Origin of the sequence: Nocardia sp. NPDC051052 (assembly GCF_044456045.1) — a bacterium.
Taxonomy (GTDB): domain Bacteria; phylum Actinomycetota; class Actinomycetes; order Mycobacteriales; family Mycobacteriaceae; genus Nocardia.
In genome coordinates, this window is the sequence record NZ_JBITFL010000006.1 from 506,683 (window position 1) to 563,053 (window position 56,371).

The window sequence follows — 56,371 nt, forward strand, 5'->3', positions numbered from 1 at the left end:
CACAGGCGGTCGGTACGCAGACGCACTGCGGTTCGGAATGGCGTTGGCCGTTTGCGCACGGACCGCTCGGAGTGCACCTGCCGCCTGGCCGGCACGGGCGCGGTGGAGGTGCCGCACGGCCGCACGCTCCAGCCGTCCGGCACCGGCGACCAGAAGTACTCGTCGTCGGTGCGGCCAGGCCAAGCGAGTATCGAAGCCCTCCTGACTCCGGCCAAGCGAGTGCGGTCGAGTCAGAATCTCCCTGCCGAAACCAGTGCAGCGCGGGACTCCGCCGACGCGAATGCAGTGGATGCGAGTTAGCACCGAGTGCTACTGCGCGACAAGCGCATCTACTTCCATCAACGGTAGTTCGCGGCCGGGGACCGACCCGGACGCGACGTTGCCGACTCTGACCGCGCCCATCGCGCGGTAGAACGATTCGGCGTTCGGATCGGCATGGATCGCCAGACGCTGAAAGCCTGCCTCGCGGGCGGTTTCGACGGCGTGCCGGAACAGCTCGCTGCCGACCCCTTTCCCGATCGCCTCAGGAGCGACGTAGAGCATTCCGAGCTCACCGACGGGCGCTGCCCCTTCGACGGTCACGAATCCGACCACGACTCCACCCGACTCGGCGACGGCGGTCCGTTTCGCGACAACCTCCGACGGGGCGAGTGTGAGCTCGTCTCGGCACAGGGCAACGAACTGTTCGTCATAGCCCCAGAAGGCCTTGGATCGCAATGCGAGATCGCTGAGCAGCGCCGCCTCATCCGAACGCCCCGGCCGTACCATCACACGCATCTCACGATTCTGCCAGCAGTCCGCGACACAGTAATTCCGCCGAACCTGAGCCAATCCCGCTGGGCGACTGGACAACCGGCTGAGTCCGGACGTCGGGTCTCGTCGTTCCAATCCGACGACCGGGACGGCATCGAGTGCTTTCTCGCATCGCGTGCCAGTTGTGGCCCGCCCACGGGAGAACTGCGGCCACTCAGTTAGCGGGTCTGCGGCAGTTCGTGTTCGCCGTCGGGGGTTTCTCGCGCTGCGTCCAATTGAGCCCGCTCAGCCGATGCGGTCTCGATCAGCGGGCTCATGGTCAAACGCATTCTCGCGTCATGTGCCAGGCCCCGTTCAACGGCGCCCACCGGTCACTCGATAGCGAGTGACCGGCGCCTGTCATGATCCCGCGAGCCAAGCACGGCCAGTTCAGCGCCCATCGGTCACTCGGTAGCGGGCCGAGGCTCGTGGTCGATGCCCTCATGTTCGGCGCCCCGTCCGAAGCGCAACAGCCGCAGGGCGTTCGCGACGACGAGCAGGGTGGAACCTTCGTGAATGAAGACCGCAGGGCCGATGGGTAGGCCGATCAAGGTGGCGGGAACCAGCGCGGCGACGACCAAGAGCGAGAAGGCGAGATTCTGCCGGATGATGCGGGCGGTGCGACGACTCAGCGCTACCGCGAAGGGCAGACGGCCGATGTCGTCGACCATCAAGGCGATGTCGGCGGTTTCCAGGGCGACGGCGGAACCGCTTGCGCCCATGGCGATGCCGACCGAGGCGTTCACCATGGCGGGCGCGTCGTTGACGCCGTCGCCGACCATGGCGGTGCCGTTGCGGCCGCCGAGCTTGCCGATCATGGTGACCTTGTCCTCGGGGAGCAGCCCACCGTGTGCGGCGTTCAGGCCCATGTCGGCGGCGACGGCGTCGGCGACGCGCTGGTTGTCGCCGGAGATGAGGACGATGTCGTCGATGCCGAGTTCGCGCAGTCGTGCGACGACGGGTGCCGCCTCGGCGCGCGGTATGTCCATCACGCCGACGACGCCCAGGTACACGCCCGCGTGCCGGACGATCATCGTGGTGCGGCCACGCTCGTGCAGCTCATCGACGATTCGGATGATGTCGCCGGGCACGCCCTCGGGATCGAGTTCGACGAACATGGTGCGGTTGCCGACCTCGGTGGCGCGGCCGTCGACCAGGGCGGTGACGCCGCGACCGGTCACCGAATTCACCGAGGTCGCCGCCCGTTCGGCACCGGCGGGCACCAAGAGCGCGAGGTCGCGGGTGATCGCGCCGGCAAGGGGATGGTCGCTGTAGGACTCGACCGCGAACAGGGTGGTGATCAGTTCGTCGCGTAGCTCCGGCCGGGCCTCGACGATGTCGGTGACCTTGGGCTGTCCCCAGGTGAGGGTGCCGGTCTTGTCGAACGCCATCGACCGCACGCGGCCCAGCGTCTCCAGTGGTCCGCCGCCCTTGGCGAGGACGCCGGCCTGCGCGGCCCGGGCGATTCCGGCCAGCACCGCGCTCGGGGTCGCGATCGCCAGCGCGCACGGGCTCGCGGCCACCAGCACGACCATGGCTCGATAGAAGCTGTCGGCGAACGGTTCCGACGCGACGAACACACCGAAGGCCAGCACACCGAGCACTCCGGCGAGCACAACAGGCACATAGCACAGCTGGAAGCGGTCGATGAATCGCTGGGTGGGCGACTTCTGGGTATCGGCCTCGCGCACCATCGTGATGACCCGCGCCAGCATGCTGTCCGCGGCCCGACTGGTCACCAGCACATCCATCGCGCCGGAGCCGTTCATCGTGCCCGCGAACACCCGATGCGATTCCGGTACGGATGTACTACTCGCCAGCGCGGCGGCCGCGTCGGCAATCGGCGCCTTCTCCACCGGAATGCTCTCACCGGTCACCGACGACTCGTCGACGCTACTCACCCCGTCGACCACCACACCATCCGCGGCGAGCCGCGAATTCGGCAGCACGACAACTACGTCCCCGATCGCCAGCGCATTCACCTCGACCTCGCGCACGACACCGTCGGGCCCGCGCACCAGCGCGGTGTCCGGAGCGAGTTCGGCAAGCGCCTCGATCGAGCGCTGGGCGCGACCCATCGCGTACTCCTCGAGCGCGTGCCCGAGGCTGAACAGGAACAGCAGCACCGAACCCTCGGCCCACTTGCCGACCATGGCCGCGCCCACCGCCGCGACCAGCATCAGGAAGTCGACCTCGAATCGGCCGCGGCGCAGGGTGGCGATCGCGGTACGAATGGTGAAGTAGCCGCCGAAGAAGTAGGTCGCGGCGAACAATGCGAGCGCCACCCACTCCGGTGCCGACACCAGGTACTTCGCCGTCATACCCGCGGCGTAGGTGACGCCGGAGGCGATCGCGAAGATCAGCTCCGACCGCTCGCCCAGCAATGACGACCCATGCCCGTGCTCGCCTCGTGCCTCTGTACTCATGCCGCAGATTATATGCATAAATCGCAATGTTTGCATATATCCTGTTTCATCGACTCCACGCCGGGTACAGCCACCACCCTCCACCGTTGTGGCGCGGCGACAGCAGAAGGACCAGCTCGGTGAACGATTCGACAGAGAAATCCGTGGACGACGGCGTGGCCGAAGAGGCCCACGGCCACTGGGTGGGCCAACCACATGCCAGCGACGAACCGGCGGAGATCACGGCAGCCGAGGCCGATGCCGCCGCGATCAGCACCGAGAAACATCCGCTGGGTAAGCCGGGCAAGCGATTCGATCGCTGGTCCCCGTTCATGATCGGGATGACCGGTACCGCGGGCGTCATCGTCACCGTCGGCTTCGGCCGGCTACTCCTCGACGCGCGTGACGCGCTGGTGCTGGTGGTCGCGGCGCTCTTCCTCGCGATCGGCATCGAACCGGTGGTCTCCTGGATGACCAGACACCGGGTCCGGCGCGGTGTGGCCGTCACGATCGTCTTCGTCTGCGTACTCGCCGGGCTCGCCGGATTCCTCGCCGCCGCGATCACGCCGATGATCGATCAGGGCAGAGCGCTCATCGACCACGCACCGGACAAGCTGCGGCACCTCGAACAGACCTACCCGATCGTGCGCACCACCTCGGCCCGCTTACATCTGGAGGACAAACTGCGCGAAGGCATCGCCGCCGACACGTCATGGACCGGCGGCCTGCTCGGCGCAGGGAAAATGGTGTTCGGCGCCATCACCAGCACGGTAATCGTCGCGGTACTCACCGCCTACTTCTCCGCGAACTTCCCGAAACTACGCGCCTACGTCTACCGCTTCTTTCCGCACGCGCGGCGACCCCGCGCCATCTTGATCGGCGACGCCATCTTCGTCAAGGTCGGCGGCTACGTCCTCGGCAATGTGCTGATCTCGCTGATCACCGCCGTGCTCACCTTCATCTGGTTGCTCACCTTCGATGTCCCGTTCGCGCTGGTGCTTTCGGTACTCGTCGCGGTGCTGGACCTGATCCCGCTGGTCGGCTCGACGCTGGCCGGCGTGATCATCGCGGTGGTCGCGCTGACGGTGTCGCTCCCGGTCAGTCTCGCCACCGTCGGGTTCTTCATCTTCCTGCGGCTGGTGGAGGACTATCTGCTGGCACCCAAGATCATGGGGCGCACGGTTCAGGTCCCCGCCGTGGTGACGGTCGTTGCCGTGTTGCTCGGCGGTGCGCTCCTCGGCATCATCGGCGCCTTGCTCGCCATCCCCGTCGCCGCGGCCGTGCTGCTGCTGATCAGCGAGATCCTGTTCCCGCGCCTCGACCGGGTCACCGACGAAAGCGGCAACGCCGCAACGACTTCGACGGGATGAGCGGCGAGATCTCCTGATGCGCGCCCGACATCATTCGCGCAGACCGCGCTCCGGCGGCAACCGCCGGCACCCGGTCCCCTAGCATCGCGACCTGTGATCACCGTTGCCACGTGGAACGTCCTGCACCGCATCCACGCCGAGAATTGGTACGAGGACGTCTCCAGCCGGTGGCCGGACGAGGCCGCGCGCATCGACGCGGTCACGGCGCGGGTGGCGGCGCGGACCGAGTGGGTCATCGCACTGCAGGAGGTCAGTGGTGATCAATTGATCAGTCTGCGCGCCGCTTTGCCCGGCCGCACGATCCACTCCATGGAGTATGTGCGCGTGCCGACCGCACGCAGGCACGCCAGCGCGCTGCGTGATCCGAGCGAGCACCTGGTGCTCATCGTCGAGGGGCCGAGCCGCGACATCACCGCCGAGTCGTTCGCCGACGACCCAGGCAAGGGCGCGCTCGCGGTCAGCGCGGGCGGTGTTGTGGTGATCGCCACGCACGTGACCGGGGATCGGCGGCGCACCAAGCAGTTCGCCCGGCTGGCCGAAATGGCTTCCGTCACACCGGAGTATCCGGCGGTGCTGCTCGGCGACTTCAATATCGATCGAAAGACGGTCGCGTCGAGCCTCGGGGAGGGATTCACCGTCGCCGACCTGGCGCCGAACTCGCTGGCGACCCGACCGCGCACCTCGGGCGCGAAATCGCAGTTCATCGATCACGTGGTCGTGCGCGACGCGACCGTGCGTGACGTGGTCGTCGAGGACGCGGGCGGGCTGTCCGATCACAACCTGGTCCGCGCGACGATCGCCTTGTGACGCCCGCGCTTTCGTAGTCGCAGGTCAGCACATCGAGCGCGGCGCGCCAACCCCGTGATTCTGGTGTCTGCTCGTGCGCGGCACCGGCGATTAGGGTTCTCATCGGGGTGCCGAACCGGCATGCGGAGCGGGAGGGGGCCATGATGAATCAACGCTGGGCACCTGCCCGCAGGCACTCCCCCGAATCCGGCACCGCACGGTCCATCAGCCCATACACGGCATCGATGGCCGGAATCACGTTCTCGGACGGGCAGATCGAGCCACACGGTATCGCGGCGCGGCGCCGGGCCAAGTCCCCTGTCTTGTTCGCGCACCACTGCGCGGCACCCTCAACGAAACCCATTCAGTTCGGGCACCCCAGCGCTACGTCCTCGACGCGAGCGCCCCGGCCCGCGCTGTACGGCACGCCCGTGGCACAACCGAATCTGTTCGTGCCTGACTGCGCGACTCTGTCTACGCGAGCTCCACTGCCCGATCGCTCCGGCGCGAGCACCTGCACGCGGTCGGCTATGTTCGCGCACGATGACGCGTCCTACTCGGCGCAACCGGCACTGTTCGCGCACCATGGGGCGACGCCCTCGACACAGGCCGCGTTGTTCGCACATCACTGTGCGACCCCCTCGACGTGTCCACCCTTGCTCACACACTTTTGCACGACCCTCTCGGCGCAACCCGCTCCGTTCGTTCATTACGGAGCGACCCATTCGAGACGACCGGCGCGCGATGCTGTCATCGCTCGAGACCGGGGCGGCTTCGGCGGCCGATAGCGCATCAACACTTCGTGCGAGCCGAACCGTAATGGCCGCACAGTAATTCGCGCCCTTCGGATCGACCGGGGCGAGGTACCAGGAGGAGCTATGTCCCACTTATCCGCGCAGAAGAGCGTTGCGACAGCTTTATTCATGCTGGCCGCAGTGGTTCTCACTGGATGTTCGTCCAGCAGCAACGACCAACCAGCCGCTTCCAGAACTCCCGTCGCGAGCGCCACCGCGACGCCCTCGCGGGCCAGCGCGCAACCGACACCCGGGCAGGCGGCACCGGACCAACCGGCACCCCGGGGCGCAGTCCCGCAGGTGCCGCAGGCAGCCGGCGCACCTCAGACACCGGTCGAGGAATACGTCAAGTGCACCGACCGCATCAACTACGCAGGCGACCCCCGCGCGAACGCCGAAATCAACATCCTCGGCGAACAAACCGGCGTCTGCCCGGAACCGCAGCAACCGCCCGCCGACAACTACGTCAAATGCACCGACCGCATCAACTACGCAGGCGACCCCCGCGCCAATGCCGAAATCAACATCCTCGGCGAACAAACCGGCGTCTGCCCGGAACCGATCCTGCCGACCGCCGCCCCGGTGACGACCTCGACCGCACCAACGGTCACCTCGAACGCCCCGGCTCCCACCACGTCGACGGCACCGGCAACCTCAACGGTGAAAGCGCCGACGTCATAGTCGACAGCACGGGCGAACTCGACTGTGATCGCGGCCGCTATCGGCTATCCGGTGCGGATCGCGATTCTGCTGTACCGGCGTCGGCTGGTACCCCTGCGCGCCGACCATGATCGACTCCGGCCGACGCGCCGGAGTCTCTCCGCCACCCCAACATTCGCAGCCAGCGCAGGCTGTTGACGCGATTTCGCCGCCGCCGACCTCCGGCCCGGCCGAGAATGTCTCTATGGTCGAGATCAGCCGCGGGGTTGCCACCGTGAACGGCATTCATATGCATTTCCGCCGCGCCGGATCGGGCCCGGCGCTGGTGTTGTTGCACGGCTGGCCGCAGACCGGCTACTGCTGGCGGAAGGTGCTGCCCGCATTGGCCGAGCGCCATACCGTGATCGCCCCGGACTTGCGCGGTTATGGCTACACCGACAAACCGACCACCGGCTACGACAAACGCAGCATGGCCTCCGACGTGGCCACGCTGATCGAATCGCTCGGCTTCGCCTCCGCGGCCGTCGTCGGGCACGACCGCGGCGCGCGGGTGGCCCACCGCTGGGCGCTGGATCGCCCGGATCAGATCACCAAGATCGCCGTGCTCGACATCATTCCCACCAGGGAGACCTGGCGCCGGATGGACGCCGCGCTCGGCCGCCGCTACTTCCACTGGCTGTTCCACCTGCAGCCGGATCTGCCCGAACGTCTTGTCGGCCATGACATTCCCGGCTACCTGCGCTACTTCTTCGAGACCTGGACGGTCAACCGGCACGGTCTGCCCGGCGAGGCCATCGACGAATACATCCGCGCTTTCAGCACTCCCGGCGCACTGCGGGCCGGCTTCGACGACTACCGCGCCGCCGAGCTGGACGCCGAACACGACGGCACCTCCGCGGGCCACCGGCTCACCATGCCGATGCTCGCCGTCTGGGGCTCGGCCAGCTTCCTGGAACAGATTCCGGTACTGGAGGTTTGGCGTGACTATGCCGAAGACGTGCGCGGCGCCGCCATTCCCGACTGCGGCCACTTCATCGCCGAGGAACGCCCCGAGGCACTGCTGACACACCTGAACGAATTCCTCTGAGCTGTACCCCTATTCACCACACAGCGCGTGAGCGACCAACGCGGTGGCCGCGCGCTGCTGCTCGAATCCTTTACTCCGCGTGATGTCTTCGCCTGCGGCGAGGGCCGTGGACATCGATACGACGGCACTGCGCCGCCCGTCCCCGGTCACGCCGGTCTCGGTGATGTAGCCCTCCTGGCCGCCGTTGTGCGTCCAGTAGACACCCCCACAGGTCGAGGGCACCGCGAACAGCCCGAGCCCGTCCCGGATACCGGGCCAGACCTGCCCGATCACGCCATCGACCGGGACGGTGGTGCGCATCCGATCCAGCAGCTCGGGCCGTAGCAGTTTCCCGCCCAACAGACTTCGATAGAAGGTGCCGATATCGGCAGTGGTGGAGAGGAAGCCGCCGGAGGCATCGGCGTCCACCACTTCGGTGACATCCGTCAGCGGCCCGTCGCGTTCGTACTGCTGGTAGGCCTTGGCGTGTGGCACGGGCAGCGTGGGCGAGGTTCCGGGCCAGCGGGTGTCACGCAGCCCGAGCGGCTCGATGATCCGCGACCGGACCTCCTCGTACCAGGGACGTTTGGTCACCTGCTCGATGATCAGGCCGAGCAGCACGTAGCCGGCATTCGCATAGGCCCAGCCGGTGCCGGGGGCGAAATCAGGCGGGTCCTCGATAGCCGCCGCCACCGTCTGTTCCGGAGTTCGCACCTGGTAACGGAATCGGTAATAGTTTTCCGGGGTGTCGAAATCGGGCAGGCTGTCGTGAATACCGCTGGCGTGCTGGAGAAGTTGTTCGACCGTGATCAGGTTGCCGTCGTTCCCGTTGGCGCGCACCATGTCCGGCAGCCACCGCTGCACGGTGTCGTCCAGCGTGAGGCGGCCCTCGCCGACCAACATCAGGACAACGGTCGCCACCAGTGACTTGGTCACACTGCCGATCCGGAAGAAGCCGTACGGCGAAACCGGTTCCGCCGCTGCGATATCCGACTTACCCGCCACAGCTACCCGTTCGCCCACACCGTCCACCACCCGCGCCTGCACCCCGGAAACGCCAAGTGCCACGATGGCGTCGACATCTCGCTGCAAGACATCCTCGGCGGGCGCCGAATGGCAGCCAGCCACCGCGACGACCAGCGCTACCGCAACCACCGTGTACCGCATGATCTCTCCCCTCGACTTCAGGGAAAGTTAGCGGCGCGTCCCGCTCGACGGCATCCCTCCACGGAGCTAACCCCGCATCCCCCCGCAGGACTATCCGCCGATACTCGATCACGCATCAGCCCCAACCCCTGGCTGCCGCACGTGCCGGGCCAACTCGGATATCGAGTGGCACACCATGGCGGCATCGCCCGAGAAGGCCCCGCCGATGTGTGCCATTGAATCAGTGCTCACCTACGGGAGTCCGAACCTCCCTTCGTCGTCGACGAACTCTCGTGGTTGCACTTGACCCAAGATCTGGTCACGGAACGGTTATCGACCCGACTAGAGACCGACCAGTCTGAAACAATCAGGCCGATCGTCTGAACGAATGATCGTGACCTGATACATCCCCGGGATGAAGGGTGCGACATGGTCGCTCTGAGCCGGTTAGGGATTCGACTCACCCTCTGTGCGGTAGCGCTGACGTTCGCCGCCGTCGGCGCGCCGGGAGTAGCGGCGGCCGTACCGACCGCCTCGCTCGGCGGCGGTTCCGGGATTCTGCTCGGGCGCGGCGTCTGCACGCTGACCACCATCGGGTACGACCGCGCGGACCGGCTGGTGGGACTCACCGCGGGACATTGCACGGAAGTAGGGATGTCGGTGCGGGCGGAGCAGGCACCGGACGCCGGCGTCGTCGGCACCGTCGCCGCGGTCGATCACTACGACGACTACGCGGTGCTCGAGTTCGATCGAACCAAGGTCGCGCCGGTGCGCCAGGTGGCCGCGACCATGATCGGCGGTATCGGCACGCCACCACAGCAGGGTGACGTGGTATGCAAGAACGGGCGGACCACCGGATACAACTGCGGCGTCGTATGGGACACGCATCGGTGGTGGTTCCAGAACCAGTCCTGTTCGCAGCCCGGCGATTCCGGTGGACCGGTCACCATCGGCGATCGGCTGGTCGGCATGAATGTCGGGCACATCGGCGTGCGACTGGTCGGGGTCACCGTGTTCGACATGGTGTGTCATCCCCCGATCGCGCCGCTGCACGATCCGGCGGTGGCCACCCAAATCAGGATGGTGCTCGACGACATCGATCAAGGTGGCGGCGTCGGGTCGGGATTCCGGCCGCTCTGAGCGCGTGCGACGATGGGCCGAAAAGCGGGGCGCCGGTAGGGCATTCCGCCCGACGCACACCACAGGAGCTCGACGTGGCGCCGACCCGAGGACCCTCGTTCGCCCGTTACGTCGCCCTCGGCGACAGCCAGACCGAAGGCATCGGCGATCCCGACGGCAACGGCGGCTACCACGGCTGGGCCGACCGATTCGCCGGCCTGCTCGCCGCCGCGGACCCGGGCCTGCGCTACGCCAACCTCGCCGTCCGCGGCCGTCGCGCCGCCGAGATCCGCGCCGAACAGCTCGCCCCCGCCCTCGCACTGAAACCCGACCTAGCCACCGTGGTCGCGGGAATGAACGACGTCATCCGACCGCGCTTCGACCGGGACGCGCTGCTCGCCGACATCGAGGCCATGTTCACCGCGCTCACCGCGATCGACACCACGGTGGTCACGTTCACCTTCCCCGACATCGGCGCCGTCGCCCCGTTCGCCCGCCCGCTGTCCGCGCGAGTACGCACCCTCAACGCCGACCTGCGCGCGCTGGCCGCACGAAACGGCGTCACCCTCGTCGACTTCGAACCGGTCGTCGCGGCCACCCACCCTGCCGCATGGGACGAGGACCGACTGCACCTCAGCCCGATCGGCCACGACATCGTCGCCCGCGCCCTCGCCACCACACTCGCCGTCCCCGGAGCCGACAACACCTGGCGCGAACCACTACCGCCGGTCAGCCGATCCCGCACCGAGACAGTCACGACAGAGTTCCGCTGGACCGTCCGCTACCTCGCACCATGGATCGGCCGCAGGCTGCGCGGAGCATCCTCCGGCGACTCCCAGGAAGCCAAGCGGCCAGAGTTGCTGCCGGTTCTGGCGTGATCGATGTGTGCTGAACGAGGGCCACACGCTAAACCTCTGCAATGGCTGGTGCGCGCACCCTGCTTTCCTTGGCACGGAGCAAGTATTGAACACTCAGGTGGGGCGCCGCGCAGATATGCATGGCCAGCCGGCGGGCATCTGCTGTCATCTCGCGGAGCCGCGGGCCGCCAGTGCCACCGGCTCGGCGGCCTGGGCGACTGCGGAAACCGGTGCGATCGGGGGCTACGACCGGAAGTAGTATGGCTCGGTGCGGACATCGGCGGAGGCAACGGCGCGGGTGCGCGGCGCGTTTGTCGGATCGGTGTCCGGTGCGGTGAGCATTGCCGCGCATGCGCTTGGTGGCGGCGATGTCTCCCCCGGTCAGTCATCGATCACCGTGTTGATCGCCGCCTGCACGGTGGTCGGGGTGGTTGTCGGCGCGCGGCGGGCTCGCTTCGGAGTCGGCGAAGTGATGGTGCTGCTGGCGATCGGGCAGGCGGTCGGCCATGTCGCGCTGACTATGTCTTCCGGCCATCACCACAACACCGGCATGACCTCGGTCATGGTCGCCGCACACCTCGCGGCTATCCCGGTGGGCGCATTACTCATCCGTGGCGCTGAAATCGCTTTCGGGCGAGCGGTATCCGCTGCGACCCGCGTAGTGCGAGCGCTCGGCACTCGCCTCGCGGCACCCTTTGCACTCCACTACGCCGTCCCCGTCGGCCCGCTCACCGCGCCCCGGCGATTGCTGTTCAGCTCTGGATACGGGCTACGCGGGCCACCACCGCGTCGCTGAGCGCACGTTCCCACCGCCCGCGTGGTGCGACCCAGTTGTTCTGTCGCACAGCACATTCCCGTGCTGCTACGAGACACCCCTACATCGGATGCTCGATACAGTTCACCAAGGTCTCGATGGACAGTCGTTGATCGAGCCCACCAAGAGTCCACGGTGGGCATCGATCTCGTTGCTGGGCACATCTATTGCGCCGAGTAAACGCGGCTTCATCAATATGCCAGAGCTTTCCGCGAGGCCGAATCATGTGACTTGAAGACGACTCGGGTCACGGTCGACCTATCGGCGGGCCGACAACGCATTGATCGGGTCCAACGTCGTGGCAACCAGCAATTGCCACGCGCTCGGACCGGCTCCGGGTTGCCAGGCTTGAACCGGCCCGCGTTAGCTTGCCGAACCGGTGTGCGCGCCCCAACTCCCCACGCAAGCACCAGAATCCGCACCCTAACTCGGGATCCGCACCATTCTAGGGCCCTATTCCGAGTGCAGATCCAAGTGCGGATTTGTGGTGATACCGGTCTGGCAGCGTCTCGCAGGGCGTCACAGCCAGATGGCCACGCCACGATCAGCGGAGGTTGCGGATCAGCACGGTCGGGTTCGGACATGGGTCGATTCGACTCGCCGTTGGCGGCTCGACTGCTTGACAGCTCGGCTCGGCTCGGCTCGGCTCGACGGCGGCTCGGTTCGGCAGCTCGGCAGCTCAGCAGCTCGACAGCTCGGTTCGGCGGCTCGGCGGCTCAGCGGCTCAGCGGCTCAGCGGCTCAGCGGCTCAGCGGCTCAGCGGCTCAGCGGCTCAGCGGCTCAGACCATAGTCGGCGCCGATGGCGACCAGTGAACCGCAACGGCCGGGTTTCGGGACGGACCGGTTCGGCCAAATCGATCAGCTCAGCAAGCCGTTTGATGCGACCAACGGGGACTGGATCCACATCCAGCGCCGACCAGAGCCCTCTCAACATCGCCCGGGTCGATAACTCGCGGCGCGACAACACATTTCCCACGATCGGAGATTCCATGCTCACCTTCACCAGCAATCCGACATCCGGCCGTCGCCGGTCTACGCGCGTACTGCGCACCGCCGCAGTCGCTTTGGCCGTCCCGCTACTCCTCGTCGCCTGTTCGTCTAACGACAAGGCCGAGACGCGCGCCGCGGACTCGGTCACGATCAAGGATCAGTGGGTGAAGGCGGCGGATGGTGACATGTCGGCGGCGTTCGGCGAGCTGAGCAATGCGGGCGACAAGGCGCGGACAGTGGTGTCGGCGGCGAGCCCCGCGTCGAGCCGAGTCGAGCTGCACGAGGTGGCCGCGGATGCGAGTGGGACCAAGACGATGCGTCCCAAGGCGGGCGGTTTCGTGATTCCGGCGCACGGGAAGGTCGAGTTGCGCCCGGGTGGTGACCACATCATGTTCATGGGGCTCACCGGTCCGCTGCGTACGGGCACCGAAACGCCGGTCACGCTCACCTTCGACGACGGCTCGACGACCACATTCACCGCGCAGGTGCGTGACTTCTCCGGCAACCAGGAGAACTACGCGCCCGATCACGCGGGCGGTGCGCAGGCACCGGCGCACGGTGGCTGAGACCAACCCGGGGCGTCTCAACCGGCGGCGCCTGCTCGGTGGCGGTGCCGCCGCAGCGGGTGCCGCGGGCATCGGCTGGGGCGCGGTCACACTCTCCGCCCGTGACGCACCGGGGACGTCGGCGATCGAACCGTTTTACGGTACACACCAATCCGGGATCGCGACCACCCCGCAGTCGCAGGCGGCGTTCGTCGCCTTCGATCTGAAACCGGGCGTCGCCAGAGACGACCTCATCGGCATCTTGAAGATCTGGACCGGCGATGCCGCGCGCCTCACCCAGGGCTACCCCGCCTTGGCCGACACCGAACCGGAACTGGCGCAACGCCCGGCGCGGCTCACCGTCACCGTCGGCCTCGGCCCCGGGGTGTTCACCGCGGCGGGCCTAGAGCACCGCCGCCCGGCCTGGCTTCGCCCGCTGCCGCCGTTCGAGATCGACCGGCTGGAGTCAGCGTGGAGCGACGGCGATCTGCTGGTGCAGGTCTGCGCGGACGAGGCGACGACGGTGTCCCACGCGGTGCGCGTGCTGTGCCGGAGTGTGTCGTCACTGGTCACGGTGCGCTGGGTGCAGCGCGGGTTCCGCAACGCCGAACCCGGCCGGACCCCACGCAATCTCATGGGCCAGGTGGACGGCACGGTGAACATCGCACCGGGCCCCGACGCCGATCGGCTGGTGTGGGACAACGGCACGGCCCAACCCTGGCTCGCCGGCGGCTCCTCCTTCGTGCTGCGCCGCATCGCGATGACGTTGGACACCTGGGACGAAATCGACCAGGAGGGAAGGGAACTCACCGTCGGCCGCACCATCGCCACCGGTGCGCCACTGACCGGCACCGCCGAGTTCGACGAACCGGATTTCGCGGCCGTCGACGCCAACGGCATCACGGTCATCCCGCCGTCCTCGCACATCGCCCGCGCGCACCACACGCACGACGGCGAGCGGTTCCTGCGCCGCGGCTACAACTACGACGACGCCCCGGCACCGGGGCGGATCTCGAATTCGGGCCTGCTGTTCGCCGCCTACCAGCGCGACGTGGACGCCCAATTCTTGCCGGTCCAACAGCGACTCGCGGAGTTCGACGCACTCAACGTGTGGACGACGCCAATCGGCTCAGCGGTGTTCGTCATACCGCCGGGCGTGCCGTCGCCGGGCGGGTATCTCGGACAGTCACTGTTCGAATCATGATGATGCCGACCCGCAGGAGTGCCGGCAGTCGGTTAGTCGCACTTACTCCGGTGGGGCGAACACGCGGCGGCCGCCGCGCCGAGTCGACGCGGCGGCCGCAGGCCGAATGAATCCGATCAGATACCGGTAGCGCCGTGCATCGCCTTGGCATCCTTGCGGACTCCGAACGCCAAGATGACCTCCATGATGCCGAGCACGATCAACCACACGCCGACCACGATCGCCAGCGTGGCCACCGACGTCAACGGCCACGCGATCAGCACGATGCCCGCGATCACGGTGATCACCCCGAAGAACACGGCCAGCCAGCGTCCGGGCACGGCAGGCTCGGACACCGCGATCACCACCGCGGACACCCCACGGAACAGCCAGCCGATTCCGATCCAGATCGCAAGCAGCAGAATCGAAGTCAGCTCGTCACGAAAACAGAAGACGCCGATCGCGATGGAGAGCACGCCGCTGATGAAGGCGAGCACCCGCATCCCGGTGCTCGCCGGTGCGCCGAACGCGGCCATCAGTTGCAGAAACCCGCTGACCACCAGGTAGATGCCGAACAGGACGCCCGCCGCCAGCAGGGTGACGCCGGGCCAGGCGAGAATGATCACACCGAGGATCACCGAAAGTAAGCCGGTGACCAGAACGGTTTGCCACGCACTGCGGGCAAGAGACTGCAAAGGACCCTCTAGCACGCTGTTTGTCGTCATAACCCGATGCTATGCCCAGAAAGACGAGTTTCCTGGACATTTGCCGGTGTAAAACGGCAAGTCCAGTGGGCTTACCCACCGAATCCTGCGCCTGTCCGGCAAGGGGGTCCGGCTAAGCGACCGATCCGTCGACGCTCGACACGCCCGAGTTCGCCGCCGCGGGAGCGGCGATATTCACCATCCAGGTGGTGCCGTACCGGTCCTGGCAGAGGCCGAACTCGTCGCCCCACATCTGCTTCTCCAGCGGCACCGACACCGTGCCCGCCTCCGACAACCGGTCCCAGTAACCATGCAGCTCGGCAACATCCTCGCCGCTGAGGCTGATCGAAATGCTGCTTCCCGGTTTGTATTCCATGCCGGGCGGGGTGTCCGCGGCCATCAACGTGAAGCCGCTCGGGGTCTCCAGGATGCCGTGCATGACCAGGTCCGCGCCGGGCGCCTCCTGATCACTGAATTCGCTGAAGGTGTTGATGGTCAGGGTGCCGCCGAACACGTCGCGGTAGAACTCCAGAGCTGCGCGGGCCGTGTCGCCGAAACTGAGGTACGGGTTGAGCCGGGAGGTCATGACACGAGGTTAGTGCGCCATCGCACACGAGGCGATCGCTAGCGGGGTTTATCGCCGGATCGGCTCGGGTAGTCATCCCTAAGTGACTCTCGTCGTGCATGCCCATGGGGGTGTAGCGGGTGGGTCGGAAATCGTGAGTCTCGGGTGGCTAGGAGAAGAGGGTGGCGGTTGTACTCGTGCTGCAGGCGCGGGGCCTTGGTGATCTACTTACCGGGGTCCCGGCGCTTCGTGCGCTGCGCCGCGCCAAGCCACACGACCGCATCGTGCTCGCCGCGCCGCACCGGCTGAAGCCGATCGTCGATCTGATCGCCTCGGTGGACGCGATGGTGCCGACCGCCGAACTCGGCGGACTGCGCTGGGACGCGCCCGGCCCGCAGCTCGCGGTCAACCTGCACGGGCCGAGCACCGAAAGCATTGTGCAACTGGAGAAGACGAATCCAGGACGGATCCTCAGCTACCGCAATCCGGCGTTCCCCGAGCTGGACGGTCCGGAGTGGCAGACCGATATGCACGATGTGGACCGCTGGTGCCATCTGCTCGAGTCCGACGGCATCGTCGCGGATCGGCGCAATCTCGGTCTGGTGCCGCCGGTATCGACCACGAGTCACCGGGATTGCGTCGTGGTGCACGTCGGCGCGAGTGCGCCGGCCCGGCGCTGGCCGCCGGATCGGTTCGCCGCCGTTGTCCGGCATCTGCTGGTGCTCGGTCGCGAGGTGGTGCTCACCGGGGATGAGTATGAGCGGGAGATCGCGCTGAACATTGCCGCGCGGGCCGGCCTGCCGATCGGGCGGGTGCTGGCCGGGGACCAGAACCTCATCGAACTGGCCGCCACCGTGGCCGAGGCGGGACTCGTGATCAGCGGCGACACCGGAGTTGCCCACCTGGCCACCGCGTTCGGCACCCGCACCGTCCAGATCTTCGGCCCCACCCCGCCGCGCTGGGGCGGACCGCCCCCGCACCTGTTGAACCGGCATGTCGCGCTGTGGGCCGGTCAGCTCGGCGACCCCTCCGCCGACACTCCCGACCCCGGCCTGCTGCGGATCGGCGTCACCGAGGTCATCAACGCAGTGGACAAGCAACTCAACAAGCGCAACTGGCCCGGCACCGGCACGCAACCCCGCCGCGCTCCCTATCGCCGCGTCGGCTGACGGTTCCACCCGCCGTCAGCAGACACGCACAACTACATCACCGACGCGCCTGGCCCTCCCGGACCTGGCCGCCCCTTCGCACATCCAGCGGACATCCGCCGCCACATCACCTGGTCCACCCGGACCTGGCCCGCCCTTCGCGCATCCAACGGACAACTGCCGCCACCCGACACCCCGCCGGGCCTTCCCCGACCTGGCGGTCCTTCGCGCATCCAACGGACAGCCGCCGCCATCTCGCCTGGCCTGGCCGGATCCGGCCGCTTCTTCGCACATCCAGCGGCCAGCCGCCACACCTCGTCTGGCCCTTCGGCGCATACGTGCCGCCATCACGACACCTCGCCTGCCTCTCCCGGACCTGGCCGATTCGTCGCGCATCCAGCGGCCAGCTGCCGCCACATCACCGACACCCCGCCTGCCCTCCCGAGCCTGACGGTCCTTCGCGCATCCGACGGACAGCCGCCGCCACCTCGCCTGGCTTGGCCGGGTCCGGCCACTCTTCCTAAATCCAGCGGACAGCTGCCGCGCGCGAGGACCCATCAACCCGAATCGCGAGTTCCCTTGCTGCCGTACAGAACTGGCGCTCAACCCGCCCGGTCGATTACAGGTCGCCGTCCACGCGTGCAGTTTGGAGCGCGGCGGAATAGGCGGCTAGGGCGCTCGGCCAGAACTGGTCCAGGTAGTCGCGGGCGTCGCTGAGGCCGCGCGGGTCCAGGGAGTAGAGGTGGCGGTTGCCGTCCGGGCGCATCATTACCAGGCGGGCTTCGCGCAGGACGCGCAGGTGCTGGGAGACCGCGGAACTGGTGACGCCGGTGAGTTCCGCGAGTTCGCCGACCGCGCGCGGGGCCTGCGGGAGGGCCTCGAAGATGGCGCGGCGGGTCGGGTCGGACAGCGCCATGAGCGCGAGAACTCCGTTAGTCACCACTGAAATAGTGTGACCACCGAGCGACCATTTGGTCAACTTGGCGTAATACGGAATTCCCCCAGGTGAACACGCGAGGCGCGCGCTTGCGTTACACAGTTGTAATACGCGAACTGGGCTTTCGTACCGATGTGACGGTAACCACACGATTGCGGAACCTGCATGAGCCTCCCGTACGTTCGTCCCATGCCCGTGACCGTTCCGTTATCTTCCCGTCGGGGCGCGACCCGGACTCGACGCCACCGTGCCGCCACCCGCGCGGTGGCCGTGTCCGCGGTTGTCAGCGCCTCGCTCGGCGTGCTCGCCGCCGCCGATCAGCAATCGACCTCCGGCCACCTGACGACAGGCAAGCTCGCCGCCGCCGACGCCGACGTGGCAACGCAGGCCATGTTCACCGCCTTCACCCCGCGCGAGGCGCAGCAGCCGCAGACCGTGCCGGACAACGTCGTGTGGGAGCAGCACCGCCTCGCCGTCGAAGCCGCCCGGCCCAAGACCGTTCGCCCCATCGCCGGCGTCCTGACCTCCACCTTCGGCGTGCGCTGGGGCGCACTGCACGCCGGCCTCGACCTGGCCGACCCGATCGGCACGCCGATCGGCGCGGTCACCGACGGCGTCGTGATCGAGGCCGGACCGGCCAGCGGCTTCGGCATGTGGGTGCGGGTGCAGCAGGACGACGGCACCATCGGCATCTACGGCCACGTCAACGACATCCTGGCCACCGTCGGCCAGCAGGTCCGCGCGGGCGACATCATCGCCACCGTCGGCAACCGCGGCTTCTCCACCGGCCCGCACCTGCACTACGAAATCCACCTGCCCAGCGGCGAACCCATCGACCCCATGCCCTGGCTCGCCGCCCGCGGTATCGACGTTCAGGGCAACACGCCCTAGCCCGGACGCCTTCGCGAGTCGATGAGGGGCTCGCGAACGGTTGCCCCGCCGGAACGCCCCGGACGTGAACGTGTCAACGGAGACACGTTCACGTCCGGGGCGTTCGCGCGTTGTCACGCTGAGAGCGACAGCTACTGCGCATCTTCCACCCTGCCGCGCACCGTGCGTCCTGGCGTCCCTGCCACCCGCCGCGTGTCCTGCTTCCGGCGTGCACCAAAGACCGCACGCCCATTGCGCAAGGGCCGCACACCGGCTGCGTAAGCCGTACACCCTTGTTCGCGGCACGATAAGCATTGCGCGGCAGGCTATCTCGGGTTGCGCCAGCTCGCTGGCAGTCCTCAGCGTGAAACGTCAGGGTCGGTCATTTGCCGATCTGGTCGACGCGGGTGCCGTCGAGCCACGGTTTGAGGTCGGCGAGGAAGGGGGTGTCGCCGAGGCGGTCGAGGTCGTCGAGGAAGGCTGTGGTGGTGCGGGCGGCCGCGGCGGTGGTGCCCGCGGAGATGAATCCGGCTTGCTCGCGGTCGAGGCCGCGGGACAGGGACTTGTCGGTGCCGAAGTAGATGGCGCGCTTGGCTTCCGCGACGGCCACCGGGTTGCGGGTGGCCAATCGTGCTGCGGTCGACTGAGTTTCGGCCAGGAGCTGATCCTCTGGGACCAATCGATGCACCAGGCCGAGCCGGTAGCCTTCCTGTACCGACAGCGGTGCGCCTTCGAGGGTTACCTCAATTGCTTTGGCAGCGCCCAAGAGCCGGGAGAGCCGCTGGGTGCCGCCGCCGCCCGGGATCAGGTTGGCGAGCGTCTCGATCTGGCCGAGTTTGACGTGATCGGCGTCGGCGGCGTACCGCAGGTCGCAGGACAACGCGATCTCGTGGCCGCCGCCGAGCGCGGGGCCGTTGATCGCGGCCAGGTACACCACGCCGGAACGGTTCATCCGCAAGGTGGTCTTCTTCCAGCGGTGCCCCCACACCAGCCCGGCGCCGAGCCCACCACCGAAACGTTCGGCAAGGCGCGTCGCGCCGGGCAACCGCATCGCCACGTCGCCGAACCGCAGGAACGGCGCCGCGACCCGAGCGGGGACGAACGGATGCGGCAACTCGATCATGCCGATGAGTGCACGCGGGTCCGCGTGGGTGAGGAACCGGCCGGGCAGCCCGCCGGTGAGGACGACCGCGCCTACGGTGTCGTCGGCGTCGACCGCGGCCGTCAGCGTATCCAGATCACGGACGAATTCGGGAGTGGCGAAGTTGAGCGGTGGTGCGACGACCCGAGCCGTCAGCACCCGCCCGTCCTGGACCAGTTCGATGGTCTCCAGTGGGAGATCGGCGGCGGACATCGGCGGCTCCTTCGATGCGCATGGCGACGGCGGGTTCATGAGAATGCTTCGGCGCAAACCTGATTCGCCCGAAACCGTTTCCCGTTATGGTGTCTACCATAATAGGTGTGTCAAGAGGTACCACCCACTCCGCGCCAGTCAGATGCGCAGCGGTCCGTATCCGCGACCTTCTAGGGATCCGTCCTCTTCCAACTGCCCGCACTGAGTGCAGATCCGCAGGCTCCGAGGGAGCGAGACCGGGGCGACGCGCAGCGGCCCCTTAGCTGCGGCCGAGGCGCGGCGATCCCCTCCGGCCTATTCGGTGCGACTGACGGCGGGGATCAGGTCGCGAAGTTCGCCGACGACATTGTCGAGCGGTGTGATATCGCGCCGAGCTCGACACAGGGCAATCGCGCCCTCGAAGGCGGCGACCGTGAGGGTCGCCAGACTGCGAGCGCGAACCTCGGAAATGCCGTCTCGGACAAGCATTTCGGAAAGGGCGCGTTCCCAGCGGGCGAAGGCGTCGGCGGCGGCGCGAGCGAATTCCGGTGCGTCATCGTTGGTTTCGACCGCGACGGCGAAAACCGGACAGCCCGCACGGAATTCACTGTCGAGCAGCGTGCGCCGCCACATCGTGGCGAACTGATCGAGTGCGGTCACCGGGTCGCTGTCGGCGGTCAGCCGCTCGATGAACTCGGACATCAAGGTCCCCGCCGTGACGACCGCGTCGTTGATCAGCTCCGTGCGCCCACCGGGAAAATGGTGATACACCGAGCCACGCGGCGCTCCGGTGGTACTGAGTACCCGATCCACACTCGTCGCGCTGGCGCCGTGCACCCGCAACGACTCGACCGCCCCCTCGACCATCCGCCGCCGCGCGTCGCCTGGACGCGGCCGTACAGAACCCTCGCTACGCGCTCGGCGTGTCCCTGCCATACCACCATGTTATGGGATATGCCATAAGCATGACGCGGCACGGGTAACTGAGCTGTTCAGCGCGTCATGTTTGCCTGACCACGGGTGGTTGAGGCAGTTTCGCGGGTGCCGACCGAAATGGTGAGTTCCGCGGTACCGGAGAGGGCGCGGGGCGGGCTCCCAACGCTCATTCCCGGGCTCGACCGGGCTCATCGACCCACCCTGCCAGCGTGTTGCCAGGGCGGGTCAGCGTGACCACGGTTCGAATGGTCAGGTGGTCCGGTGCGGCACCCGAGTGGCGTGAAAGTCGAGGAAAGCCGCCAGGGTGTCATCGGGGGCTTCCACTTGGGGGTAATGACCGACCGTCGGAAGCTCCACCACATCGGGATTCGGGACCAACTCCCGGTAGCGGTGGACCATGTGCGCCCCCGACACGGGGTCGAGCAGCCCATCGATGAGCCGCAACGGCACCGCGGCATCACGCAGCGCCCCAACCCAGCGTTCGCGATACCTGCGACGTTCACTCATGTAACGAATCAACTTGTGCCCGTTACGTTTACCGCGCTTGCCGCACCACAGCGTCCAGAACTGATCGAGTTCTTCCTTGCTCGGTTTCGTGTCGGGCCCGAAGACCGACGACAAGCTCGCCGTATACGCGCGCTCGGACGCCAGGAAGCTGGCCAGCGGGCCGAGCGGACTGGCCAGCACCCGCTGCACCAGCCGCGCACGATGCGTCTCCGGGAACAATCCACCGTTGAGCAGGCAGACCGACTCGATCACCAGCGACTCATCGCCCGCCGCCCTGCGCTCCGCGTCGCGCGCCAGCAACTCCTGCGCGACGGTATCGCCGTAATCGTGGGCGAGGATGTGGCACCGGTCGATCCCCTGCTCTCGAACCAGGTCTTCGTGAATATCGGCCTGATCGGCGATCGAGTACCGGTAATTGCTTGGCTTGGCCGACCAGCCGAAGCCGATCATGTCCGGCGCGAGCACCCGGGCGAACCGCGTGCACAGCCCGGGCCAGACGCGATGCCAGTCCCAGGACGCGGTCGGGAACCCGTGGATGCAGACCAGCGTGCCGTCGGCACCACCGCCGTCGTCGCGATAGAAGATCTGGTGGCCGCGGTGGGTGAACCGCCTGCCGTTCGCCCGCCAGGACGCAAACTCCTCCATGCCTACCTCCTTGTCGCCGACAAGCATGGCCCCTGAACCCCTCCGGCACAGGAAATCCGTCGACTCCGGACGTGTCATGTACCGCGGGCGAAGTTGCCGTCGGTGCGCTCTGCGAGAATGCGACGGTGCATGTCGCGATCGGCCTAGTGGTTCTTGTAGCTTCGGCGGCAGCGCTGGCGGCGCTGGCCCGCCGGTTCGGAGTGTCCGAGCCACTCGTCCTGACCGTGGCCGGGGTGGCGGCGTCCTATCTGCCGTTCGTGCCGGAGATCCATCCCGACCCGGAGATCATCCTGCTCGGGTTGCTGCCGCCGCTGCTGTACACGGCCGCGATCCGGACGTCGCTGGTCGATTTCCGCGCCAACCTCCGCACTATCGCGTCACTCTCGGTGGGGTTGGTGCTGTTCAGCACCTTCGCCGTCGCGACGGTGGTGTGGTGGCTGCTGCCGGTGCCGTTCGCGGTCGCGGTCGCGCTCGGCGCGGTGGTCGCGCCGCCGGACGCGGTGGCGGCGACCGCGGTAGCCAGGCGGATCGGGATGCCGCGTCAGATCGTCACGATTCTCGAGGACGAGTCGCTGTTCAACGACGCCACCGCGCTGGTCGCGTTGCGGACCGCGATCGCCGCGTCGGCAGGCACGGTGTCGGTGTGGCAGGCGGGCGGCGACTTCCTGCTCGCCGCGGGCGGCGGCGCCGCGGTGGGCGTTGTGGTGGCGTATCTGCTTGCGCTGCTTCGTCGTCGGATCACCGACCCGGTGCTGGATACGACGCTGTCGTTCCTGGCCCCGTTCGCCGCGTACCTTCCCGCGGAAGGAATCCACGCGTCCGGTGTGATCGCGGTGGTCACCTGCGGCATGATCCTCGGGCACGGCGCGCCGGTGTGGCAGAGCGCGGCCTCACGGATCGCCGAGCGCACCAATTGGCGCACCATCCAGTTCATTCTGGAGAGTTCGGTGTTCGTCATCATCGGGTTGCAGGTGCGCGCGATCCTCGAAGGCGCGTGGAGCAGCGGGCTCGACCATCGCACCGTGGTGGTGGCCGCGATCGGCGTGCTGCTCGCGACGATGCTGGCGCGATCGTTGTGGATTTTCCCGTGGTCGTTGCTGATTCGCCGGCTCGGCCGCCATTCCGGTGGCGTGCCGCTCCGGCATTCGACGGTGGTGTCCTGGGCGGGCATGCGCGGCGTGGTCACCCTGGCCGCGGTGCTGCTGCTGCCCGAGGACACCCCGCAGCTGCCGGTGCTGAAGCTGCTCGCGCTGGTCGTTGTCGCGGGAACGCTACTGTTGCAAGGCACTTCGCTGCCGTGGCTGGTGCGGCTGCTGCACCTGCGCGGGCCGAGTCGCGCCGAGAACGCGCTGCAGAAGGCGAACCTGCTCCAGCAGGCGACGACCGCGGGCCTGGCCGAACTCGACAAGTGGGTCACCCCGGAAACGCCCGCGTCCGTGGTCGATTCGTTGCGCGACCGGGTCACCTGGAAGACCAACGCCGCCTGGGAGCGCCTCGGCCGCGCCGAATCCGAGCTGGCCACCCCGACCGCGGAGTACCGGCGGCTGCGGCTGCAAATGCTGCGCGCGGAACGGGAAACGGTACTGCGCGTACGGGATTCCGGCGGCGCCGACTACGAGATCCTGCAATACGTGCTCGCCCGGCTCGACCTCGAGGAGTCGATGATCGACCGGTACGACGAGACCGAGGAGGAACGGCTCGAGCCGCTGTCCGCGCCCACCGTGGGCGACACGTGCGCGCATCTGGAGCAAGCACCGCTCGTCATGGAGCCGACCGGCCCTGACGTCTGCGAGGAATGCCTGGCCGAGGGCATGAGCTGGGTTCATCTGCGAATGTGCCTGTCCTGCAAACACATTGCGTGTTGCGAATCCTCGGTCGGCAACCATGCGACCAAGCACTACCGCGGCACCGGACATCCTGTGATGCGCAGCGTCGAACCCGGCGAAGCCTGGCGCTGGTGTTATGTGGACGAGCTGCTCGGCTGATTCAGCGGCGCGCGTGTGAGTAGATCAGGCGTGCGTATTCGTTGAGCAGTTTGTCCAGGGAGAGGTTTTCGCCGCCCGCGGCGATCTGCTGGTAGCCGATCAGCATCGCCATCCCGAGCGAGGTCACCACGGCGGCGGTGTCGTCGTTGCCGACGACGCCCTTGATCGCCTTGTGCACTGTGCGCCTGCGGGATTCGTCGACCCGCTTGAGCGCCAGGTTCACCGATTCGTCGTTGCCCGCCCAGGCGCGGATCGCGGCTTCGGCGGCGTGGTGCAGGCCCGCGGCGAGGTCGGACATGGCGCGGATGTCGTCATCGGGGTTGCCCTGGTTGAACTTCAGCGTGCGCAGGATCAGCACCTGCCGGTTCTCCCAGTGCTCTAACAGCGCGTCGACGAAGCCCTGCCAGCTGCCGAAGTGATGATAGAACGAGCCGCTGGTGACCCCGAGCCGACGGCACAGCACACCGATATTGAGCCCCTTGAAACCGAGTTCGGCGAGCACCTCCAGAGCCGTGTCGAAGTACTGCTCCTTGGTGACCACACGTGACATGCCGGGCGCCGTTCTGTTCGTTCGGGCAGGGGTGGGAGGACCGAACAGTACCCCATTGTCTCGTCGGCTCGTACGAGGATAGTCAAGCCACCGGAACCCTGTTCCAGCGACCCCAAGTACCTGTTACCAGGCGAAATATGTAGTGCGCGTGCGCAATCGAGGGGTGTGTTCGACGTGTCGAAGTCGGCCGCACGCGTAGAGCTACCTGATAGCGCACGAGCATCAGAGACTGACCGAGCACCCGCGCACTTGACGTGTCGAGGCAGGCTGCGCGCGCGGGGACTGTGCGCACCCCGCCCCCAACTACCAAGGCAGACAAGGAACGCTAGCGACCCGCGAGCATACGCCGACCAATCGCGCGAATCGGGCGTCGACACCGATGCCGCCGAATAGCAGAGCGGTCGCTCTGTTATTGTGGTCGCATGCCTCGTCCCCGCACCCACGATCCCGACATCGTTCTCGATGCCGCGGAGTCGCTGGCCGTGCGATCGGGCCCGGCCGCGGTCACCACGCGTGCGGTCGCCGCGGCGACCGGGGTGTCCAATGGCGCGATTTATCACACGTTCGGTTCTCGATCGGAGTTGCTCGGGCGCACCTGGCTGCGGGCGGCGCGTCGGTTTCTGGCGTTGCAGTCCGCGTTGGTCGACGGCGTGCTGGACGGACCCGATCGACAGGACGGCGTCGAGGCGGTGGTCGCCGCGGCCGAGGCGCCGGTGGTATTCGCCGAGAAGTTCCCGGTGTCGTCGCGGCTACTGCTCACCATCGAACGCGATGAACTGCTCGGCGAGGTACCCGATGCCGTCGCGACCGAGCTCGCGGAGACCGACAAGGTGCTGGTGGAGTTGATGATTCGGCTTTCGCGGCACCTGTGGGGCCGCGGCGACGGTCGCGCGGTCGATGTGCTCAATCTCTGTCTGGTCGACCTGCCCACCGCTATTCTGTTGCGCCGCAACCGCTTCACCAATCCCCTGGCCGCCGAGCAACTCCGGGCCGCGGTGCGGGCCGTGCTCGCGCTCGGCCCGCCACCATGACACACGCATACTCTCCCACCTCTCGACAAAAGGAATGCCATGCCGACCCTGAGCTACCACGACAAGATCGCCGTCCTCGACCTGGGCAACGACGAAAATCGTTTCTCACCAGCCTTTCTCGACGCGGTGAACGCCCACCTCGACACCGTGCTCGCCGACGGAGCGCAGGGCCTGGTCACCACGGCCGGCGGAAAGTTCTTCTCCAACGGTCTCGACCTGGACTGGCTCGGCGCCAATGGCGACCGCACCCAGTGGTATGTCGGCGAGGTCCAGGCACTGTTCGCGCGGGTGCTCGCCCTGCCCGTGCCCACCGTCGCCGCCCTGCCCGGTCACGCCTTCGGCGCGGGCGCCATGCTGGCCATCGCCCACGACTACCGGGTGATGCGCGCCGATCGCGGCTATTTCTGTTTTCCCGAGGTCGACATCCGCATCCCGTTCACCGAGGGGATGGCCGCGCTCATCCAGGCCAAGCTCGCCCCGAAGACCGCGGTCGCCTCGATGACCACCGGCCGTCGCTTCGGCGGAACCGACGCGCTGGCAGTCGATATCGTCGACGCCACCGCCGCCGACGGCGCGATCACCGACACCGCCCTCGCCATGCTCGCCCCGCTCGGCGGCAAGGATCCCGGCACGCTCGGCGCCATCAAGAAGACCATGTTCGCCGGTGCCCTCGCCGCGCTCGAGGCGGCCCGCCGGACCGACTGATCTACTCCGGCGCTGGTTCGGCCTCGTCGTCCGGCGACACGGGCGCGGCGGTGACCACATCGATCTGCTCGCCGAGGTAGCGGACCACCACCGCGACCACCGCCACGACCGGGACGGCGAGGAACGCACCGACGATGCCGTACAGCGAGCCGCCCGCGGTGACGGCGAGCAACACCAGCACCGCGTGCAGGTTCATGCTGCGGCTCTGCAAAACCGGTTGCAGCACATTGCCTTCCAGCTGCTGCACCGCGACGATGATGCCGAGCACGATCAACGCGGTCGTGAACCCATTACCGACCAGCGCGACCAGCACCGCGAGCGCACCGGCCACGAACGCGCCGACCATCGGAACGAAACCACCGATGAACGTGATCACCGCGAGCACCAGCGCCAACGGCACCCCGAGGATCACCAGCCCCGCCCCGATGAACACCGCATCGATCAAACTGACCAGCGCCTGGGTCCGGATGAAACCGCCGAGGGTGCCCCAGACCCGATTCAGCACCTCCTCGACGTGACGGCCGCTGCGGCTGCCGAGCACCCCGTGCAACCACGGCAGCAACCGCGGCCCGTCCTTGACGAAGAAGAAGCTCAGCACGAGCACCAGAAACAGTGTGATGAGCACCGATGTCGCCGTGGACACCCCGCTGAACACGCCACCCGCGATCTGCGCGGCACTCGACTGCAGCCGGGACACGATCGCGTCGACCGCGGAGTTGAGCTGCTCGTCGCGGATCCGCAGCGGCGGCCCCTGCATCCAGTCCCGCACCTGATTGACACCCGCGGTGGACTTGTCGGCGAGGTCGGGCGCCTGGTCCACCACCGACGGCACGATCAGCGCGATGACGCCGGCCAGCACGCCGACGAACACCACCATCGTGATGGTCGCCGCCAGCGCCGGGCGCAGGCCCCGTCGGGTGAGCCAGCGAGTGGGCGGCCACAACACGGTCGCGATGACAATCGCCAGCGCGACCGGCAAGATCACCACCCACAGCTTCGCGAGCAGATACATCAGCACCCACGCGCCCGCCGCGATCGCGACAACGCACAGCGACCATTTGGCGAGCCAGATGATTCCGGACCCGATCACGTCGCCGCGATCCGGTACCGCGTGACTGCCCTTGCCCGTCTTCGCGTCCGGTTTGCTGGTGTTGTGCTGGATGTCTTCGCTCGGCCCACTCACGCGCCAAGTCTTGCACGGGGCCGGTGCCCGGCCGGGTCATTGCCCGCCGCGCGGCGCGGGTCGAAGAGCGGTGCGCGGGCCCGCTGACCGGGATCTGGCACGATGGCCCCGCACTGTCCCGGTAGGTTCGAAGGACCGTCTGAAGGAGGGCCCACCTTGACCGCCGCAGCCACGCTGGAACGCAAGGGGCACATCGCCGTCATCACCTTGAATCGCCCCGAGGCGATGAACGCGGTGAATGCCGAACTGTCGAGCGCGGTGGGTGCCGCACTGGACGAACTCGCCACCGATCCGGAGCTGCGGGTCGGGGTGATCACCGGGGCCGGGCGCGCGTTCTGCGCCGGCGCCGACCTCAAAGAGTTGGCCCGCGGCAACGTGATTCACGATACGGCGCATCCGGAGTACGGATTCGCCGGTCTGGTACAGCATTTCGTGGACAAGCCGCTCATCGCGGCCGTCAACGGGTTCGCCCTCGGTGGCGGCACCGAGATCGTGCTGGCCAGTGACCTCGCGGTGATGAGCGAGGACGCCGCACTCGGCCTGCCCGAGGTAACGCGCGGATTGGTCGCCGCGGCAGGCGGTTTGCTGCGGTTGCCGCGCGCGGTACCGCCGAAGATCGCGCTCGAGATGGCGTTGACCGGTACACCGATCGATGCCGCCAGCGCGGCGCACTGGGGGCTGGTCAACCGGGTGGTGCCCGCCGATCAGGTGCTGACCGTCGCACTCGAACTTGCCGCTACGATCGCCGCGAACGCACCCATGTCGGTGCGCGCGTCCAAGCGAATCATGCACCGCGTCAACGACTTCGGCTCCGACTGGGATACCCCGATCTGGCAGATGAGTCTGGAAGAAGCCGGGCCGGTGTTCATCAGCAAGGACGCTTTGGAGGGGCCTCGCGCGTTCGCCGAGAAGCGCGCCCCACAATGGCGCGGCGAGTAGCACCACCTGCCCTTCCTGGTTCGTGATCTTGAACGCTAGTGCTGCTAGCGGCGTCTGCACCCGCGGCGGTTGATTTCGTCGGCGGGCGGCGATCCGTGAGTTCGATAGCTCCGTTGAGGTTCCAGAAAGCTGCTGGGTCAGGGGTTTTCGGTGCCGGTGAGGTGGGTGTCGAAGAAGCTGAAGATGCGCTGCCAGGCGTCGCGGGAGGCGTCCTCGTTGTATCCGAGGCCGGTGACGCGCAGTAGCGGGTCGACGGGGGTGACGTTGGCGAAGGCGTGGGTGACCTTCGGATAGACCTTGATGTCGTGGTCCACGCCGAGGTCGGTCAACGCGTCGTCCAGTTTGCGTGGCGCGCCGATGAGGATCGGGTCGCGTTGGGCATAGCTGGCGACCACCGGGCAGGCGCCGTCGAGCATCGCGCGGTAGTCGCCGTACAGCGACGGATAGAACGGCGCGGACGCGTCGAAACCCTTCGGCGCGACCAGCAGCGCGAACCCACCGCCCATGCAGAAACCGATCACAGCGGTGCGGCCGGTGCAATCGGGTTCGGCGACGAGCCGGTCGCGCGCCGCCATGACGTCACGCACGGGTGGCCCGTCGCCGGTGAACACCAGCGCGCGGTAGATCGTCCGAATGCAGCGCACCCGGCCGCGCGAGAACAGATTCGGCGCGATCGTCAGATACCCGTAATCGGCCAGCATCCGCACGGTCCGCCGCAGATCCGCGCTGAACCCCACCCCATCGTGGATCACCACCACGCCCGGCCACGGCCCTTCCCCGGACGGCCGCGCCAGGATCGCCTCGAGCCGTCCATCCGGTGCGGTGAGCTCAATCGTGTTCATGCTCACCGAATCTAGGTCAGTGTCTCAGACATGTACAGCACGAGCCTGTTACCGGGGCGATGATGGCGAGCATGCTGCGGGCGAACCGTCTGTAGCGGTCAACAATGAAGTGCTCGGCGTCGGTGGGCACCTGGCGCTGACCCGCAGCAGGGACACGGCCAGCAATACCAGATCAATGTCGGCCAGACCGAGATGGCGATCGCAACGCTCGAATGGGTCGCGATCGCCATTCGAGCAAGGCTCTCATCTGCACGACTGACCGACGACGATCACGGCTGGCGGCGCGTTCACGGCCGGCTCGCTGTCCTTACATCAGACACCGGTCTTGCTCTGGCCCGGAAGGCGCAGGCGTTTGAGGGAGACCGCGTTCAAGGCGACGATGATGCTGGAACCCGACATCGACATGGCGGCGATCTCCGGGCGCAGGGTGAACCCGAAGGCCGGGACGAAGACGCCTGCGGCTATCGGCAGGGCGATGGTGTTGTAGCCGACGGCCCAGGCCAGGTTCTGGTGCATCTTGCGCAGGGTGCCGCGGCCGATGCGCAGGGCGGTGGGGACGTCGAGTGGGTCCGAGCGCATCAGCACGAGGTCGGCGGCTTCGATGGCGACGTCGGTGCCCGCGCCGATGGCGATACCAAGATCCGCGCCCGCCAATGCGGGGGCATCGTTGACGCCGTCGCCCACCATGGCGACCTTGCGGCCAGCACGTTGCAGCTCAGCGATTTTCGCGGCCTTGTCGCCGGGCAGGACCTCGGCGATGACGGTATCGATGCCGAGATCGGCGGCGATGCGTTCGGCGGTGGCGCCGTTGTCGCCGGTCAACATCACCACTTCGATACCGAGGTCGTGCAATTCGGCGACCGCCGCGGCGGAGGTGTCGCGCGGTGCGTCGGCGAGGGCGATCACCGCGACGGCGGTGCCATCGATCGCGGCGAGGACGGCGGTGTGACCGGAGTCGGCCAGTCGATCACGGTGCGCGGCAAGCGATCCGAGGTCGATGCGCTCACGTTCGAACAACCGCCGGTTGCCGACAACGACACGGTGGCCGTCTACCTCGGCGATAGCGCCATGACCGGGGACGTTCTCGAACTTGCCGGCAGACGAATTCGCGATACCGACGGAGCCGTGACGCAGCACGTTCCCGGCGCCGTCAGCGGACACCCTCGCCTCGCCGACGGCGCTGCGGCCCAAAACACTTCCGGACCCGTCGGTGGACGCATCCGCCTCACCGACAACCCCGCGGCCCAGAACACTTCCGGATCCGTCAGCGGACATATTCGCTCCGCTGCCAGGGGCATCGAGGTACGTTCCGCCGACGGCGCGATCGCCGGAAATGGTCGCGTGGCCGGAATGGAGCGTCGACTTGGCTGCGGACTCTGTTGCGCGGCCGCCATTTTCGGAACCCTCGCTAGTGCGGTCTCCGCCGACCTTGACCGATACACCGGAGGTGGAGTCGGACCCGTCCTCGACCGATATTGCTGCGCCGCGGGTTTCGGTGTGCCGGACGATTGCGGCGGCCAGGGGGTGTTCGGATTCGCGTTCGACGGCGGCGACCAAGCGAAGGACATCGTCGACTGAATATCCCTCGGCGGTAACCACATCGGTTACTTCCGGTTCACCCTTGGTCAGAGTGCCGGTCTTGTCCATCACCACGGTCTGGATGCGGGCGGCGGATTCCAGGGCGAGCGCGTTCTTGAACAGCACACCGCGTTTCGCGCCCAGGCCGGTGCCGACCATGATCGCGGTCGGGGTAGCCAGGCCGAGGGCGTCGGGGCAGGTGATCACCACCACGGTGATCGCGAACAGCATCGCCTTGGCGAACGAGGCGCCGACGAGCAGCCACACAACGAAGGTCAGTGCGCCGCCGAACAATGCGACCAGCACCAACCAGAAGGCCGCGCGGTCGGCCAACTTCTGACCCGGCGCCTTCGAATTCTGTGCCTGCTGAACCAATTCCACGATCTGCGCCAGCGCGGTATCCGCGCCGACCTTGGTGGCCTGCACCCGCAGCGTGCCGTTGGTGTTCAACGACGCGCCGATGACGGTCGAGCCCGGTTCCTTGTGCACCGGCATGCTCTCGCCGGTCACCATCGACTCGTCGACCTCGCTGTCGCCCTCCGCCACCACACCGTCGACGGCGATCTTCGCGCCCGGCCGTACCAGCAGCAGGTCACCGACCACCACCTCGGCGGTGGGCACCTCCACCGGCACACCGTCGCGGATCACTTCCGCCTTCGGCGGCGCCAGATCCAGCAGCGCGCGGATGGCATCGTTAGCTCCGCCGCGAGCCCGCATCTCGAACCAATGACCAAGCAGCACAAAGGTTGCCAGCATCGTCGAGGCCTCGTAGAACACCTCGCCGCCGCCGGTCAGCGTGATCGCCAGCGAATACAGCCAGCCGGCGCCGATCCCCACCGCGACCAACACCATCATGTCCAACGTGCGCGCCCGCAACGCCGCCACCGCACCGGTGAAGAAGATCACCGACGAATAAAAGATCACCGGCAAACTCAGCACCAGCGCCCAAATGTCCTGCCGCATCCCGAACGGCACCGGCAGATGCACCCCGAACATGTCGGTAGCCATCGGCGACCACAACATCACCAGCACCGCGAACACCGCCGCCACCACAAACCGATTCCGCATATCAGCAGCCATGTCCGCCATAGACATCCCAGCGTGCCCCGCATGCCCGGCGTGACCGCCCTGCTCCGCGTGATCGCCGTGCCCAGCGTCATCGCCCAGCCCAGCGTGGCCGCCGTGTTCAGCGCGGCCGCCGTGTTCAGCGCGGCCGCCGTGTTCAGCGCGGCCGCCGTGTTCAGCGCGGCCGCCGTGTTCAGCGCGGCCGCCGTGTTCAGCGTGATCGCCCTGCCCAGCGTGGCCCACGTGCTCAGCGTGACCGCCCTGCCCAACGTGATCACCCTGCCCAGCGTCATCACCCTGCCCAGCGTCATCACCGTGCCCAACGTGATCACCGTGCCCAACGTGATCACCGTGCCCAACGTGATCACCGTGCCCGGCGTAGTCGCCGGGATCGACGACCTGAATCGGATCACCTGCGGTCGTGACCGTGTCCGCGTGACCGTCGCTGCGCGGCTCGAGCAGCGGATCGCAGAGGTGGGTGGGGACCGAGCGGCCCGCGCAGTGGTAGCCGCAGTCGCGGATCCAGCCGGCGAGTTCGGCGACCGAGGTGCGGGTGGGGTCGTAGGCGACCGTGGCGGTCTGGGCGGTTGGGTTGGCGGATACGTCGAGCACGCCCGGCCTGCGGCGGAGTACGGCGGTGACGACGTTGGCTTGGCTGGCCCAGCGGACGCCGCGCATGTCTAGGACGGCGGTACGGCGTGGTGGGTTGCGGTGCTGCTGGTCGTGGTTCACGTACCTCACTCCTCGTTCGGAAAGCTCGGCTCGATCGAGTCGACGCGCGCCGTCGGCAAGCTCGACCATATACCCCTACGGGGTAGGTGTCTAATGTGAACCGCCGACGCCGTAGCGCGAAAAACCAGTCGTCACGGGCTCGTACTGTTCAGTCGTGGCAGACATCACCAGCTTGCTCGCGACCTACGACGAGCAGTTGCGCGGGGCACCGCTGAACCTCCCGGACGGCGCGACCTGGGAATCGGCTTCCACGCCGTAACCACCACCACGCCCTATGTGTAGACGCCCCCGCGACCCTGAATGCCTCGCGATGGATGGGCCGAGATGCCACATCGGTTGTGTCACAAGCGATTCAGGCACAGCCAGCAGGCCCAGCTCGTGGAGCGTGTCCTGCGGATCGAACGCATCCCGCATCGCCGCGCTCATCACCGCATCCGAACTACCGCCCGAGGGCGCGCGGCAAACCTCAGAAGGCCCCTCGACAGCGGTAACGCGACTGTGGGAAAACGACAGAACTGTTCCCGTGTCGCTTTCGTTGCCTCTACCGTCTCAGAGAGATGGAAAGCTGTTTGAACGGGGTTGCGTCATGTCCGAACCGAATACCTCCTGTGCCGCGTTTCAGCGTGTCGCGTCCATCGACCCCGACGCGGTTGCGGTCCGGTCGATCGGCGGCGAGCAGAGTTTGACCTGGCGGGACTATGCCGCGCAGGTGCGGGAGATCGCGGCGGGGTTGAGTGCGCTCGGCGTCGGACGCGGCGACACAGTGGCGTTGATGATGGCTAATCGGGTCGAGTTCTATCCGCTCGAGGTGGGTGCGCAGCATGCCGGTGCCACCTCGTTTTCCGTATACAACACGCTTGTCCCCGAGCAGTTGAACTACGTGTTCGGCAACGCGGGCAATCGGGTGGTGATCTGCGAGGCACAGTATGTGGACCGGATCCGGTCGTGCGGGGTGCCGATCGAGACCATCGTCTGCCTCGATGGCGCACCGGCTGGGACACTCAGCGTCGAGGAGCTGAAAGCGTTGGGGCGCAGCGACTTCGACTTCGAGGCGAGTTGGCGCGCGGTCCAGCCGGACGACGTGGTGACGCTGTGCTACACCTCCGGAACGACCGGCAATCCGAAGGGCGTCGAGCTCACCCACGCCAACCTCCTGTTCGACGCGCACGCCTTCGCCACGGTGCTGCCCGTCGAATTCGGTGACCGGCAGACGTCGTATCTGCCGACCGCGCACATGGCCGACCGATTCACCGCCCTATACCTGCAGGAGGTCTTCGGCACGCAACTCACGGTCGTGCCCGACCGCAACCAACTGCTCGGCGCGCTGCTCGACGCCAGGCCGACGATCTGGGGCGCGGTCCCACGCGTGTGGGAAAAGTTCAAGGCCGCACTGGAATTCGCGGTCGCCAACGAACCCGACGACGCCACCCGCGCGGCGCTGCAATGGGGTCTGCGCGTCGCCGCACGCAAGGCCGCCGCAGAACTCTCCGGCGCACCGATGGACGACGCGCTCGCCGCCGAATGGGCGAAGGCCGACGCCGCCGTGCTGTCCACGCTGCGCGCGAAACTCGGCCTGGACCAAGTGAAGTGGGCGATGTCGGGTGCAGCGCCGATCCCGCCGGAGACGCTCGGCTTCTTCTTCGGCCTCGGCATCCCTATCTCCGAAGTCTGGGGCATGTCCGAGGTGACCTGCATCGCCACCGTCAGCCCGCCGCACGAGGCCAGGCTCGGCACGGTCGGCAGGCTGCTGCCGGGCCTCGAAGCCACCATCGCCGACGACGGCGAATTCCTGATCCGCGGCCCGTCGATCATGCGCTGCTACCGCGCGGAACCGGTCAAGACCGCCGAAGCCCTCGACGCCGACGGCTGGCTGCACACCGGCGACATCCTCACCCAGGACGCCGACGGCTACCTGCGCGTCGTGGACCGCAAAAAGGAACTCATCATCAACTCCGCCGGAAAGAATATGTCCCCAGCCAACATCGAGAACGCCATCAAGGCCGCCACGCCACTGATCGGCGCCATCGCCACCATCGGCGACCGCCGCCCCTTCAATACCGCACTCATCGTCATCGACGCCGAAACCGCCGAACCCTATGCGGCCCAACATGGTCTACCCGACGCCTCCGCCGCCGCACTCGCCGCCGACCCCGGCGTGATCGCCGAAATCGCCCGCGGCGTCGCGGCAGGCAACACCAAACTATCCCGGGTAGAACAGATCAAACGCTTCACCGTCCTGCCCACCTTCTGGGAACCCGGCGGCGACGAGATCACCCTCACCATGAAACTCCGCCGCACCCCCATCGCCACCAAATACGCCCCCGACATCGACCGCCTCTACTCCCCCGAGCCGACCCCGGAAGTCCACCAACCCACCGCCCCAGCCGAAATCACCACCATCGCGTAGCCGAGCAGCACCGACTCCCGTTCTCGCACCACCCGCGAGGGGGTCCACAGCCAGCACTCGTCGGCTGATCCCGGACTCGGCGTCCCCGAATCCGCCGAGGGCGTCACCACATTCGTGAACGGCGCGGGGACCACCGTCGGGTATGCCGCGGTGCAGATGGCGCTGCGGAAGGGCTCCCGGGTCATCGCCTCGGCAGGCAAGACCTATGCCGACGCGTTGCGCGCGCTGGGCGCCCAGGTCACCGACTACGGCGAAGGCATGGCCGACCGGGTCCTGGAGCTGGCCGGTGGCCGGGTCGACCTCGCCCTCGATACGGCGCCGGTGAGCGACTGCCTGCCCGAAATCATTCCAACGGTCGGCAAACCGGCAGACGTGCTGACCCTCGGCAACTCCGCCGCGGGCCACGAGCTTGGTGTGCGCACACAGTTCAGCGAGAACGCGGTCCACGACCCCAGTCCGGTGCTCGGCGAGTACGCGCGGTTGGCCGCGGAGGGCAGGTTCACGGTGCCGGTCGCGCGCGCTGTCCCGTTGGCGGACTGGCGTGCCGCCGCGGAACTGAGCCTGTCCGGCCGACCCGGGGGCAAGCTGGTCCTCCGGCTGAAATGAGCACCGAACGTCGAATTCTTTTCCGCAACAGGAACTTGGGTGTCAGGTGAAAAAATGTTGGCGGGGTCGGCAATTCGTTGGCCGACTACAAGGCGAAGGTGAGGCGGTCGGGGCGGATGTAGTCGGCGGGGTCGTGGAGGGAGCGGAGTTCGGGGCGTTGGGGGGCGGGGATGCGGGTGAGTTCGTCGTGCAGGGGTGGGTCGTAGCTGGCGGCTCCCGCGGTGATGCCGGGGAGCCAATTGTCGTGGTGGGTGGGGACGAACAGGGTGGGGGCGATGGCTTCGATATACCGGCGGGGGTCGCGTAGGCCGTTGGTGATTTGGTTGAAGCCTTGGACGGCGCCGATTTGCAGGTCGGTCGGGGGTAGGGCGGCGAAGGCGTCGAAGACGTTCGGCGCCTTCTCGGTGAGTGGGCCGGTGGAGTCGTGCCAGACCAGCGAGAAACCGGGGACACGGAATTGGTAGAGCAGGGATCCGCCCTCGGGGTCGTTCAGGCGCGGGACGCTCTGCAAGACACCGGCGAGGGTCGGCGGATGCTGGACCAGGGCACAGAGTTCCGGCATCGGGAAGAACGGGGACGAGCCGCCGGGACGTTCCGGCGCGGTGAGCGCGGAGTGCAGGTGCCGGATCGCGGTCACCTCGACCGCACCGACGGTGAAGTCGTGCCGCTCCCCCGGCAGTGCGTTCCCGTCACCGAGCGCGACGGTCCGAAACCCTGGATCGCTCACCTGCGCGCTGATATTCACCCCATGGTCGGCAGTCCCGTAGACCACCGCGCCGGACGCCTGCGCGATCCGCCCGGCATCACCCGCATGATCGAAATGCCCGTGCCCGATGAAGATCGCCTCGGGCGCGAGGTCCGCCAGATCCTGCGGCGTGGCGGGCACATATCCGGTACTGGTCAGCCGAGGCACCCACGCGTCGAGCAGGAACACCGACCCGCCGATGGCCATCGCATAGGTCGTGCACCCCACCCACGCCAGCACCACCCGATCCGCCCGCACCGCACCGGTCGCCGCGTCGACGGTGTCGACTCCGAAGAACCGCTGCCGAGCGGCCACGGTCTGCGGCGCACCCGGCTCGGCGGACGCGGTCAACCGGCCCGCCGCCAGCAACACGCCCGCACCGAGTGCACCGCTCAGCATCGTTCGCCGCCCGATCAAGCCCCGCCCGGGAATGTTGCACACCGCAGTACCACATCACGGAACATCGGCCCCGGCAACCATTTCCGCCGAACCCGCAGGCGGATTACAGGCTGATGCCGAGCAGGGTGTCTACCGCCGCGGCGACGGCGGACGGGGCTTCGGGATCGGAGCCGCCGTAGTCGAGTGCCTGGCGGGCCCAGTTGTCCACGGCGTCCAGGGCTTTCGGGGTGTCCAGGTCGTCGTTCACATGCTGACGGAGGCGGGCGATGGTGTCGGCGGCGGCGGGGCCGGACGCCAGGGCGGTGGCGCGGCGCCACAGGTCGAGGCGAGCCTTGGCCTGCTCCAGTACCGCGTCGGTCCACATGCGGTCCTGGCGGTAGTGGCCGGCCAGCAGGCCGAGCCGGATGGCGGCCGGGTCGACGCCGCCGCGGCGCAGCGTGGAGACCAGTACGAGGTTGCCCTTGGACTTCGACATCTTCTCGCCGTCCAGGCCGATCAGACCGGCGTGCACGTAGTGGCGCGCGAAGCGGCGGCCCGCGATGAGCGACTCGGCGTGCGCGGCGGAGTACTCGTGGTGCGGGTAGATCAGGTCGCTGCCGCCGCCCTGAATGTCGAACTCGGGGCCGATCCGGTTGAGCGCGATCGCCGAACACTCGATGTGCCAGCCGGGACGTCCGGCTCCGAACGGGGCGGGCCAGGACGGCTCGCCGGGACGCTCGGCACGCCACAGCAGAGCGTCGATGGTGTCGCGCTTGCCGGGGCGGTCCGGGTCGCCGCCGCGTTCGGCGAACAGCCGCTCCATGGTGGCGCGGTCGTAGCCGGATTCGTAGCCGAATTGCTCGGTGGCATCGGCACGGAAGTACACGTCGGGGAACTCCGCGTCGTCGACGACGTACGCCGCGCCCGAAGCGAGCAGCTTCTGCACGAATTCGATGACCTCGTCGACGGATTCGATGGCGCCGACGTACTCGCGCGGCGGCACGATGCGCAGCGCCGACATGTCCTCGCGGAACAGGTTGATCTCGCGGGTGCCCAGGTCGCGCCAATCCAGGCCGTCGCGCTCGGCCCGCTCGAACAGCGGGTCGTCCACGTCGGTCACGTTTTGCACGTAGTGCACCTCGTGGCCCGCGTCGCGCAACGCGCGGTTGACCAGATCGAAGGTCAGGTAGGTGGCGGCGTGACCGAGATGGGTCGCGTCATAGGGGGTGATCCCGCAGACGTACATCGTGGCGGTGGCACCGGGTGTCACCGGCCGCACCTGACGGTCGGCGGTGTCGTACAACCGCAACGGTGGCCCTGCTCCGGGGATGGTGGGTAGGGCGGTATCGGACCAGGACTGCATGATTCGAGGGTAAAGGTGTGGTCGAGATCATCGCGCCCCGCCCCGGCCCAGAGCCCGCCGTAAGCCCCTGACCTGCCGCTCCCGACCTGCGTTTTCCAGCAAATCATGGGATGTCAAGGTTTTCGCTCTCGCAGAATCAGCTGTCCAGGAGACCGCCGCGCGGCACCGCGCGCCATCGAACCAACCGCTGACGGTAGCGTCCCGGCCCCACGAGGGCAATGGGAAAACCCGAGTTGGCCGACGGTGCCATCGCCCGCGATCGGCACCCGATGCAGTCCTGCACGGGCTGCCGAATCGGCCGCACGCGGGACCGCCGCGCTGAGTGAACCAGCGCCGCAGCATCACTCACCACACGCGGAACTCCAGAGGGGTGCGGCTTTGGCGTGCGGCACACGGCTATGGCGTACGTCACGCGGGTGAGGTGTCACGGGGAGCGGCATGGCGGCGTCTTATGGGCGCCTGGTGAGTTCATCAGGCGGTCGACGTGGTTGCCGTTCGAATGTCAGCTCGTCGGCGAGCCAGTTCGGATGCAACCGGCCGGCTCAGAGCCGCCCGCAATTATGAAGGAGAACATCATGAACCTCGCGCTGTGGATCGCCACCGGACTGTTGACGGCAATCGCGCTGGCAGGCGGGATCACCAAAGCATTCGTGCCCAAGGCGAAACTGGCCGCCACCCGGGGTGGGGAATGGACCGGCGGCGTGGGTGCCGGGTACATCAAAGCCCTCGGGATTCTCGAGATTCTGGCCGCGGTCGGCCTGATCCTGCCTGCCGTTCTCGACATCGCACCTGTCCTGGTGCCGGTCACCGCCGCCTGCTGGGTCGTATTGATGATCGGCGCGATGATTACTCACCTGCGCGATGGCGGAGCGAAGGTCGCGCTGTTGAATCTGGTTTATCTCGCCATTGCCGTGTTCGTCGCTTGGGGCCGCTTCGGCCCGTATTCCTTCTGAGCTCGCTGCCGCCCGGCCAACGCCGACCCGAGGCGAGAATCACCCGTGGATCGGCACAGCGTGCAGGTTCGCAGGCACTGCCGAGAAACCGCCGACTGAATTCAGAAGGCGGGCCACGGAATCGGCCGGGCCGTACGCGGCGTCGGCATCACCGGATCGTCGACCAGCTCCTGCGTACGGTCGACCAACGCCTCGATCTCGGCGTCGGTGATGTGCTCGGACAGCACGTCCGCGACCGCGCCCGGCAGTTCCTTGGCGAACGCGGTGATATCGGCGACCAGCGCGTCGCTGAGCGGCTGCCCTGCCCATCCCCACAGCACAGTGCGCAATTTGTGCTCGGCGTGCAAACAGATGCCGTGATCGACGCCGTACACCTGCCCGTCCACACCTTCCAACGCGTGCCCGCCTTTGCGGTCAGCATTGTTCAGCAACACATCCAGCACCGCCATCCGCTGCAACCGCGGATCGTCGGCGTGAATGAGCGACACCTCGTTGCCCGCCGGATCCTGTGCCCGCAACACCTCACGAAACCCGTCGGGCACCGCGCCGGGCGAGACCAGATCGACCAGGTCGAGCCGATCACCCTGCTCGGTGTGGTTGTCCACCCCTTCGACCCAGCGCTGCACCATCCCGACGCCATAGGGCCCGTCCCGCAGAATCGTCTCCGGAATCACCCCCCACCCCACCGCGGCGGAAATCTCATAGGACGCCACTTCACGCCCGGCGAGCGTGCCGTCCGGAAAGTCCCACAGCGGCCGTTCGCCCCGCACCGGCTTGTAGACCACCCGCAGTGGCGCCGCACCGTCATCGAGAATGTCGCAAACCAGGGTCACGTTACTGGCAGTGCTGATCCGCCCGATCACCGTCAGCGAGCCGCTGTGGAACCGGTCCCCGGCCCGCGTCACCGATCACTCCTCTAGTTCGGCCGCGCCGAAGATATCGCCGCGCTTGTACCCGTTGGTGCGCACGCACATGTGCCCCCGCGACGACAGCGGCTCCCCGCACAGCGGGCACGGCGGCCGCCCCGCCGCGATCACCCTGGTGGACCGCAGCGCGAACTCCCGCGCCTGGATCGGGGTGAGGAATACGCGGACCGCGTCCGGCCCCTCCTCGGTATCGTCGAGCACCACCGACTCGTCGACCTCGGTTTCGGTGATCGCCAGCAGCTCGACAACCACGGCATTCGCGTCGGCATCCCAGCCGAGCCCCATGGTGCCGACCCGGAACTCCGCGTCCACCGGCGTCACCAGCGGCGCGGTATCGCCGATATCCTCGGCCTGCGGCGGCACCTCGGCACCGAACCGGCGAGCCACCTCGTCCAACAGCAAACCCATCCGGTCGGCGAGCACCTTCACCTGTTGCTTCTCCAGCAACACACTGACAACCCGCGGTTCCTCTATGGCCTGCAGGTAGAACGAACGATCGCCCGGCTCACCGACGGTCCCGGCGACGAAACGATCGGGGGTGCGGAATACATGGATTTCGCGTGACACATGCACCTCCTGATACGTGACCCTGATCGACTACCCACGGCGCTGGGATACAACGCCAACTATCCGTGTACAAGGAATCTCAGCGCTCCGCATTCCCATTATCCCCACTCCCCGCACTACCCAGCTCGCCGCCGGGAACGGGCCCGGAGGTATCGACCTCGGCGTCTTGTTTATCGGAGCCGGAAGCGGGAGTGGGGCGTGGCTGATTCGCCAACGCGGACAGGTCGGTGCCGGTGTCGTTGAGCCGCCACACATAGGGCGCGGTCGGCGTGTATCGGACGACGCTGATCGAGGCGGGCTCGACGATGATCCGCTGGAATCCGTCCAAATGGATGCCCAACGCGTCGGCCAGCACGGATTTGATGACGTCACCGTGGGTACAGGCCACCCAGAGCACGTCGTGCCCGTGCTGTTCGGCCAGCGCCCGATCGTGCTCGCGCAGCGCGGCGACGGCGCGGGTCTGCACCTGCGCCAGCCCCTCGCCGCCCGGAAATACCGCGCCGGAAGCGTGCCGCTGCACCACTTTCCACAGTGGCTCGCTGAGCAATTCGGCGATCGGACGCCCGGTCCATTCGCCGTAATCGACCTCGATCAGCCGGTCGTCGAAGACCGGTTCCAGCCCCAATTTCTCCGCGAGCGGCGCCACCGTTCGCTGACAGCGCAATAGCGGAGAGTGCACGATGCGTTCGATCGGCAGCCTGGCGAGCCGGTCGGCGACGGCCTTGGCTTGATCGTTGCCGCGCTCGGTCAGCTCGACGCCGGTGCTCCGACCGGCCAGCGTGTGGGCGGTGTTCGAGGTCGAGACTCCGTGGCGGAGCAGAATCACCGTCATACAGTCAGCCTAAGCCCGCCGCTGGACTCGCTACGCGATGCAGAGTTCATGTGGCCGACACGACACCCGTCGCCAGCAGTCCCATCACGGTCAGGCCGAGCACGATGCGGTAGCCGACGAACCAGTCCAGCGAATGCTTCGCAACGAATTTGAGCAGCCACGCCACCGACGCGTAGCCGACCACGAACGCGAGCAACGTCGCCACGATCAACTGCGCGCCGCTGGCATTGAGCCCGTCACCCGCCGGTTTGAACGCATCCGGAATGCTGAACAGCCCCGACGCGGTCACCGCCGGAATCGCGAGCAGGAACGAAAACCGCACGGACGCTTCACGAGTCAGCCCGAGGAACAGACCGGCCGACGAGGTGGCACCCGAACGCGACACACCGGGAATCAGCGCGAGGCACTGCGCGAAACCCATCACCAGCCCATCGCGGGTGGTGAGCTGCTCGAGCGGGCGCAGCTTGCGTCCGTAATACTCCGCCGCCGCGATGACCAGCGCGAACGCGATCAGCATGAACGAGATCAGCCACAGGTTGCGAGCCGCGGTGCGGATCACGTCCTTGAGCAGGAAGCCGAGCACGCCGATCGGGATGGTGGCGATGATCACATACCAGCCGATCCGGTAGTCCAGCTCGCGCTGCCGCTCCGCATCGAAGTAGCGATCGGCCTGCCCCATGGTGACCACGGGCAGCCGCGTCGTCACCTGATCGGTGATCGGTACCGTCTGCCGCGACGACAGCTTGCCGAGCACAGTGCCGAACCAGGCCTGCAGAATCCGCCAGATGTCCTTGGCGAAATACACCAGGACGGCGGCCTCGGTGCCGAGCTGGGTCACCGCGGTGAACGAAGCGCCCGCGTCGTCGCCGAAGAACACCCCAGACACGATCCGCAGATGCGCCGACGACGAGATGGGCAGGAACTCGGTGAGCCCCTGCACCAGGCCGAGGACGAGCGCCTGTATCCAGGTCATCGATTCGCCCGTCACACGGTCTCCTGGTGTCTCATGGCCGCCTCCGCGTGTTCTTGCCCGAAATAACCGTTCCGACTGGGCAATTGGTCAATAGGTGGGTCGCAGGCGAGTGAGCACCGGCGCAATCCCGCAGCGACAGTACAGTGTCGCGGCCGTACCGGCATGCGCGCACCGGTATCGAGAACGACGCGCGAGCCACTGTGCGGGTAGGCGTCCGGACACCGGTGCACGCTCTAGGCTTGGCGCCGTGACGATTGCGCGGACGCGGTGATGGAACAACGGACGGTCGGCCGCAGCGGCCTACGGGTGTCCCGGATAGGTCTTGCGACCCATACCTGGGGTTCGCATACAGATGCCGACGAGGCCGCCGTGCAGCTGGTGGCCTTCGTCGAGGCGGGCGGCACGCTCGTCGACACCTCCCCCGCGTACGCCGGTGGCGGCGCGCAGCGGATCCTGGCCGAACTGCTCGGTGATCTGGTGTCCCGTGACGATCTGGTGCTCAGTGGATGTGCTGGTCTCGCGCCGCGGGTCACGCCCGCGCCCGCCGGTCCCGCCGTGCCGGACGCGACGACCAAGACCGCCGTCGATACCTCGCGGCGGGCGCTGCTGCGTCAGCTCGATCGGACGTTGCTCGAATTCGGTACCGACCACCTCGACATTTGGAATGTCGCGGTGTGGGATCCGCGGACCCCGCTCGACGAGGTCGCGGCCACCCTCGAACAGGCGGTGCGGTCCGGGAAGGTTCGGTACGCGGGTGTGCGCGGATTCGGCGCGTGGCAGCTGGCGAGCCTGGCCGCCGTTACGCCGATCAGCGTCGCGCAGACGCCGTACTCGCTGCTGGCGCGGGACGCGGAGACCGATTTCGTGCCCGCCGCGCTGCACCACGGAGTCGGGGTGATCGCCTCCGCGCCGCTTGCCGGTGGGATTCTCACCGGCAAGTATCGCGATGGCGTCCCCGCGGATTCGCGGGGCGCGGACGAGTCGACGGCCGCGGACATCCGCGACAGTCTCGACGAACGCGCGACGCGGGTGGTCGATGCACTGGTCACCGCCGCGGACGGGTTAGGTACTTCACCGTTAGCCGTCGCACTGGCCTGGATCCGCGATCGTCCCGGCGTGGCCAGCATGATCGTCGGAGCTCGCGATATCGGACAGCTCACCGGGGTGCTTGCCGCCGAGGCGCTCGAATTGCCGCGAGCGATCGCCGCGGCGCTGGACGATGTGAGCGCTCGTATCGAATGAGCACTGCCGTCCATCCGAACGGCCGGGAACCGCGCGATGACAATTCGCTGGAGCGCCCCGGTCGCCGACGACCCGATGCCGGTCGCCGCACCGCACGTCTTAGGCTTACCTACATGAAGCATGCGACGTCCGGCGACCCGTCCGTCCGAACGCAGCGGCACACGGGTGTCCGATCCGGATGGTCGCGTTGCGTATTCGCGGTGTTCGCGGTGACGCTGGTCGTGGTCTCGGCCGCGTGCGGAACGGACACCGCCGCGACCGGCGCCGGACAGCGCGGACCGGCCACCGCGACGCTGACCGACCTCGATCCGGTGCCGATCGGGCCGGAACCGACGCCGGTACTGCCGGTCACCGTGCGCTCGTTCGACGGCGCGGACGTCACCATCACCGATGCGAGCCGCATCATCGCGGTCGATCGCTACGGCACCCTCTCGCAGATCGTGTACGCGCTCGGCCTGGGATCCAAGCTGATCGGCCGGAGCTCCGTCGCCATCCCCGCCATTCGCGATGTGCCGAACGTGGCGGGCGGCAACGGCGCGTTGAATCTGGAAGCCCTACTGGCGCTGCGCCCTTCGGTGTTCCTGACCGACGACGTCACCGTGACGCCGCAGCTGCGTGAGCAGTTGCGCGCGGCAGGGGTCAATGTCGTCTTCGCCGATCCGAAGCGCACCATGGAAGGTGTCGTCCCCCAAATCGAGGCCGTGGCAACCGCTTTGGGTGTGCCCGAGCAAGGCAAGGCGCTCGGGCAGCGCACCCGCGCCGAGATCGACGCCGCCATCGCCGCTGTGCCCAAACAAGATCCGGCACTGAAGATGGCGTTCCTGTATCTGCGCAGCACCGCCATCACCATGCTTGCCGGGCCTGGTTCCGGGGCGGATTCGCTGATTGCCGCACTCCGCGGGCAGGACGCGGGCGCCGCGCTGTCCGAACCGTTCATCACGATCACCAGCGAGGCCATGATCGCTGCCGCGCCCGATCTGCTGCTCGTCATGTCGGACGGGTTGAAATCCGTTGGCGGAGTGGACGGACTGGAGAAGGTGCCGGGTATCGCGCAGACTCCGGCCGGGCGCAACAAGCGGGTCGTCGACATGTCGGACCAGGTGATCCTGAGCTACGGACCCAACACCGGACGGGTGATCACCGCCCTGGCCGGGGCCGTGTACGGCACCAAGCCCGCATGACCCGGCGGCTCGCATGACCGAATCCGCCGTCGCCAAGTCCGAACCGTCCGTTTCGCCGACTGTGCCGCCCGCGCCGAAATCGCGCGGACGTTCGCGCACGACACTGGTTTTCGCGGTCGCCATCATCGGGTTGATCGCGCTCGCGCTGGCCTCCGCTGCGATCGGGCAGGTGCCGACCACCCCCGCCGAGGTTGCGGGCAGTGTGCTGCACCGGATCGGGCTGGACTGGGGTCCGCTGCCCGCGCACCCTGCCGGTGAGGTGACGCTGTGGCAGGTGCGGTTCCCGCGGGTGTTGCTGGCCATGCTGGTCGGGGCGGCGCTCGCGACCGCGGGCGGGTTGTTGCAGGGGGTGTTCGCCAATCCCCTTGCCGAGCCCGGCGTTATCGGTGTTTCCGCCGGTGCCGCGGTCGGTGCGGGCACCGTCATCGTGGTCGGTGGGGCGTTCGTCGCCGCCTGGTCGGTGGCCGCGGCCGCGTTCGCCGCGGGGCTGGCCACCACGCTGCTGGTGTACCTGCTCGCCCGCTCCGACGGGCGGACCGAGGTGGTCACCCTCGTGCTCACCGGCGTCGCGATCAATGCGTTCGCGGGTGGATTGCTCGCGTTCCTGCTGTTCGTCGCCAACCCCGCCGCGCGCGATCAGATCGTGTTCTGGCAGTTGGGTTCGCTCAACGGCGCCACCTGGGATTCGGTCACCATCGTCGCCATCCTCACCGCCCTCGGCGTCACCGCAGCCATCCTCATCGCCCCGCGCCTGGACCTGCTCGCCCTCGGCGAGGCCTCCGCCCGTCACCTCGGCGTCGACGTGGAACGACTGCGCCGCAACGTCATCCTGGTCGTCGCCATCCTCGCCACCGCGGGCGTCGCGTTCACCGGCATCGTCATGTTCGTCGGCCTCATCGTCCCGCACCTCGTCCGGATGCTGGTCGGCCCCGCCCACCGCGTCCTGATCCCGCTGAGCGCCATCCTCGGCGCCGTCGTCCTGCTCGCCGCCGACGTCGCCGCCCGCTCCCTGGTCCACAACGCCGACCTCCCCCTCGGCATGCTCACCTCGCTGATCGGCGGGCCGTTCTTCTTCTGGCTGCTCCGCCGCACCCGTGCGCGCGCGGGAGGGTGGGCATGATGCGGTTGCACACCTGCGGCGCAACATGTTTCGACGCTTCGGCTAGTGCCGCGTGCGAGCGGGCCGGGGGTGGGGTGTGAGCGGGGTTCGGCAGGTGTTCGCGCGGACACATGAATTGCCTGTTGCGCCGGAGAAGGGGGCGGTGACGTTGCGGGCGCGGGGGGTGAGCGTGGATCGGCGGGGGGCGAAAACCGCGCAGCGGCGGGTGCTCGAGGCGGTGGACTTCGATGTTGTCGCGGGTGAGATCGTCGCGCTGGTCGGGCCCAACGGGGCGGGCAAGTCCACGTTGCTTGCCGCGCTGGCCGGGGAGCTGACGCCCGCTGAAGGGGCAGTTGAGCTCGAGGGGCAGGCGCTGACGCATTGGTCGCCGCTGGATATGGCGCGGCGTCGTGCGGTGCTCCCGCAAAACCACACCGTCGGTTTCCCATTCACGGCCCGCGAAGTCATCGCGATGGGCCGGGCGCCGTGGTTGCGCACCGAGCGACGCGAACTCGATGACGAACGCATCGCCGCCGCCATGGCCGCCGCCGACGTCGAACACCTTGCCGCCCGGTCGTTTCCGACCCTGTCCGGCGGTGAACGCGCCCGCGTCGCGCTGGCCCGCGTGCTCGCCCAGGACACCGGCACCCTGCTCCTCGACGAACCCACCGCGGCCCTCGACCTCGGCCACCAGGAAGCGGTCCTCCAGTTGGCCACCACCCGCGCCCAAGCGGGTGCCGCCGTGGTCGTCGTCCTGCACGACCTCGGCATCGCCGCCGCCTACGCCGACCGCGTCGCCGTCCTCGAATCCGGCCGCATCGCCGCCGACGGCCCACCCCGCGAGGTCCTCACCACCGACCTCCTGACCCGCGTCTACCAACACCCCGTCGAAGTCCTGAACCACCCCGTCACCGGCGCCCAACTGGTCCTGCCCGTCCGCGGCTGACCTCATCACGCCCCCTGGTCACCGACCAGGCCAGGCCACAGCGCCCGCTCGACATTCGCCGCCGCCTGCCCTGGTCGGCGGACGGCCTGGCCGACTTGCCCGCCACAGCTCTCACCCCGCGCTTCCGCGCCCGCCGCGGTCGAATTTGCCAGCATTTCCGGGCGCACCAAGCTGATTCACGCACAGCAGGTCGTCATAGGCACGCCGACGAACGGTCACCGGGGTTGCGTCGCGTCCGTCGGATCGTTGTCCAGCACCAGGCCGCCTTGGAGACGGAATCGTAAGAGGGCGTTGATTGCCCAGGTGGCGAAGAAGATCAGGCCGACTACGGGTGTTGTCGCGGTGGCCCAGGCTAGGGCGCCGCCACCGAACCAGATGAGTTCCAGGGCAACACGCCAGGCGCCGCGGAGGGGAAAGCGAGGGGTCGATCCTGCCCCGAACATTGCCCACATGAGGATGAACAAAACGGGTGCCCCTACTCCTGCGAGTACGCGCACGACGATACCCGCGGGCAGCGTGCAGCCCCATACCCCCGCTCCCGCAAGCACTCCCAGCTCGAGCAGGAATGTGCCGAACAGGTTTGCGCCTTTGAGTACCTGCATGGTGAAACTCCCTCAGCGCCAGATCAGCTTCAAAACCGCCGGGGTCAGCAGCATCCGGATGACGGTGGCGTCGAGGATCAGCGCGGCGATCATGCCGTAGGCGATGTATTTCATCAGCACCAGGTCGGAGAACCCGAATGCGCCGGTGACAACGATCAGAATGGCTGCGGCGGAGGTGATTACGCCGCCGGTGTGGGCGATGCCATAACGGATCGCCTCGCGTGGTTCGGCGCCGCCCGCGCGCGCCTCGGCCACCCGGGACAGCAGGAAAACCTCATAGTCGGTGGACAGGCCGAACACCACGGTCACGATCAGCGCGAGGACCGCGAACATCAACGGTCCGGGCGTGAAGTGGAAGAACCCCGCACCGTGCCCTTCGACGAAGACCCACGTGAGCACCCCCAACGTCGACACCAAGCTCAACGCGCTCATCGCAACCGCCTTGACCGCCAGCACAATCGACCGGAATGCCGCATACATCAACGTCAACGCCGCCGCCGCGAGAATCGCCACCAGTATCGGCAGCCCGTGCAGCAACCCGTTGATGCTGTCGCGTTCCAGCGCGGGCACCCCGGCCACCATGACGTCCACCCCGGGCGGTTCCGGAATCGCCCGCAACGCCGAGATCACCCGATCGGAATCCTGCTTGTCCGTCAGGCCTGCCTGCAGCACATTGATGCCGTCCTTGGTCGGCACGGATGGCTCGAATCGTCCGGTGAGCCCGGGAATTCGGCTCGCCTCATACCGAATATCGCTGAGCTGTTGCGGATCCGCTCCGCGCACAACAAGTTTCAGCGGCTCGGTACGGAAACTCGGGAACAGCTCATCGAATCGCTCCTGCGCCACCCTGGCCGGGTTCTCCGCACCGAGATACTTCTCACTGATCCCACCGAACTCGATGTGCCGGAACGGAATACTCAACGCGAGCAAAGCGAGCACGATCGGCACCGCCACCGCCCACGGCCGCCGCATCGACCACTGTGCGAGCCGCGAGAAGAACCCGGCATCGATCTGTGCCTCGGTCTTGCTGCGCGAGAACCGTTTCCACCCCAGCAGATCGATCCGCCGACCCGCGATACTCAGCGCCGCGGGCAGCGCGGTCACCGACAGCAACGCGGCAAGCAGCACCGAACTGATGCCGCCGTACGGCACCGACCGCAGCACCCCGTTGGGAAAGATGAACAGCGCACCGAGACTGACCGCGATGATCGCCGCCGAGAACAACACGGTGCGCCCCGCGGTGGCCACCGTGCGCGCGGTCGCCTCCTCCACGCTGCGCCCCGCGGCAAGCTCTTCCCGAAACCGCGTGACGGTGAACAACCCGTAGTCGATGGCCAACCCGAGACTCACCAAAGTCATGACGGTACTGGCGAATACGTTCACATCGATGAACCCGGTGAGCACTCGCATGATGCCCGCGGTCCCCAGGATCGTCATGCCGCCGATCAACACCGGAAGCAACGCGCCGACCACCCCGCCGAACACGAAGTACAGCAGGATCGCCACCAACGGCATCGCGATGATCTCCGCACGGTGGATGTCGTTCTGCATCCCGGTATTGAGCCCGGCCAGCACCGGCTGCAGTCCGGCCAGTTGCACAGTGGTCCCGCCGGGCCCACCGCCAGCACTCCCGGCGCCGAGATGATCCTTGATCGCGGAGTAGTTCTCGACCGTCGCGGTGCCCTCGCCCCGCAGACCGACGCTGGCGAACGCGTGCGTACGCGAGGCATCGGTGGCGTTCGCCGCGAACGGGCTGTCCCAGTAGCTGTCGATCTTCAGAATGTTGTCCGGATAACGCGTGAGCAGCCCGTTCAACGCGCCCGTCACCGCGGACCGAACCGCAGGGTCGTCGACGGTCGTCCCCGAAGGCGCGGTGTACAGCAGGATCAGATCACTGTCGGTATCCCGCCCGAAGGTGGCGTCGGCGATTTTGGACGCCGCCACCGACTCGCTGGACTCGTCGAACCAGCCCTCCTGCGTCAGCCGCCCCGCCAGATCGCGCCCGTACCAACCGGACGCGAGCACCACCAACGCGAACACTCCGAGCACCAGAAACCGATGCCGGTACACGAACCGACCCCACCGCAACAACCTCGAATGCACCATCGAAGCGTCCTGCGGTGCCCGCGAGCCGCCTACGCGCGAACTCCGCACACCCGTCACGGTCAGCCGCAGGCCGGCGTGCGGTAATCGGCGGAACGCAGGATCCCGCACAGGTCGGTGCGCGAGATCTTCCATTTGCCGTCGAGCAGCACGAAATGCACGACGGTCGTGCGCACCGCGGTCCCGCTACCGTCCTTGTCCAGCCGCATCGTCGCGGTGAGCGTGCCGTCGTGGTTGTCGAACACCGGATCGGTGACCCCGTAGACGGCGCGCGGATTGTCCTGCAGCGCCTTGTACATATCGGGGATCGCGGTTCGGAACGCGGCACCGTCCTCGATGAGGTCGGTGCGTTCGCTGTCCGGCAGGCCCGGGTCCAGCGCCCGTTTGATTTGCGAGTCCAGCTGGGTGGCCGTCGGCAGCGGCGGATGCGCGGCGATGGAGGAGGTGGTGATCGAGGCGGACAGCGACGCGTTGGCCGACGAACGAGCGGCGTCGACGGCCGCCTCGTCCGATCCGGTGCTGCACGCCGCGGTCGCGGCCACCAGGAGGAGGCCGGACGCGGTCAGCACGGTGCGGGCGAGAAATGTGTATGGCATCACCATCTACATACCATCAATTACGGAACTGATGCGTCCCAGCAGTGCCCGCACGGTGGTTACTTCGCGATCCGGCGCCGCGTCGACGGGCACCGCGTCGGGGATCATGTCGCGCACCAAGGCGACCACACTGCGTTCGTCATCGAGGTCGATGTCGGTGACCCTGACCTCGGCGACCGCGACGACGTCCTCCGGACCGGGCACGTCACTGGCCAGATCGGCCCGGTAGATCTCCAGCGTCAGGCTGGCCCGGACCGTGCGAAACGCGAACGGCCGGCCGTCGCCGGTGCTGCCGAACCCGTGAGCGAACGGACCAACGGTTATGTCATCGATGGCAAATCCCGACGAATGGTCGGCTTTCAACCGGATCTCCCTGATTTGGACACTGTTTAGGGTCAACCGTAACGCGCATCACCGACATTCTCCCCCCGCCGCCACCCCGGTACGCCGTGATGTTGCGCCATCATGGTCAGATGATGGAGTTGTGGTGAATCGTCGGTAGCGGTCGGTAGAAGGAGTTCGGTGGATGCGCCCTCGCGGCTGGGTTCGATTGGCGGCATTCGCGGGTCCTTCCGTGGTTACCCAGCGCAGCCCCCTTCGTCGAGTACCCATCGCGGTGGCGGCGCTGGCACTGCTGGCCGGCTGCGGCAACAGCCCCGACAGTGACAACCTGCCCACCAGAGATCCGGCGACCGCCGCGATCTCACCCACCGACACCGCGCCGCCCGCGGGCACCGTCACCGGGCTCGCCCCCGTCCGCGCGATGCTCGCCGAGCAAAGCACCGGACAGATCGCCGCGCTCGATGCCAGCGAGACGAACACCCTTTACCTCATCGACCCGGCCACGCGCACCGATGTACCGAACTCCGGCGTGCGCACCCTGCCCCTGCCCGCGCACGGCGCAGGCCTCGCGCAGGGCAAGCCCGGTGAACTCCTGATCCCCGCGCCCGACCGCATCCTCCGCGTCGACGTGGCCGCCGCCACCCTCAGCGAAGTCCCGTTCGACGGCGACGCCAGATCCGTCCAGCGCCGCGACGACGACACGCTGCTCGTCGGCACCGCCGACGGCAAGGTCCGCACCCTCTCCGCCGAGGGCAAGATCACCCGCACCGTCACCGGCCTCGCCTCCGCCGACGCGCTCGCCCTCACCCCCGATCACGTGTCCGTCCTGGACCGCAGGCAGACCTCCGTCACCGAGATCGAGCTCGGCAAAAACGACCTCGGCCTGGCCTTGCGCGCGGGCGACGGCGCCACGAACATGATCGCCGACCACTTCGGCAGGATCATCGTCACCGACAGCACGGGCGACGAACTCTTGGTCTTCAGCGCCGGACCTCTCGTCCTGCGTCAGCGATTCCCGGTAAACTCTTCGCCTTACGCGCTTGCCTACGATCAGCGGTCCGACACCGTGTGGGTGACGTGCACGCAGAGCAACGAAGTCGTCGGATTCGATCTGTCGACAGGTATACCGACGGAAGTGGGCCGCTACCCGACGGTGCGGCAACCGAACTCGGTAACCATCGATCAGCGCACCGGTGACATGTTCGTGGGATCCGCGGCCGACGGCGGTCTGCAGCGGATCCACGCGGACGATCGGAAGAGAGGCCACTGATGACTCCGGCAACGCGCGCAGACGACGAACCCGCATCACCACGCGAGCAGCGAGCGCGGCGCAACGCGCTGCCCGCGGGCTGGGAAACCACCAGTGACGATTACGAATACGTGCCGCTGCGGCTGCCACCCGAGGTGACCAGGGTGACCGCGTCCATGCGGCTGGCCATCCAGGCCGAGTTCGGCGGCTGGGAACTGTCCCGCGTGCGGGCCTATACCGACGGTAGCCGCCGGGTGCTGCTGCGCCGCCGAAAAACCGCACTACCCCAGCCCGAACCGGGAATGTGAGCTGATGTACGCCCTGTTATTACGCCTGATGTTTCTGGTTCCGCCGGAACGCATCCACCATCTGGCCTTCGCCACCATGCGCTTGGCCGCTCGCTTCGCGCCCAGCCGCTGGGCCATGACCAGAATCCTGGCCACCGACGATCCCGTCCTGCGCAACACCGCGTTCGGTATCGACTTCCCGGCGCCGGTCGGCCTGGCCGCCGGCTTCGACAAGAACGCCGACGGCGTCGACACCTGGGCGCCACTAGGTTTCGGTTTCGCCGAGATCGGCACCGTCACGGCTCAGGCTCAGCCCGGCAATCCCGCGCCGCGACTTTTCCGGCTGCCCGCCGACCACGCCCTGATCAACCGCATGGGCTTCAACAACTTCGGTGCCGCGGCCGCCGCCGAGTACCTGCGCGGCCGCCGCGGTGACGTGCCGATCGGCGCCAATATCGGCAAGACCAAAATCGTCGAACCCGCCGATGCCGCAGGCGATTACGCGACCAGCGCGGCCCTGCTCGGCCCGCTCGCCGACTTCGTCGTCGTCAACGTGAGCTCCCCCAACACCCCCGGCCTGCGCGACCTGCAGGCCGTGGAATCGCTACGCCCGCTGCTGCAGGCCGTGCTCGACAGCGTCCAGGTGCCGGTCCTGGTGAAGATCGCCCCCGACCTGTCCGACGACGATATCGACGCCGTCGCCGACCTCGCCGTCGAACTCGGCCTGGCCGGAATCGTCGCCACCAACACCACTATTCGCCGCGACGGCCTGCGCACGCCCGCCGACGAGGTCACCGCCATGGGCGCGGGCGGCCTGTCCGGCGCCCCCGTCGCCGACCGCTCCCTCGACGTGCTGCGCCGCCTCTACCGCCGCGTCGGCGACCGCCTCGTGCTCATCTCCGTCGGCGGCATCGAAACCGCCGACCAGGCCTGGGAACGCGTGTGCGCGGGCGCCACCCTGCTGCAGGGCTACACCGGCTTCATCTACGGCGGCCCCTTCTGGACCCGCAAGATCCACCGCGGCCTCGCACAACGCTTGCGCGCCAACGGGTATCAGAACATCGCCGACGCCATCGGCGCCGAGCACACCGCCAACGCCTGAGCGCGTTCTACCCCACCCGCCAATGGTGCGGGAACGCGGCCGAACTCGCGTACCGCGGCTTATTCTGATTGGGGCACAACCACACAACCCACGCGAGGGGGCGGCGCATGGTCTCGCGGGATCAAGGCGTGCTCACCATCGTGGGCGACGCCGTCATCGATCACATCTACCGCACCAACCGGCTGCCCGCCGAAGGCAGCACGGCGCACGGGCGTTTCGAGGAACACTTCGGTGGCAAAGGCCTCAATCGTGCCGTCGCCGCCGCTCGTCTGGGTTTGCGGGTGCGGCTGATCAGTGCGGTCGGCGGTGACGTCGCGGGTCGGCGCATCATCCGATACTTGAACCGCCAAGGCATCGACACCGATCTGGTCAAGACGGTGGATGGCGAATCCACCCCGGTGGTGGCCGTCATCATCGCCAGCAGCGGCGCCACCGGCATCATCGCTGTCGCTGATGATGCCGTGCGATTGAGCCGTGACGACCTACGCACCGCCGCCGCCCGATCGGCGCTGACCTCGGCCGACGCGGTGCTGCTCACCTTCGAGCCACCGATCGCCGTCATCGACCAGGCATTGGGCGTGATCCGCAGAGGACGTACGCGTCCGCGTCTACTGGTGCAGGCGACGCCGTCGACGAACTCACCGCAATATATCTCCAAGTACTTCGGCCGAATCGACTATCTGATCGGAACCCGCAGGGAGCTGGCCGAATTGGTGGCCGAACCGGCCCGCACACCGCACCCGTCGGTCGCCGACTTCGATGTCGACGTCGCGCCGCAGCTGCTCGCGCAGGGCGTCGGAAGTGTCTGCGCCGTCGAACGATTCGAATGCAGCGTCCGATCGGCGGCGCTGAATCTCGACGTGCCACGCTCCTTTGCGGCTGTACTGGCGGACTCGCCGGGGTCATATGCGGCGTTCAGCGCCGCCTTCGCCTACCGGCTGGTGACCGCGGGGCGCCCAGCCGATCGCGCGGACTTCGAATGGGCTACCGCCGCGATGGCGGCAACCCAGTCCTTCGGCGACGTGTCCGGTGCCATGCCACCCGTCAGCGAGATCGATCGGATCGCCCGGCTCCCAGCAAGATCCGACAACCAGGAATGACCGACGGCTGCCTGATCGTCAGCTATGCGCGTACGGCGGTTCGATGACGCGCATGCGCATCGACTGCGAGCGGGGCGTCCGCCCCGGCGGCGCGGCCTCCCCCTCGGCGCGCTGACCGTGCTGCAGCCGTTGCGCCATCCGATTGGCCAGCAGCACCAGTGCCTCCGTCCAGGACACGCCCAACAGCTCGGCGCAGGTATCGGCACGGGCCTGTGCCCGCTGGTCGTACACCGCGTGCGGGTTGCTCAGCAACTCATCGAGTTCCATCCCCAGCCGGGCCTGCGCCTGGCTCAGCGAGCGATCAGGCAGCCAGCTCAACCGCCACGCATTCGAGTTTCCGGCTTCGCGGTACGCCGACTCCGGGGTGATATCGCTGGTCATCGTCCATGCGGTGGTGTGCACAGTCATAGCTGCCTCCGGTGTAACAGATGGAGCTTGATCACGAATGCCTCCTGTCGTGCATTCGCTGGTGCAGCAATAGGTTGGCCTGCTGCACCGTGGTTCCCAGGATGTCGGCCAGCGCGTCGGCCTGTTCCTGCGTCGATGGGTCCGCGGCGAGGCCTTGGCGGCCCAGCAGCTCGTCCAATTCCATTCCCGCCCTGGCCTGTTCGTGACTGAGCCGGTGCGGTAACCAGCTCAGGCGCCATGCCGGTTCCGCGCGACCCGCCACCCGCCATGCCCATTCCGGGGTGCTGCTACTCGTCATCGACCGGCTGTTCTCGTAGATCGTCACGGCTGTCTCCACCGGGGAGGAGTCGTCGCCGACCCGCATTCGGGTGTGCTGAGCTCGGTCGACCGGTGAAGCGCGGTCGGACCGATGCGGCGCTTCCTCGATGAAGCGGTGCGAGCGACGGCTGAGGCTGGCTTGGGGCGCGATGGCCGGCGAACGCACGTGGCTCGCCTAGGCCGCGACCAGGTTCGGCTCGAGGTCGGCGTCGGATCCGGTGTGCCGGTGCGGCCTTCGCCGCCGGCCCTGCCTGATCAGGAGAACAACTTTCATCTCCGAGTCCCCTCCGAGGTGGCTGGGAAGCGGGTATCCGCCAAACCCAGTGTGGCATTTGCCATATCTGACCGTCAATTGCCGTTGTAGTTTGGTAATTGACATTTCGTCGGCTGGCTAAACGCCGTTTTTCGGCTATCGTCAGCGCGGCCCTAGATAACGACGACCAGAGAGGTTGACACCGGTCATGGTCCCGCAGGACTCGGGTGTTGTTGCCGTGCGCAATATCCTCACGCGGCTGTGCAAGCGCTCCGGCCTCAGCTCGGATCGCCTGCGTACCACCGAGATCGACGTCGCTCCGCTACTCGATCTGCTTGCGGTGCGCCAGCATGCGCGGCGCCACGGCATCGCGCCGGAGGAGGCCGTGCTGCCGGTGGTCAAGGATCTCGCGGCACAGCTGGAGCCGACCAACCGATTGATCGCCGACGCCGAACTGTCACTGGGCCTGCTCCGCGAGAGCGCAACCGCCGCTGTGGATCTCGATCGCCTCTACGCCGCCGACCTCGGCGAGCGCCGGGAATACCTCACCGAGCACTGGCGGTTGCTGCACGAAACGCTACGCGCCGAACGGATTCCGCTCCCACCATCGGTCCGGTCGTTGCGAGCCACGCCCGAGCGGCGCGCGTTCACCGCGCTGGCCGGGCTGCTGGTGAACGAGTCGGTCTACGACGCGGGGTCGGTGCACCCCGCGGCCTCGATCCAGTCGCAGCCCTCGACCGAATCTCGTGCCGTAGCAACAGCTCCAGGTGTGGTGACGGTTTTCGGTGACGCCGTGATCGACCACCTCTACTTCGTCGATCACATTCCCGAGGCGGGCACCTCCACCCCGGGAAACAGCTTCGAGAAGCACCCGGGCGGCAAGGGCCTCAACCGCGCGGTCGCCGCCGCCAGACTCGGGCTGCAGGTCCGGCTGATCTCGGCGGTGGGTGACGACGACGAGGGCAGACATGTCCTCGACTACCTGCGCTCGGAAAACGTCGACACCGATC

At 67.6% G+C, this 56,371-nt stretch carries 54 protein-coding genes and 1 pseudogene (1 of these 55 cut by a window edge); 27 read left to right on the forward strand and 28 right to left on the reverse strand.

Annotated elements, in window-relative coordinates; genetic code table 11:
• Positions 1-309 precede the first annotated feature (309 nt).
• Complete coding sequence (locus ACIBCN_RS23575; protein WP_396993770.1) at positions 310-777, reverse strand: GNAT family N-acetyltransferase; 468 nt, start codon at positions 775-777, stop codon at positions 310-312.
• 419 nt (positions 778-1,196) lie between these two features.
• Positions 1,197-3,218, reverse strand: coding sequence for a heavy metal translocating P-type ATPase (locus ACIBCN_RS23580; protein ID WP_396993771.1), 2,022 nt, complete (start codon positions 3,216-3,218; stop codon positions 1,197-1,199).
• A gap of 182 nt (positions 3,219-3,400) precedes the next feature.
• Here ACIBCN_RS23580 and ACIBCN_RS23585 point away from each other — a divergent pair, with 182 nt between their 5' ends.
• The gene (locus tag ACIBCN_RS23585) at positions 3,401-4,567 is read left to right on the forward strand and encodes an AI-2E family transporter (RefSeq protein WP_396993945.1); all 1,167 of its coding nucleotides are present in this window, start codon (positions 3,401-3,403) and stop codon (positions 4,565-4,567) included.
• Between the two features lie 93 nt (positions 4,568-4,660).
• Positions 4,661-5,374: an endonuclease/exonuclease/phosphatase family protein gene (locus tag ACIBCN_RS23590; RefSeq protein WP_396993772.1), complete on the forward strand. Its 714-nt coding sequence runs from the start codon at positions 4,661-4,663 to the stop codon at positions 5,372-5,374.
• 148 nt (positions 5,375-5,522) lie between these two features.
• On the opposite strand, the gene ACIBCN_RS23595 is transcribed toward ACIBCN_RS23590, so the two are convergent.
• Positions 5,523-5,717 (reverse strand): hypothetical protein, encoded by a 195-nt coding sequence (locus ACIBCN_RS23595; protein WP_396993773.1) that lies wholly within the window; start codon positions 5,715-5,717, stop codon positions 5,523-5,525.
• A gap of 730 nt (positions 5,718-6,447) precedes the next feature.
• Between ACIBCN_RS23595 and ACIBCN_RS23600 the strand changes: the two genes are divergently transcribed.
• Together ACIBCN_RS23600 and ACIBCN_RS23605 are read left to right on the forward strand one after the other, a co-directional pair.
• Complete coding sequence (locus ACIBCN_RS23600) at positions 6,448-6,828, forward strand: hypothetical protein (RefSeq protein ID WP_396993774.1); 381 nt, start codon at positions 6,448-6,450, stop codon at positions 6,826-6,828.
• A 223-nt stretch (positions 6,829-7,051) separates the two neighbouring features.
• A complete protein-coding gene (locus tag ACIBCN_RS23605) occupies positions 7,052-7,894 on the forward strand; it encodes an alpha/beta fold hydrolase (RefSeq protein ID WP_396993775.1) in 843 nt (280 codons plus the stop codon).
• A gap of 9 nt (positions 7,895-7,903) precedes the next feature.
• On the opposite strand, the gene ACIBCN_RS23610 is transcribed toward ACIBCN_RS23605, so the two are convergent.
• Complete coding sequence (locus ACIBCN_RS23610) at positions 7,904-9,040, reverse strand: serine hydrolase domain-containing protein (protein ID WP_396993776.1); 1,137 nt, start codon at positions 9,038-9,040, stop codon at positions 7,904-7,906.
• Between the two features lie 408 nt (positions 9,041-9,448).
• On the opposite strand from ACIBCN_RS23610, the gene ACIBCN_RS23615 reads away from it, so the two are divergent.
• From ACIBCN_RS23615 to ACIBCN_RS23635, 5 genes are all read left to right on the forward strand, one after another.
• The gene (locus ACIBCN_RS23615; RefSeq protein WP_396993777.1) at positions 9,449-10,159 is read left to right on the forward strand and encodes a hypothetical protein; all 711 of its coding nucleotides are present in this window, start codon (positions 9,449-9,451) and stop codon (positions 10,157-10,159) included.
• 74 nt (positions 10,160-10,233) lie between these two features.
• Positions 10,234-11,016 (forward strand): SGNH/GDSL hydrolase family protein, encoded by a 783-nt coding sequence (locus ACIBCN_RS23620; RefSeq protein ID WP_396993778.1) that lies wholly within the window; start codon positions 10,234-10,236, stop codon positions 11,014-11,016.
• Between the two features lie 247 nt (positions 11,017-11,263).
• Positions 11,264-11,791, forward strand: coding sequence for a hypothetical protein (locus ACIBCN_RS23625; protein WP_396993779.1), 528 nt, complete (start codon positions 11,264-11,266; stop codon positions 11,789-11,791).
• A 1,008-nt stretch (positions 11,792-12,799) separates the two neighbouring features.
• On the forward strand, positions 12,800-13,366 hold the full coding sequence (locus ACIBCN_RS23630; protein WP_396993780.1) for a copper chaperone PCu(A)C: 567 nt from the start codon (positions 12,800-12,802) through the stop codon (positions 13,364-13,366).
• Positions 13,359-14,549, forward strand: a complete 1,191-nt coding sequence (locus tag ACIBCN_RS23635; RefSeq protein WP_396993781.1) for a Dyp-type peroxidase — start codon at positions 13,359-13,361, stop codon at positions 14,547-14,549. The genes ACIBCN_RS23630 and ACIBCN_RS23635 overlap by 8 nt, the downstream gene beginning before the upstream one ends.
• 116 nt (positions 14,550-14,665) lie before the next feature.
• On the opposite strand, the gene ACIBCN_RS23640 is transcribed toward ACIBCN_RS23635, so the two are convergent.
• A complete protein-coding gene (locus ACIBCN_RS23640; RefSeq protein ID WP_396993782.1) occupies positions 14,666-15,253 on the reverse strand; it encodes an HdeD family acid-resistance protein in 588 nt (195 codons plus the stop codon).
• A gap of 112 nt (positions 15,254-15,365) precedes the next feature.
• The gene (locus ACIBCN_RS23645; RefSeq protein WP_396993783.1) at positions 15,366-15,818 is read right to left on the reverse strand and encodes a VOC family protein; all 453 of its coding nucleotides are present in this window, start codon (positions 15,816-15,818) and stop codon (positions 15,366-15,368) included.
• 161 nt (positions 15,819-15,979) lie between these two features.
• On the opposite strand from ACIBCN_RS23645, the gene ACIBCN_RS23650 reads away from it, so the two are divergent.
• Entirely contained in the window at positions 15,980-16,966 is a 987-nt protein-coding gene (locus ACIBCN_RS23650) for a glycosyltransferase family 9 protein (protein WP_396993784.1), read from the forward strand.
• Between the two features lie 598 nt (positions 16,967-17,564).
• On the opposite strand, the gene ACIBCN_RS23655 is transcribed toward ACIBCN_RS23650, so the two are convergent.
• Positions 17,565-17,861: an ArsR/SmtB family transcription factor gene (locus ACIBCN_RS23655; RefSeq protein WP_396993946.1), complete on the reverse strand. Its 297-nt coding sequence runs from the start codon at positions 17,859-17,861 to the stop codon at positions 17,565-17,567.
• Between the two features lie 210 nt (positions 17,862-18,071).
• Between ACIBCN_RS23655 and ACIBCN_RS23660 the strand changes: the two genes are divergently transcribed.
• Positions 18,072-18,773 carry a M23 family metallopeptidase gene (locus tag ACIBCN_RS23660; protein ID WP_396993785.1) on the forward strand — a complete coding sequence of 234 codons (702 nt, stop codon included), beginning with the start codon at positions 18,072-18,074 and terminating at the stop codon, positions 18,771-18,773.
• 361 nt (positions 18,774-19,134) lie between these two features.
• Here ACIBCN_RS23660 and ACIBCN_RS23665 read toward each other — a convergent pair whose 3' ends face one another.
• The 3 genes from ACIBCN_RS23665 to ACIBCN_RS23675 all read right to left on the reverse strand — a co-directional run bounded on the left by ACIBCN_RS23665 (position 19,135) and on the right by ACIBCN_RS23675 (position 22,173).
• A complete protein-coding gene (locus ACIBCN_RS23665) occupies positions 19,135-20,106 on the reverse strand; it encodes an enoyl-CoA hydratase/isomerase family protein (protein WP_396993786.1) in 972 nt (323 codons plus the stop codon).
• 294 nt (positions 20,107-20,400) lie between these two features.
• Positions 20,401-21,021, reverse strand: coding sequence for a TetR/AcrR family transcriptional regulator (locus ACIBCN_RS23670; RefSeq protein WP_396993787.1), 621 nt, complete (start codon positions 21,019-21,021; stop codon positions 20,401-20,403).
• Between the two features lie 249 nt (positions 21,022-21,270).
• Positions 21,271-22,173, reverse strand: a complete 903-nt coding sequence (locus ACIBCN_RS23675) for an alpha/beta fold hydrolase (RefSeq protein ID WP_396993788.1) — start codon at positions 22,171-22,173, stop codon at positions 21,271-21,273.
• Positions 22,174-22,298: 125 nt separating this feature from the next.
• Between ACIBCN_RS23675 and ACIBCN_RS23680 the strand changes: the two genes are divergently transcribed.
• On the forward strand, positions 22,299-24,158 hold the full coding sequence (locus ACIBCN_RS23680) for a Na+/H+ antiporter (RefSeq protein ID WP_396993789.1): 1,860 nt from the start codon (positions 22,299-22,301) through the stop codon (positions 24,156-24,158).
• 1 nt (position 24,159) lies between these two features.
• Here the strand turns inward: ACIBCN_RS23680 and ACIBCN_RS23685 are convergent, their stop codons facing one another.
• Complete coding sequence (locus ACIBCN_RS23685) at positions 24,160-24,708, reverse strand: TetR/AcrR family transcriptional regulator (RefSeq protein WP_396993790.1); 549 nt, start codon at positions 24,706-24,708, stop codon at positions 24,160-24,162.
• Positions 24,709-25,130: 422 nt separating this feature from the next.
• On the opposite strand from ACIBCN_RS23685, the gene ACIBCN_RS23690 reads away from it, so the two are divergent.
• Together ACIBCN_RS23690 and ACIBCN_RS23695 are read left to right on the forward strand one after the other, a co-directional pair.
• Positions 25,131-25,739, forward strand: coding sequence for a TetR family transcriptional regulator (locus ACIBCN_RS23690; RefSeq protein WP_396993791.1), 609 nt, complete (start codon positions 25,131-25,133; stop codon positions 25,737-25,739).
• 39 nt (positions 25,740-25,778) lie between these two features.
• Positions 25,779-26,444, forward strand: a complete 666-nt coding sequence (locus ACIBCN_RS23695; protein WP_396993792.1) for an enoyl-CoA hydratase-related protein — start codon at positions 25,779-25,781, stop codon at positions 26,442-26,444.
• 1 nt (position 26,445) lies between these two features.
• On the opposite strand, the gene ACIBCN_RS23700 is transcribed toward ACIBCN_RS23695, so the two are convergent.
• Complete coding sequence (locus tag ACIBCN_RS23700) at positions 26,446-27,606, reverse strand: AI-2E family transporter (RefSeq protein ID WP_396993947.1); 1,161 nt, start codon at positions 27,604-27,606, stop codon at positions 26,446-26,448.
• A 123-nt stretch (positions 27,607-27,729) separates the two neighbouring features.
• Between ACIBCN_RS23700 and ACIBCN_RS23705 the strand changes: the two genes are divergently transcribed.
• Positions 27,730-28,566 carry a crotonase/enoyl-CoA hydratase family protein gene (locus tag ACIBCN_RS23705; RefSeq protein ID WP_396993793.1) on the forward strand — a complete coding sequence of 279 codons (837 nt, stop codon included), beginning with the start codon at positions 27,730-27,732 and terminating at the stop codon, positions 28,564-28,566.
• Positions 28,567-28,703: 137 nt separating this feature from the next.
• Here the strand turns inward: ACIBCN_RS23705 and ACIBCN_RS23710 are convergent, their stop codons facing one another.
• From ACIBCN_RS23710 to ACIBCN_RS23720, 3 genes and pseudogenes are all read right to left on the reverse strand, one after another.
• Positions 28,704-29,408, reverse strand: a complete 705-nt coding sequence (locus tag ACIBCN_RS23710) for a dienelactone hydrolase family protein (protein ID WP_396993794.1) — start codon at positions 29,406-29,408, stop codon at positions 28,704-28,706.
• A gap of 312 nt (positions 29,409-29,720) precedes the next feature.
• The gene (locus tag ACIBCN_RS23715; RefSeq protein ID WP_396993948.1) at positions 29,721-32,573 is read right to left on the reverse strand and encodes a heavy metal translocating P-type ATPase; all 2,853 of its coding nucleotides are present in this window, start codon (positions 32,571-32,573) and stop codon (positions 29,721-29,723) included.
• 39 nt (positions 32,574-32,612) lie between these two features.
• Positions 32,613-32,852: pseudogene (locus tag ACIBCN_RS23720) on the reverse strand (heavy-metal-associated domain-containing protein); the annotation flags it as partial.
• Between the two features lie 517 nt (positions 32,853-33,369).
• Between ACIBCN_RS23720 and fadD11 the strand changes: the two are divergent.
• Both fadD11 and ACIBCN_RS23730 read left to right on the forward strand, forming a co-directional pair.
• Entirely contained in the window at positions 33,370-35,190 is a 1,821-nt protein-coding gene (fadD11, locus tag ACIBCN_RS23725; RefSeq protein ID WP_396993795.1) for a fatty acid--CoA ligase FadD11, read from the forward strand.
• A gap of 114 nt (positions 35,191-35,304) precedes the next feature.
• Positions 35,305-35,796 (forward strand): zinc-binding dehydrogenase, encoded by a 492-nt coding sequence (locus ACIBCN_RS23730; RefSeq protein WP_396993796.1) that lies wholly within the window; start codon positions 35,305-35,307, stop codon positions 35,794-35,796.
• Between the two features lie 85 nt (positions 35,797-35,881).
• On the opposite strand, the gene ACIBCN_RS23735 is transcribed toward ACIBCN_RS23730, so the two are convergent.
• Together ACIBCN_RS23735 and mshC are read right to left on the reverse strand one after the other, a co-directional pair.
• On the reverse strand, positions 35,882-36,940 hold the full coding sequence (locus tag ACIBCN_RS23735; RefSeq protein ID WP_396993797.1) for an MBL fold metallo-hydrolase: 1,059 nt from the start codon (positions 36,938-36,940) through the stop codon (positions 35,882-35,884).
• Positions 36,941-37,043: 103 nt separating this feature from the next.
• Entirely contained in the window at positions 37,044-38,282 is a 1,239-nt protein-coding gene (mshC, locus tag ACIBCN_RS23740) for a cysteine--1-D-myo-inosityl 2-amino-2-deoxy-alpha-D-glucopyranoside ligase (protein WP_396993798.1), read from the reverse strand.
• A gap of 527 nt (positions 38,283-38,809) precedes the next feature.
• Between mshC and ACIBCN_RS23745 the strand changes: the two genes are divergently transcribed.
• Positions 38,810-39,235, forward strand: a complete 426-nt coding sequence (locus tag ACIBCN_RS23745) for a DoxX family protein (protein WP_396993799.1) — start codon at positions 38,810-38,812, stop codon at positions 39,233-39,235.
• A 101-nt stretch (positions 39,236-39,336) separates the two neighbouring features.
• On the opposite strand, the gene ACIBCN_RS23750 is transcribed toward ACIBCN_RS23745, so the two are convergent.
• From ACIBCN_RS23750 to ACIBCN_RS23765, 4 genes are all read right to left on the reverse strand, one after another.
• Positions 39,337-40,140, reverse strand: coding sequence for an SCO1664 family protein (locus ACIBCN_RS23750; RefSeq protein ID WP_396993800.1), 804 nt, complete (start codon positions 40,138-40,140; stop codon positions 39,337-39,339).
• 3 nt (positions 40,141-40,143) lie between these two features.
• Positions 40,144-40,728: a DUF3090 domain-containing protein gene (locus tag ACIBCN_RS23755; RefSeq protein WP_396993801.1), complete on the reverse strand. Its 585-nt coding sequence runs from the start codon at positions 40,726-40,728 to the stop codon at positions 40,144-40,146.
• Positions 40,729-40,807: 79 nt separating this feature from the next.
• A complete protein-coding gene (locus tag ACIBCN_RS23760; RefSeq protein WP_396993802.1) occupies positions 40,808-41,560 on the reverse strand; it encodes a histidine phosphatase family protein in 753 nt (250 codons plus the stop codon).
• Positions 41,561-41,606: 46 nt separating this feature from the next.
• Entirely contained in the window at positions 41,607-42,533 is a 927-nt protein-coding gene (locus tag ACIBCN_RS23765; protein ID WP_396993949.1) for an undecaprenyl-diphosphate phosphatase, read from the reverse strand.
• Positions 42,534-42,803: 270 nt separating this feature from the next.
• On the opposite strand from ACIBCN_RS23765, the gene ACIBCN_RS23770 reads away from it, so the two are divergent.
• The 4 genes from ACIBCN_RS23770 to ACIBCN_RS23785 all read left to right on the forward strand — a co-directional run bounded on the left by ACIBCN_RS23770 (position 42,804) and on the right by ACIBCN_RS23785 (position 47,001).
• Entirely contained in the window at positions 42,804-43,775 is a 972-nt protein-coding gene (locus tag ACIBCN_RS23770; RefSeq protein WP_396993803.1) for an aldo/keto reductase, read from the forward strand.
• A gap of 113 nt (positions 43,776-43,888) precedes the next feature.
• Entirely contained in the window at positions 43,889-44,956 is a 1,068-nt protein-coding gene (locus ACIBCN_RS23775) for a hemin ABC transporter substrate-binding protein (RefSeq protein ID WP_396993804.1), read from the forward strand.
• A 13-nt stretch (positions 44,957-44,969) separates the two neighbouring features.
• The gene (locus tag ACIBCN_RS23780) at positions 44,970-46,076 is read left to right on the forward strand and encodes a FecCD family ABC transporter permease (protein ID WP_396993805.1); all 1,107 of its coding nucleotides are present in this window, start codon (positions 44,970-44,972) and stop codon (positions 46,074-46,076) included.
• A 76-nt stretch (positions 46,077-46,152) separates the two neighbouring features.
• Positions 46,153-47,001, forward strand: a complete 849-nt coding sequence (locus ACIBCN_RS23785; protein WP_396993806.1) for a heme ABC transporter ATP-binding protein — start codon at positions 46,153-46,155, stop codon at positions 46,999-47,001.
• A 5-nt stretch (positions 47,002-47,006) separates the two neighbouring features.
• On the opposite strand, the gene ACIBCN_RS23790 is transcribed toward ACIBCN_RS23785, so the two are convergent.
• Genes ACIBCN_RS23790 through ACIBCN_RS23810 form a run of 5 tightly spaced genes read right to left on the reverse strand, consistent with a single transcriptional unit; the run spans position 47,007 to position 50,665 of the window.
• Entirely contained in the window at positions 47,007-47,156 is a 150-nt protein-coding gene (locus tag ACIBCN_RS23790) for a hypothetical protein (protein ID WP_396993807.1), read from the reverse strand.
• A gap of 60 nt (positions 47,157-47,216) precedes the next feature.
• On the reverse strand, positions 47,217-47,603 hold the full coding sequence (locus ACIBCN_RS23795) for a YrdB family protein (RefSeq protein ID WP_396993808.1): 387 nt from the start codon (positions 47,601-47,603) through the stop codon (positions 47,217-47,219).
• A 12-nt stretch (positions 47,604-47,615) separates the two neighbouring features.
• Entirely contained in the window at positions 47,616-49,709 is a 2,094-nt protein-coding gene (locus ACIBCN_RS23800) for an MMPL family transporter (RefSeq protein WP_396993809.1), read from the reverse strand.
• Between the two features lie 59 nt (positions 49,710-49,768).
• The gene (locus tag ACIBCN_RS23805; RefSeq protein ID WP_396993810.1) at positions 49,769-50,308 is read right to left on the reverse strand and encodes a hypothetical protein; all 540 of its coding nucleotides are present in this window, start codon (positions 50,306-50,308) and stop codon (positions 49,769-49,771) included.
• Complete coding sequence (locus ACIBCN_RS23810; RefSeq protein ID WP_396993811.1) at positions 50,309-50,665, reverse strand: hypothetical protein; 357 nt, start codon at positions 50,663-50,665, stop codon at positions 50,309-50,311.
• A 163-nt stretch (positions 50,666-50,828) separates the two neighbouring features.
• On the opposite strand from ACIBCN_RS23810, the gene ACIBCN_RS23815 reads away from it, so the two are divergent.
• From ACIBCN_RS23815 to ACIBCN_RS23830, 4 genes are all read left to right on the forward strand, one after another.
• Positions 50,829-51,914 (forward strand): YncE family protein, encoded by a 1,086-nt coding sequence (locus ACIBCN_RS23815; protein ID WP_396993812.1) that lies wholly within the window; start codon positions 50,829-50,831, stop codon positions 51,912-51,914.
• Positions 51,914-52,201 carry a DUF5703 family protein gene (locus tag ACIBCN_RS23820; RefSeq protein ID WP_379281793.1) on the forward strand — a complete coding sequence of 96 codons (288 nt, stop codon included), beginning with the start codon at positions 51,914-51,916 and terminating at the stop codon, positions 52,199-52,201. Before ACIBCN_RS23815 ends, ACIBCN_RS23820 begins: the two co-directional genes overlap by 1 nt.
• 4 nt (positions 52,202-52,205) lie before the next feature.
• Positions 52,206-53,282 (forward strand): quinone-dependent dihydroorotate dehydrogenase, encoded by a 1,077-nt coding sequence (locus ACIBCN_RS23825; protein WP_396993813.1) that lies wholly within the window; start codon positions 52,206-52,208, stop codon positions 53,280-53,282.
• Positions 53,283-53,389: 107 nt separating this feature from the next.
• On the forward strand, positions 53,390-54,382 hold the full coding sequence (locus ACIBCN_RS23830) for a PfkB family carbohydrate kinase (RefSeq protein ID WP_396993814.1): 993 nt from the start codon (positions 53,390-53,392) through the stop codon (positions 54,380-54,382).
• An 18-nt stretch (positions 54,383-54,400) separates the two neighbouring features.
• On the opposite strand, the gene ACIBCN_RS23835 is transcribed toward ACIBCN_RS23830, so the two are convergent.
• Positions 54,401-54,790: a hypothetical protein gene (locus tag ACIBCN_RS23835; protein ID WP_396993815.1), complete on the reverse strand. Its 390-nt coding sequence runs from the start codon at positions 54,788-54,790 to the stop codon at positions 54,401-54,403.
• A gap of 31 nt (positions 54,791-54,821) precedes the next feature.
• Positions 54,822-55,274 carry a hypothetical protein gene (locus tag ACIBCN_RS23840; RefSeq protein WP_396993816.1) on the reverse strand — a complete coding sequence of 151 codons (453 nt, stop codon included), beginning with the start codon at positions 55,272-55,274 and terminating at the stop codon, positions 54,822-54,824.
• A gap of 295 nt (positions 55,275-55,569) precedes the next feature.
• On the opposite strand from ACIBCN_RS23840, the gene ACIBCN_RS23845 reads away from it, so the two are divergent.
• Positions 55,570-56,371: the 5' portion of a PfkB family carbohydrate kinase gene (locus ACIBCN_RS23845; protein WP_396993817.1), read on the forward strand. 701 nt of this gene lie beyond the right edge of the window; the window shows 802 of its 1,503 coding nt (coding positions 1-802); its start codon is at positions 55,570-55,572; its stop codon lies beyond the right edge, outside the window.

What these genes read in the sequence shown, in the direction of transcription:
- ACIBCN_RS23665 (WP_396993786.1), bottom strand. Translation starts at nt 20,106, where the DNA reads ATGTCCGCCGCCGATCTCCCACTGGAGACCATCGAACTGGTCCAGGAC.
- ACIBCN_RS23705 (WP_396993793.1), top strand. Translation starts at nt 27,730, where the DNA reads ATGGCCCCGCACTGTCCCGGTAGGTTCGAAGGACCGTCTGAAGGAGGG.
- ACIBCN_RS23760 (WP_396993802.1), bottom strand. Translation starts at nt 41,560, where the DNA reads ATGACGGTGATTCTGCTCCGCCACGGAGTCTCGACCTCGAACACCGCC.
- ACIBCN_RS23745 (WP_396993799.1), top strand. Translation starts at nt 38,810, where the DNA reads ATGCAACCGGCCGGCTCAGAGCCGCCCGCAATTATGAAGGAGAACATC.
- ACIBCN_RS23790 (WP_396993807.1), bottom strand. Translation starts at nt 47,156, where the DNA reads ATGCTGGCAAATTCGACCGCGGCGGGCGCGGAAGCGCGGGGTGAGAGC.
- ACIBCN_RS23820 (WP_379281793.1), top strand. Translation starts at nt 51,914, where the DNA reads ATGACTCCGGCAACGCGCGCAGACGACGAACCCGCATCACCACGCGAG.
- ACIBCN_RS23580 (WP_396993771.1), bottom strand. Translation starts at nt 3,218, where the DNA reads ATGAGTACAGAGGCACGAGGCGAGCACGGGCATGGGTCGTCATTGCTG.
- ACIBCN_RS23815 (WP_396993812.1), top strand. Translation starts at nt 50,829, where the DNA reads ATGCGCCCTCGCGGCTGGGTTCGATTGGCGGCATTCGCGGGTCCTTCC.
- ACIBCN_RS23835 (WP_396993815.1), bottom strand. Translation starts at nt 54,790, where the DNA reads ATGACTGTGCACACCACCGCATGGACGATGACCAGCGATATCACCCCG.
- ACIBCN_RS23670 (WP_396993787.1), bottom strand. Translation starts at nt 21,021, where the DNA reads ATGGCAGGGACACGCCGAGCGCGTAGCGAGGGTTCTGTACGGCCGCGT.
- ACIBCN_RS23690 (WP_396993791.1), top strand. Translation starts at nt 25,131, where the DNA reads ATGCCTCGTCCCCGCACCCACGATCCCGACATCGTTCTCGATGCCGCG.
- ACIBCN_RS23780 (WP_396993805.1), top strand. Translation starts at nt 44,970, where the DNA reads ATGACCGAATCCGCCGTCGCCAAGTCCGAACCGTCCGTTTCGCCGACT.
- ACIBCN_RS23805 (WP_396993810.1), bottom strand. Translation starts at nt 50,308, where the DNA reads ATGGTGATGCCATACACATTTCTCGCCCGCACCGTGCTGACCGCGTCC.
- ACIBCN_RS23595 (WP_396993773.1), bottom strand. Translation starts at nt 5,717, where the DNA reads ATGGGTTTCGTTGAGGGTGCCGCGCAGTGGTGCGCGAACAAGACAGGG.
- ACIBCN_RS23695 (WP_396993792.1), top strand. Translation starts at nt 25,779, where the DNA reads ATGCCGACCCTGAGCTACCACGACAAGATCGCCGTCCTCGACCTGGGC.
- ACIBCN_RS23605 (WP_396993775.1), top strand. Translation starts at nt 7,052, where the DNA reads ATGGTCGAGATCAGCCGCGGGGTTGCCACCGTGAACGGCATTCATATG.
- ACIBCN_RS23575 (WP_396993770.1), bottom strand. Translation starts at nt 777, where the DNA reads ATGCGTGTGATGGTACGGCCGGGGCGTTCGGATGAGGCGGCGCTGCTC.
- ACIBCN_RS23645 (WP_396993783.1), bottom strand. Translation starts at nt 15,818, where the DNA reads ATGACCTCCCGGCTCAACCCGTACCTCAGTTTCGGCGACACGGCCCGC.
- ACIBCN_RS23775 (WP_396993804.1), top strand. Translation starts at nt 43,889, where the DNA reads ATGAAGCATGCGACGTCCGGCGACCCGTCCGTCCGAACGCAGCGGCAC.
- ACIBCN_RS23765 (WP_396993949.1), bottom strand. Translation starts at nt 42,533, where the DNA reads ATGACCTGGATACAGGCGCTCGTCCTCGGCCTGGTGCAGGGGCTCACC.
- ACIBCN_RS23825 (WP_396993813.1), top strand. Translation starts at nt 52,206, where the DNA reads ATGTACGCCCTGTTATTACGCCTGATGTTTCTGGTTCCGCCGGAACGC.
- ACIBCN_RS23675 (WP_396993788.1), bottom strand. Translation starts at nt 22,173, where the DNA reads ATGGAGGAGTTTGCGTCCTGGCGGGCGAACGGCAGGCGGTTCACCCAC.
- ACIBCN_RS23795 (WP_396993808.1), bottom strand. Translation starts at nt 47,603, where the DNA reads ATGCAGGTACTCAAAGGCGCAAACCTGTTCGGCACATTCCTGCTCGAG.
- ACIBCN_RS23685 (WP_396993790.1), bottom strand. Translation starts at nt 24,708, where the DNA reads ATGTCACGTGTGGTCACCAAGGAGCAGTACTTCGACACGGCTCTGGAG.
- ACIBCN_RS23735 (WP_396993797.1), bottom strand. Translation starts at nt 36,940, where the DNA reads ATGCTGAGCGGTGCACTCGGTGCGGGCGTGTTGCTGGCGGCGGGCCGG.
- ACIBCN_RS23640 (WP_396993782.1), bottom strand. Translation starts at nt 15,253, where the DNA reads ATGACGACAAACAGCGTGCTAGAGGGTCCTTTGCAGTCTCTTGCCCGC.
- ACIBCN_RS23630 (WP_396993780.1), top strand. Translation starts at nt 12,800, where the DNA reads ATGCTCACCTTCACCAGCAATCCGACATCCGGCCGTCGCCGGTCTACG.
- ACIBCN_RS23830 (WP_396993814.1), top strand. Translation starts at nt 53,390, where the DNA reads ATGGTCTCGCGGGATCAAGGCGTGCTCACCATCGTGGGCGACGCCGTC.
- fadD11 (WP_396993795.1), top strand. Translation starts at nt 33,370, where the DNA reads ATGTCCGAACCGAATACCTCCTGTGCCGCGTTTCAGCGTGTCGCGTCC.
- mshC (WP_396993798.1), bottom strand. Translation starts at nt 38,282, where the DNA reads ATGCAGTCCTGGTCCGATACCGCCCTACCCACCATCCCCGGAGCAGGG.
- ACIBCN_RS23615 (WP_396993777.1), top strand. Translation starts at nt 9,449, where the DNA reads ATGGTCGCTCTGAGCCGGTTAGGGATTCGACTCACCCTCTGTGCGGTA.
- ACIBCN_RS23710 (WP_396993794.1), bottom strand. Translation starts at nt 29,408, where the DNA reads ATGAACACGATTGAGCTCACCGCACCGGATGGACGGCTCGAGGCGATC.
- ACIBCN_RS23800 (WP_396993809.1), bottom strand. Translation starts at nt 49,709, where the DNA reads ATGGTGCATTCGAGGTTGTTGCGGTGGGGTCGGTTCGTGTACCGGCAT.
- ACIBCN_RS23660 (WP_396993785.1), top strand. Translation starts at nt 18,072, where the DNA reads ATGCCCGTGACCGTTCCGTTATCTTCCCGTCGGGGCGCGACCCGGACT.
- ACIBCN_RS23770 (WP_396993803.1), top strand. Translation starts at nt 42,804, where the DNA reads ATGGAACAACGGACGGTCGGCCGCAGCGGCCTACGGGTGTCCCGGATA.
- ACIBCN_RS23655 (WP_396993946.1), bottom strand. Translation starts at nt 17,861, where the DNA reads ATGGCGCTGTCCGACCCGACCCGCCGCGCCATCTTCGAGGCCCTCCCG.
- ACIBCN_RS23610 (WP_396993776.1), bottom strand. Translation starts at nt 9,040, where the DNA reads ATGCGGTACACGGTGGTTGCGGTAGCGCTGGTCGTCGCGGTGGCTGGC.